The organism is Velazquezella soli, assembly GCF_977018685.1.
Genome location: NZ_CDRNXF010000004.1, coordinates 1003475 through 1060254, shown reverse-complemented (window position 1 = coordinate 1060254; position 56780 = coordinate 1003475). Strand labels below are relative to the sequence as shown.

The window sequence follows — 56780 nt, the reverse complement described above, 5'->3', positions numbered from 1 at the left end:
AGATCAGGGCGTAAGTCTCGGGTCTGGCCAGTTGGTCACGCCGCCGGTCCACTGCTCAAACGCATGCGACAGCTTCAGAACGAGCAAGTCTGCGAACCGGGGCCCGACGATCTGCAGCCCGATTGGCATTCCGCTGCGGGAGAAACCGCAGTTGATCGAGGCGGCCGGCTGCTCCGACATGTTCCACGGCACCGTGTAGCCGATATGCTCGAACGGTTTCAGAGGATCGTTGGTCGGCGATGCCCAGTCGGCCGGATAGGAGACGATCGGGTTGGTCGGCGACAAAACCGCATCGACGCCGGAGAAGAGTCTCGCACAGGCCTTGCGCATCTCGTTCGTCTGGTTGAAACCGCGCACCGCCTCGACGCCGGAAACCGAAGCCCCGCCCTTTGCCCATTCGAAGATGTAGGGCAGGATCTGCGCCTTGCGCTCGTCCGGCATCGTCTCGATATCGCCCCAGAACCGCGCCCGCCAGAAACTGTCGAGCCCGTCCAGCATCGTCCGCGTCATGACGGGCGAAACCTCCACGATCTCGGCCCCCGCCGCCTCGAACCGCTTTGCCGCAGCCGTCACCGCCGCGCGGACCTCGTCGTCGAGAGAGATCCCGATGCCCGCATCCAGCATAAGCCCGATCTTCATCCCCTTGACGTCGATGTCGAGATCCACCCAGTCGAAGGCGTTGGGCGGCAGCGATGTCGCGTCGCGCCAGTCGGGGCGCGACAGGGTCGCCATGGCGATCGCACTGTCGTCCACCGTCCGCGTCATCGGCCCGGCACAGCGCCCGACAAAGAACGGATCGACCGGAATGCGGCCCTGGCTGGGCTTGAAGCCGAAAAGCCCCGTCCAGCCGGCCGGCAGCCGGATCGAACCGCCGATATCGGTGCCGATATGCAGGGGTCCGAAGCTCGAAGCCGCAGCCGACGCCGCGCCGGCACTGGATCCGCCCGGGTTCTGCGTCAGGTTCCAGGGATTGCGGCTTAAGGGGTGAAAGCTGGAAAGCCCTGACGACAGCATGCCGTAATCGGGACATGTGGTCTTTGCGAAGATCACCGCGCCGTCCTCGCGCAGCCGTGCAGCGGCCGGCGCATCGCTGGCCGCCGCCGTCAGCTCCGTCGCGGCGGACCCGAGCGGCACCGGATGCCCTTTCGTGGCGATCAGTTCCTTGATCGTCACCGGAATGCCGTCGAGCATCCCAAGCGTCTCGCCCTTCGCCCAGCGCTCGGTGGACGCTTTCGCCTGTTGCCGTGCGCTTTCCGGATCGTAGAGGTAGAGCGCCTGAACTTGGTGTTCGAACGCCGCAACCCGTGCCTCGACCACCTCCCAGTATTCCAGCGGCGAAAGCTTCTTCTGCGCATAAAGAGAAAGAATGTCCCGGATCGTCAGTTTCAAAAGGGCGTTCATGAAAAGTCTTTCACTCAGGTCGTCGTTTAAAATCAGGGTGTCGAGCGCGGATCGAGAAGGTCGCGCAGACCATCGCCGAGCATGTTGAGGCCCAGCACCGCGATCGCGATCGCCAGCCCCGGCATCAAGGCGAGCCAAGGCGCCTGCCCAAGGAACGTCTGCGAATCCGCAAGCATCCGCCCCCAGGTCGGGTTCGGCGGCGGCATGCCGAGCCCGAGATAGGAAAGCCCCGCCTCGGTCAGGATCGCGAGACCGAGCTGGATCGTCACCTGCACGATGATCTGGTTCGAAATATTGGGCAGGATGTGGACGAAGGTGATTGTCAGCTTCGAACGCCCCATGCCGATAGCCGCCGCCACATAGTCGCGCGTCCAGATCTGCCGGGCCGCGGCCAGCGTGAGGCGTGCGAAGACGGGCACCATGAACGTGGCAATAGCGATGACCGCCGTGAACCGGCCGGATCCGATAAAGGCGCCGAGCATCATCGCCGACAGGATCGGCGGAACCGCGAAGATGATGTCGCAGCCGCGCATCACGATCTGTTCGACCCAGCCGCGCCGCATCGCCACCACGGTGCCGACCGCCGTGCCGATCGTGGCGCCGATCGCCACCGCAAGCAGCGCCGTCGACAGCGAATTCCAGGCGCCGACCATCAGCGCGGAAGCCACATCGCGTCCGAACTGGTCGGTCCCGAGCAGGCCGAACTCGAAGGGCGGCTTGAGCTTGTTGACGATGTTCATCTTCGACGGCGGATAGGGCGTCCAGACCAGCGACAGAAGCGCCACCAGAAACAGGAACAACGTAACGACAAGTCCGGCAAGAAGAACGGGACGGCGCAGCAGATGCCTCATTTCGCCCCCACCCTCAGCCGAGGATCGATCACCAGGTAAAGGAGGTCGACGAGGAAGTTGACGACGATGACAAGGGCCGAGAAAAACAGGACGACGTCCTGCATCACAACGATGTCACGCTGCGCCAGCGACTGGTAGGCGAGCCGACCGAGACCCGGCAGGTTGAAGACGTTTTCGACCAGCACTGCACCGGCAATCAGGAAGGTGAACTGCATGCCGATCATCGTCACCACGGGCACAAGCGCATTCGGCACCGCATGGCGCCAGAGTGCCGCCCCCTCGCCCAGCCCCTTGGCGCGGGCGGTGCGCACATAATCCTCGTTCATCACGTCCAGCACCGCGGCCCGCGCAACGCGTGTCAACACGCCCGCCTGCGGCAGCGCCAGCGCGATCGCTGGCAGCAGCAACGCCTGCAACCCGGCCAGCAGCCCCGCGTCCCAGCCCGGGAATCCACCTGCCGGCATCCAGCCGAGCAGCGTCGAAAACAGGATGATCGACAGCAGCCCCACCCAGAAGGCCGGCACCGCGATACTGACGTAAGAGACTGCGCCGACAACGGCGTCGAACATGCCGTTATGCTTTTTCGCGGCCTGCACGCCGAGTGGCACGGCAATTCCGACCGACATCAGAACCGCCATCAGCGCCAACGGCAGCGTCACCGTCAGCCGCTCCGCGATCAGCCCCGCGACCGGCACGCCATAGGTATAGGACTGCCCGAGATCGCCCTGAAAAACACCCCATAACCAGGCGAGATAACGCACCGGCAGGGGCTGATCGAGCCCCATCTGGGTTCTGAGCGCCGCCAGCGTTTCCGGGCTCGCTGACGTCCCCAGCACAATCGCCGCGGGATCACCCGGCAAGAGATCCATGACGACGAAGATCAGCAGCGACACGACGAGAAGCGTGACGATGAGCGACAGGATGCGGCGGATAAGGATGGAGATCATGGGCCGCACCCTCCAACATCCACCATGCCTACGCCAGTCGCCCCTCCCCACCCTCCCCACAAGGGGGAGGGCTTAACCCAGCCGAACCGCCGGGCCACGATCGAGGCAATCGGGTGCCGCATACCTTCTCCCCCCTTGTGGGGGAGATGGCCGGCAGGCCAGAGGGGGATTTCAGTCATCCGCGATTAAGCCCCATCTTTCCCAAGGCCACCTCATCGCAAAGCTTAACGCCTCTCCCGTTGTCGGAAACGTCACCGGCGCAGATTACGGCGAGACGCATCGTCATTCTTGCCAATACACCTCGGACAGCACGTTCGAAGGGATCGGCTCGTTCTCCCACAGCCCTTTCAGCTTCGCGTCCCAGATCCCGAGCTTCGGCATCACGAACAGGAACAAGGCCGGGACGTCCTCTGCCAGGATCGTCTGCGCCTCGCCGTAGAGCTTGTCCTGTTCCGCAGGATCGGCCGTCGCTTCGACCTTCGCGAGGATCTCGTTGAAGGCGGGGTTCTTGTAGTGGAAGTAATAGGGGTCGCGGGCGTAGATATCGATGTCCATCGGCTCCGCATGGGCAACGATGGTCATGTCGTAGTCGCCGGCTTTAAGCACGTCCGATACCCATTTTGCGGGAAACTCGGTCGTCTCGATGTTCATCGTGACGCCGATTTCGGCAAACATCGCCTGCAGGATCTGCGACGAGCGCTGCGCATAAGCCATCTGCGGCGCCTTCATGGTGAAGGAGAAGCCGTTCGGATATCCGGCCTCGCTCAAAAGCGCCTTCGCCTTTTCGGCGTCGTAGGGGTAGACGCCGGTTAAGTCCTTGAAGCCGCGGTCGTTCGGCGTGTAGTGGCTGCCGATCGGCGTGCCGTAACCCGACCATGCACCTTCGACAACCGTCGCACGATCCACCGCCATCATCAGCGCCTGGCGAACCTTCTTGTTGTCGAACGGCTTGCGGGAATTGTTCATGCCCGCCACGACCTTCAGCTCGGTATTGCCGATCACGGTCGTAAGCTTCCTGTCGCCTTCGAAGGAGGAGACCAGTTCCGGCGCGCCGAATTCCGGGAAGGCGTCGACATCGCCGGCCTTTAGCGCCGCTGCCTGCGCCTGCGGATCGGCGATGAACCGGAAGACCGCCGTTTCGAGCTTCACCGAAACGGACTTGTTCCAGTATTCCGCATTCTTCGCCAGATCGACCTTCGAACCCTTCTGCCAAGACACGAACTTGAACGGACCAGTACCGACCGGCGTGGTCTTGTTATCGGCGGCAGATTTCGGCTCCACCATCACCGAGGCCGGCCAGCCGAGCCAGTAGAGCAGGCTGCCCGCCGGCTGCTTCAGCTTCAGCACCAGCGTTGCGGCATCGGGCGTCTCCACCGTCTCGATCGAGGCGAAATAGCGCTTCTGCGGATTGACGCTGTCGGCGCTGCGAGCCCGGTCGATCGTGAATTTCGCAACGGACGAGTCGAAGGCGACGCCATTGTGGAAGGTCACGCCTTGGCGCAGCTTGAACGTATAGGTCTTTCCGTCCGGGGAGATCTCCCAGCTTTCCGCAAGCTGCGGCTGCACCTTGCCGGCGCTGTCGACCGTCGTCAGGCCCTCAAAGATATTCTGCCAGCTCACCTGGCCGATCGCCACAGGGGCGGCAATCGTCGGATCGAGACCGATGGGTTCGATCGTCATGCCGATCGTGACCGACGTCTTTGCCGCGGCAAACGCCCCGCTTCCCATCGAGGCGGCAAGGCCAAGCGCAACAGACGCCGCAATCACGCTCCGGCGCGAAAACACACCCCAACCAGCAACCGTCTTCATGGCATTGTTCCCCTGCTTATTGATCTCTTGACCGCGATCTTACGGGCATTTCGCAGGTGCACAATAGCATTCTGCCGCCCGCCACACGGATTAGCCGCGGCTGAAGCCTTCGCTCGCCACCAGCAGCTGTCGGGTGTAATCCGCCGAGAACTCGCGGTTTTCAAGCGCCTGCGCCGGCACGGTTTCCACCACCTTGCCGCTCTTCATCACCGCAAGACGGCCGCACATATGGCTGATCACACCGAGATCATGGCTGACCATCACAAAGGTCAATCCGCGGTCGCGCTTTGCCTGCTCCAGCAAATTGAGGATTTCCGCCTGGATCGACGCATCGAGCGCCGAGGTCGGCTCATCCAGCAGCAGGATCTTCGGCTCGAGGATGAGTGCCCGGGCAATCGCGATCCGCTGGCGCTGGCCGCCGGAAAGCTGGTGCGAATAGCGGAACCGGAAACCCGCCCCCAGCCCGACCTCATCAAGCGCGCGGGCAATCCGCACATCGACATCGGTAAAGCCATGGATCGCCAGAGGCTCCAACAGCAGCCGGTCCACCGTCTGGCGCGGATGCAGCGATCCGTAAGGATCCTGGAACACCATCTGGACGGTGCGGTAGAATTCCTTGGTCCTACTCTGCCCCGAATAGGTTTTCCCCGCGACCGTCAGCGTGCCGCTGTCGAACCCTGCCAGCCCAGACACCGCGCGCAACAGCGTCGATTTCCCAGACCCCGATTCACCGACGATCCCGAAACTTTCGCCCTCTTCCACATCCATGCTGACATGATCGAGTGCTGCAAAATCGTCATAGGTGACGAGCATGTCCCTGATGGAGATGATGGCACTCATAGCGACCACTCCGGCTTGCGGTCGAGCACCGGCAGCGGATGCCGGTTCGAGCCTATCGTCGGCAGGCAATTGAGAAGCCCCAGCGTATAGGGATGGCTCGCCTTGGAAAGATCGGCAGACGCCAGTTCCTCCACCACCCGTCCGGCATACATCACCAGCACCCGGTCGCAGAAGGAGGAGACCAGACGCAGATCGTGAGACACGAAGATTAGCCCCATGCCGCGTTCGGACACCAGCTTGTCGAGAATGTCGAGAACGTCGAGCTGCACGGTCACGTCGAGCGCCGAGGTCGGTTCGTCGGCGATGAGAAGCTCCGGGCCGCAGATCAACATCATCGCGATCATCACCCGCTGCCCCATGCCGCCGGAAACCTCGTGCGGATAGAGATCGTAGACACGGCCCGGATCGCGGATCTGCACCGCTTCCAGCATCGCAATCACCCGCTCCTTCGCCTGCGCTCCCGAGACTTTTTCATGGGTCTTCAGCGTCTCGACGATCTGCCGTCCGATGGTCATGACCGGATTGAGCGAATATTTCGGGTCCTGCAGGATCATCGCGATCTGCTTGCCGCGAATGTGCCGCCGCTCCGATTTCGGCATCGACAGCAAATCGCGGCCTCTGAATTCCAGCTTGTTCGCGGTGATCTTCGCATGCCCCGCCGTCAGCCCCATGATGGCGCGACCGGTCTGCGATTTGCCGGAACCGGATTCACCGACAATGCCGAGACGTTCCTTGCCGAGCGTGAACGAGACGCCGCGCACAGCGGTTACCTCGCCGGTGCGGGTCGGAAACGTCACGCGCAGGTCGTCGACCGCAAGTAGCGGCGCTTCGGTGGTACCAGTCATGTTGACGGAAGGATTGCCCATCATCATTGGCCTTTCTCCGTCATTGTCCGGCCTCCTTCGGATCCAGCGCATCGCGCAATCCATCGCCGAGAAGGTTGAAGCCGAGGCTGACGATCAGGATGGCGATACCGGGCATGGCGGCCACCCACCACTGGTCGAGAATGAAACGGCGACCGGATGCGATCATCGCGCCCCATTCCGGCAGCGGCGGCTGTGCACCGAGACCCAGAAAGCCGAGGCCGGCGGCGGTCAGGATGATGCCTGCCATATCGAGCGTGACACGCACGATCAGCGACGACATGCAGAGCGGCATGACATGGCGCAGCACAATGCGGAATGGCGAAGCACCCATCAGCTTCACCGCCGAAATGAATTCCGAATTGCGGAACGTCATCGTTTCGGCGCGGGCGATACGCGCATAGGGCGGCCAGGACGTAACCGCGATGGCAAGCACCGCGTTCTCGATGCCGGGTCCCAGTGCCGCGACCAGCGCAAGGGCCAGCACGAGCTTCGGAAAGGCGAGAAAGATGTCGGTGATCCGCATCAGGACCGCATCCACCCAGCCACCGGCATATCCGGAAACCGTGCCGACGATCAGCCCGACCGGCGCGGCGATGACCGCGACCAGCACCACCACGAACAGCGTCAGTCTCGATCCGTAGAGCAGCCGCGAAAGGATATCGCGGCCCTGGTCGTCGGTGCCGAGCAGGAAGCCGGCCGAACCCGGCGGCAGCAGCCGCGAATTGCGCAGGTCGCCCTGCACCGGGTTATGCGGCGCAAGAACGTTGGCGAAGATGGCGATGAAAATCAGGCCCAGAATGATGAACAGGCCAAGCAGTGCCAGCCGGTTTTCGGAAAACTGCCGCCATACCACATAGGCGCGGCCGACGCGCGCCTGATGCCGGGAGGTCGGCCGGTCGGACAAAAGCCACGCCCGGCTATAGGGTTTCAACGGTTCAACGACACTCATCGGCGCGTCCTCGGGTCGAGCGTCCGATAGAGAAGATCGGAAAACAGGTTGATGGCGACGAACACCATGCCGATCACAAGTGTGCCGCCCAGCACCGCGTTCATGTCGGCATTTTGCAGCGAGTTGGTGATGTAGAGGCCAAGCCCCGGCCAGGAGAAGATGGTTTCGGTCAGAACCGAGCCTTCCAGCAGTCCCGCATAGGAGAGCGCGATGACGGTGATCAACGGCACGGCCGCATTACGCAGCGCGTGGAACCAGATGATCCGCGTTTCCGAAAGGCCCTTGGCCCGCGCCGCGACCACATATTCCTGCGAAAGTTCGGTCAGCATGAACGAGCGCGTCATGCGGCTGATATAGGCGAGCGAGAAATAGCCGAGCAGGCATCCGGGCAGGATGATGTGACGGAACAGGTCCCAGACCACCTCCCACTCCCGCTGCCAGATGGCATCGACCAGAAAGAAGCCGGTCACGGACGTGAACGTGTATTCGTAGGCGATGTCGATGCGGCCGGGATAGGCGACCCAGCGGAGCTTCGCATAGAACACCACGAGCGACAGCAGTCCCAGCCAGAAGATTGGCACCGAATAGCCGATCAGGCCGATGATACGCACGATCTGGTCGGCGATCGAGCCCCGCTTGACGGCCGCCAGTACGCCGAGCGGCACGCCGATGACGGCGCCGATCAGCGTGCCGATCGTGGCAAGCTCGATCGTTGCCGGAAACACCCGGGCAATATCGGTCATGACAGGGTTCGTCGTCAGCACCGAGGTGCCGAAATCGCCGGTCAGCGCCTGTTTTATGTAGATCCAGAACTGATGATAGAGCGGCAGGTTGAGGCCCAGTTCCTCGCGCACCCGTTCCACCACATGGGCTGGCGCCCGGTCACCGACGATCGCCAGCGCCGGATCGATCGGCACCACGCGGCCGATGAAAAAAGTAACGGCCAACAGGCCAAGGAAAGTGGTCGCCGCGGTGATCAGAAACCGCAGCGTACCTTTGACAATGGAGGGAGCACGGCGCCTGTTGCGCCGTGTCACAGTCGTTACATCAGGAAGCGTCAAGGAAATCGTCCCCTATCGGCTATTCCTTCGAGACCGGAGCAACGAAGTTGGTGTCGAAGCTTGGGCCGAGCTTGTAATTCTTCACCTTGGATGAATAGCCGGCCACTTCCGTCTGCTGGAAGACGATCACGAACGGGCTGGTGGCCAGAACCTTTCTCTGCAGGTCCTCGTAGGTGGCCGCGCGCTTGGCGGCATCCTTTTCGAGAAGCGCGCCCTTGCTGGCGTCAGACAGTTCCTTCGGCACGTCCCAGGCATTGCGCCAGGCGAGCGTCTTCGTCGTGCCCGTATCGGCATTGTCAGGATTGACGGTAAACGTCTCGGCATTCGAGTTAGGGTCGAAATAGTCCGAACCCCACTGGCCGATATAGATGTCGTGGGTGCGGGCGCGGTACTTGGTCAGCGTCTGCTTGCCGTCGCCCGGAATGATTTCCAGCTTGATATTGGCCTGCGCTAGTGTCTGCTGCACGCTTTCGGCAATGCCGGTCACCGGCTGCGTGTTGCGCACGTCCATGGTCACGGTAAAGCCGTCAGCCAGACCCGCCTTGGCCAGCAGTTCCTTCGCCTTCGCCACATCCAGCTTGTACGGGTTGTCGGAGAGCGCGCCGAGCTGGCCCTTCGGCAGGAAGGTCTGGTGAATTTCGCCGATACCCTTGATCAGCGTCGCGCCGATCGCATCATAGTCGACGAGATACTTCATCGCCTCGACCACTTCCGGCTTGGCGAGGTTCTTGTTCTTCTGGTTGAGGCTGAAATAGTAGACGGTGCCCTTCGGCGCAGACGTGAGCGAGATGCCCTCCTTCTTCGACACGGCGTCCATGTCGTTCGGCTCGAGATTGCGGGCGACGTCGATATCGCCATTCTCAAGCGCAAGGCGCTGACCTGAGCTTTCCTTCATGTGGCGGTAGATGACCCGCTTCAGCTTCGGCTTCTCGCCGTAATAATTGGGATTGGCTTCCATCACGACAGCTTCGTTGGCGCGCCATGCGACCACCTTGAACGGGCCGGACCCCGCATAGCCGGTCTTCATCCACTCATTGCCAAAATCGGTGTCGAATTTGTATTCGGCCGTCGGGGTGACGGATTTCGCATGCTCCATCACCACCTTCTTGTCGACCACGGCGGCGACGGTGGCCGTCAGCACGTTGAGCACGAAGCTCGGCGCATAGGCCTTGTCGACCACGAAGGTAAACGTGTCGGCGCCGGATGCCTTCGCCTTCTCAGTGACGTTGTCGGCCTTCAGGCCGAACTGGGTCAGAAGGAACGCCGGCGACTTGTCGAGCTTGACGGCGCGCTCGAACGAGAAGGCGACGTCTTCTGCGGTGATCGGGTTGCCGGAGGCGAATTTCAGGTTAGGCTTCAGCTTGAACGTATAGGTCATGCCATCGTCGGACACCGTCCAGCTGTCTGCGAGATCGCCGATCACTTTCGACGTATCGGACGGATCGAGCGTCACGAGCTTGCTATAGCTGTTGGCGGTCACCTCGGCCGCCGAAAGCTCGAAGGCTTCGCCCGGATCGATGCTGATAATGTCGTCGATCGCAAAGCCTTCGACTAGCGTATCGGCCGGCGTCGCGGCCATCGCCTCTCCGGAAAGACCATAGGGTGCGGCAAACGAAAGCAGCGACAGCGCGGCGGTCGCCGACAGCATTCGAAGAGTGTGGGAGCGAAGATGAAGCATATGATTTCCCCTGTTCCGTACGTTGCGGAAGCCTGTTTCTAACCCGTTCGAAGCCCGTCTTCCGAGCCTATTCCTGCCAAGCCTTGCCCAGAACCCTCAACCAGTTTTCACGGCAAAGCTTTGCGAGATCCTCGTCAGCGTATCCCTCAGTTTTGAGGGCCGCAACCAGATTTTGATTGCCTGCAGCATCGCTGATCTGCTGCGGTATCGTGGCGCCGTCGAAGTCCGATCCGAGCGCCACGCTGTCGATCCCCATCCGCTCGACCATGTAGTTGATGTGGCGCACCATGTCGGAAAGCGGGGTCGCCGCATCGTCGCGCCCGTCGGGCCGCAGCATGGTCACCGCATAGTTCAGCCCGGCCAGACCGCCGCTATCCCTGATCGCGTCCATCTGCCTGTCCGTCAGGTTGCGGGCAACCGGCGTCAGCGCGTGCGCGTTGGAATGGCTGGCAATCAGCGGCTGGTCGCTGGTCTTCGCCACATCCCAGAACCCCTTCTCGGTGATATGCGAAAGATCGATCGCGATCCCGAGCCGGTTGCATTCCTTCACCAGCCGGAAGCCCGCATCGGTGAGCCCCGGCCCCGTATCGGTCGTCATAGGAAAGGCGAACGGCACGCCGTGGCCGAAAATGTTGTGGCGGCTCCAGACCGGACCAAGCGAACGCAGGCCCGCCGCATGGAACACGTCGAGATTGACGAGATCCGCATCGATCGCCTCGCAGCCCTCCATATGCATCACCGCCGCAAACACGCCGTCCTCGACCGCCTTGCGGATCTCGCTGACGGACCGGCACAACCGCCAAGCCCCGGCCCGGTCGAGCCGCAATGCGATGGAGGCCATTTCCAGCGCGATATCGAGCGACGGCGCATAGTCGAGCGGCGCTGCCAGCGGCGTCGCATAATGTCCGTCCGCATCCGGATCCGACAGAACCAGATCGCCCGAGGGAATGTAGATGGCGCAAAGCCCACCGACGAGACCGCCCTTTTTCGCCCGCGGCGCATCGATATGCCCCCCCGCCGTCCCCCCGGCAAACTCCGCCACCGGATCCCCACCAGCCTTCATGTTCCGCCAGAGCCGCAAAAGCACATCGTTATGGCCGTCGAACACCAATTGCATGATTTCATTCCCGATATCGTGATTGTCAGAAGCGGTGGGTGATCGCGATCCTATCCCGCCGGCCGTGTTTCGCAAGGTGGAAATGCGCTCTGATGCACCTGTCGAAATCATAGCCAATCAAGAGCTCCCCGCATTGCGGACGCGATGGCACTGGATTCCTGTGACAAGCTCCCTCATCACTTTGCTCGTCACAGGAACCCAGCCGCGCGAAGTCCTTCGCGTGAGAGAACACTTTTTGGACAGACATCACAGACCCCACAACCCCTCACCCGCCCTTACCAGCATCGGCGTCCCAAACACCCCTACAACCCTCTCCCGCCACTCGGCCCCGAACCCGTCGAGCCTGTCATGCCAGCGCACCGATTGCAGCATTGCCGCCCCGATCGCGACCGGCTCGATGCCCTGCGACGCCAGCAGCGTCAGACCGGCGACGATCGAGGTACCGGAGGAAATGACGTCGTCCACCAGCACCACGCGCTTGCCCGTGATGAGAGGCAGCATGCGCGGATCGACATAGAGGCGCTTCACCTGGTCGGGTGTGGTGATCGACGACAGCGGCACAGACATCGTCTCGTCGTACCAAAATTTCCTGGAGGTCCCCAGCGGAACGTAGCGCGGCAATCCTAGCGCGCGGGCGACGGCTGAGGCGAGCGTCAGGCCAAGCGTCGGCAGGCCGACGATCACCTCGGGGCGGTAGGGTTCGAGTTTCTTTGCGAGATCCGCCGCCAGCGCATCCTGCACTTTAAAACTCGCCTGGTTGATGATCAGCGAGGCGAGTGCGTGTTTGCCGTCGGCGAGCGGGCGGATCGGCAGGCGCAGCTGCCGCCCGTCATCGAGGCTGACGGGAAAGAACCCAGAAAACGGCGCCTCGCATGAAAACGTGCCCGCCGGATGCATCTCCTGCCAGAAGTCGTGCGGCTGCATGAACGCCCCTTATCCGAGAATTTCGAGAACGGGGCTTTCCAGCACCTTGCCTGTTGCGACATCGGCGATGCCCCTGTCTGTCTGGTGCGGACCGGGATTGCAGGCAAGCGTTGCGCCGAAGCAGGCCTTGAACACGAGATAGGGCGGCGTCCAGTCGACGATGCCGTCCATCGCGGCGCGGACGGCCCGAAAGCCGTCGGCCACCTCTTCCATCGGCGCTTCCGAGACAAGGCCGGAAAGCGGCAGCGGCAGCAGCACGTCCACCTTGCCGTTGATCGCCACCGCCATGCCGCCGCCGGCAGAAATCACCGCATTGGCGGCAACGGCCATATCGACAGGATCGGCGCCGAAAACGGTCAGGTTATGGCTGTCATGCGCAAGCGTGGTGGCAAAGGCGCCGCGCCATGTGCCCCAGCCGGTGAGGAAACCGACCCGGGTGCGGCAGTCCGCCCGACCGTGGCGGTGGGTCACGGCAATCAGCGTCGCACCCTCAGGCGGCACCACGAAACCATCGACGACATCGGCATCCGCTGTCCCCCAGCGGGTAAACCGTGGCCGGTCGATCGTGGCAAGGCGCACCTCCGTGCCCTCCGACCGAACCCGGAAATCGTCTGCCTGCAAAGGCTTGAGCTTGACCGAAGCCGTCAGCGGGGCCGGATCGGTCGGTTTGATCACGACCGAAATCGCTCCGCGGCAGCCAACTTCCGTACCGCTGGCCAGCACATGCCGGGCGCGAAATTCCGTGAGATCCTCGAAGATGGCGATATCGGCACGACGCCCGGCGGCAATCAGGCCGAGATCGGCGCGTCCGATGCGCTGGGCCGCGTTCAGCGTTGCGGCCTGAAGCGCCCATTCCGGCTTCATGCCGTAGCGCACCAGCCTGCGCACCACATCGTCCAGCCCGCCGCCATCGACGAGATCGTCGGGAAACACGTCGTCGGTGCAGAGCGTCAGCGTCTGCGGCAGACGGCCGAGTTCGCCAAGCGCTGCGACGAACTCCGGCAGAAGATGGTCATGGCTGCCGCGCAGCTCCACCGTCAGTCCGGCGCGCAGCTTGGCGATCAGGTCTGCGCCCGAAACAAGCTCGTGGTCGGAGGTGATGCCGGATGCCATGAAGGCATTGAGATCCGCATCGGCAAGACCGCGGGCATGGCCGCAGACCAGCTTTTCCGCAGCCAGCGCCACTTGCACGATCTCGCTCATGCGCGGGTCGCGATCGATCACGCCGCGCATGTTCATCACTTCGGCCAGACCGGCGATCTTCGGCCAGTAAAGCATTTCCTCGATCGCATCGGCTTCGAAACTGGCGCCCGCCATTTCGAGCCCCGGTGCAGACGGTACGCAGGACGGCGCAAGAACCAGGCACCGCAGCGGCAGGCACTTCACCGCCTCGACCGCCCAGCGCACGCCATCGACACCGTTGACGTTGCCGAATTCGTGCGGATCCCACACGACGGTGGTGACGCCGCGCGGCAGCACGGTTTGCGCATAGGTGGCCGGCGTCACCATCGAGCTTTCGATATGCATATGCGTATCGATCAGCCCCGGCGATACGAAGGCACCGCCGGCATCGATCACACGGTCGGCATCGCTGCGGCTAGCCGGCGCATGGACGCTGGCGATCAGCGGCCCGACAATGCCGATATCGGCCGCACGCAGCTCGCCCGTCACCATGTCGACCAGGGTGCCGCCGGTGATCAGGATGTCGAAAGGCGCATCACCGCGGGCAGAGATCACTGCCCGGTCGCGCAAGCCCGCATCGGTAAACCCGTAGATGTCAGTCACGATGGTCTTCATCTCGCCGCTCATCACCACGTTGCCTCCGCCTTGAGGGTTTCAAGGATCGTATCGCGCGCCTTTTCGACGTCTATCTCGGCCGCATAGGATCCGTTGAAACCGCTAACCTTGGCCGCCCGGGTCTCCACCACGGTCCGCCCACGCGTCACGGTACCGGCGGTTTCCATGTCGATGCGCGCCTCACGCCAGGTGACGTGATCCGGATAGGCGAAGGCGAAAGCGGCAACCGCATCGTAAAGCGCCATCGCCGGCCGGCCGCGGCTGGTGGCGATCTCGACGAAGCCGGCCAGAAGATCGGCCACCAGCGTCGCATTGCGTCCGCCGGCAGCCCGGATCGGCGCCACGTCATCCGGAAAGCACAGAACCTTGCGGCAGATATCGAGATCGACCATCCTGAGCGGGATCTGATGCGCAAGCACGATGGCCACCGCTTCCGGATCGGCATAGGCGTTGAATTCGGCAGATGCGGTGTGATTGCCGGCCGTCAGGCTTCCGCCCATCCAGGTGAGATCGGTGATCTTGGCGGCAAGATCCGGCCGTGCCAGCGCAACGGCTGCGATATTGGTGAGCGGCCCAAGGGCCAGGATCCGGCGCGCGTCGCCGTCGCTCGTTTCCAGCCACCGGCACAGGGCCTCGAAAGCATCGTCGTGAAATGTGTCGGGCATGTCCGGCAGGTGCAGACCGGCGCTCGGCATGCCTTCATCGCCCAGCACGTCCTGCGCCGTCTCAAGCCTGCCCATCACCGGAAAGGCGCGGCCCGCATGAACCGGGAACGGCCAGACGAAGGCCGCACAGGCGCCAGCTGCATTGCCGCGGACACGTTCAATCGGCGCATTGCCGAACACAAGCGAAACCCCGTCCACGCCGAGGCCGGCATGCGCTGCGACCATGATCGCCGCGATGTCGTCGAACCCCATATCTGTGTCGATCCAGATGCCCATGGCTATATCTCCTCAGGCAATGCGCGAAAGTTGCGCGGCCTTGTGTACCGGCAGGTCGAAGGACAGGTCCGAGCCGGACACATGCACCGGTTCGGAAGCATCCACCTCAGCCTTGATCGGCCCGAGCGCGCTGTCCAGCAAATATTCGCGGGAATGGCCGGCAAACGATGTGCCGCGCACAGTTCCGCGGAACGGGCCGGTTCCAAGCGTCACCATGCGCGGACGCCAGGCAAGACCCGCAGCCTGAGGCGCCTCGGTTCCGGGTGCGGTCGAAAGCGGCGCGCTGCCATTGGCGGTCTTCAGGGCGCCGTCTTCAAGCGCAAAGATGTTCTCGAAGCCGACGAAATCCGCCACGAACGAGGAGGTCGGCCGGTTGTAGATATCTTCAGGCGTGCCGATCTGCTCGATCGCGCCGTTCTTCATGACGACGATACGGTCGGCAAGCGACAGGGCTTCCGCCTGGTCGTGGGTAACGAAGATCATCGTCACGCCGGTCTCGCGCTGCACGCGCTGCAGTTCGGTGCGCATTTCCAGCCGCAGCCGGGCATCGAGGTTGGACAGCGGCTCGTCGAGCAGCAGAACCTTCGGCTCCATCACCATCGAGCGGGCAAGCGCCACGCGCTGCTGCTGGCCGCCGGAAAGCTCGGCCGGCTTGCGGTCGGCAAATTTTGCCAGACCGACGGAGGCGATGCCGGACTGCACCTTGGAATCCAGTTCCGCGCCCTTCATGCCCTTCAGCCGCAACCCGAAGGCAACGTTTTCATAGACGGAGAGATGCGGGAACAGCGCATAGGACTGGAACACCAGCCCCACGGCACGCTTGTTCGGCGCCGTGCGCGTCATGTCCTCGCCGTCGAGGATGACCTTGCCGAATTTCACCGGCAACAACCCGGCGATTGCGCGCATGGTCGTCGTCTTGCCGCAGCCGGAGGGGCCGAGCAGCGCGATGAGTTCGCCGCGCCGGACCGACAGGTCGAGATCGGCAACGGCGACGCTGTCACCGTAGGCAAGCGTCAGCTTTTCAAGCGAGAGATAGGATTGATCAGACATAGCGGGAAAATCCGAGAAAGCGTTCAGCAGCAAAAACGATGCCGATGGACAGGAAGGCGAGCAGCGACGAGAGCGCCGCAACCGACGGATCGAAGACGATTTCCATATAGGCCATCATGTCGATCGGCAGCGTGCGCACGCCGGGACCGGACAGGAACAGCGATACGGGCACCTGGTTGAACGAGGTGACGAAGCCGAGGATAAAGGCCGAAAGAATGCCGCCCTTGATGTTGGGCATGACCACCCGGAAGAAGGCACCGAGCCGGGACGACCCCAAAAGCACTGCCGCCTCCTCGATATCCGCGCGCAGATTGTCGAGGCTCGCCGAAACCACGCGCACCGCATAGGGCAGGATCAGCGCTGTATGGGCCAGAAACAGCGCAAGCGTGATGCCAACGCCGAACGGCACGACCACGTAGCGCAGCAGCGAAAGGCCGACGATGATGCCGGGCACGATGATCGGCGCGGAAACGATAGTGCGGATGATTTCCGCCCCCGGCAGCCGGTAGCGCGACAGCGCGTAGGATGCGGGAATGCCGAGCACCAGCGCTGCCGCCGTGCCGCCGATGGCGAGAAACATCGACATCGCAAACGAGGCGCGGAAGCTTTCGACCGTAAAGACTTTGAGGATCCATTGCAGCGAAAAGCCCTGCGGCGGAAAGGACAAAGTCTCGCCGGCCGAAAACGACGCCGCGACGATGATCAGAAACGGCCCGATCAGGAAGGTCGCCAGCAGAAACAGCGTGGCGGGGACGAACAGGCTGCGAGCGGTCATCGGGCGGCCTTTCTCTGCGTGTTGCGCGCCGTTGCCACCCGCTTCAGAAGAAGGTTGGCGGCAAAGCTCATGACGATCAGGATGCAGGCGATGACGCTTGCGGCGACGAAATTGTTGCTGACGGCAACCTGCTGGTACATCAGCGTTTCCAGCATCAGCACCTTGGAACCGCCAAGGATGGCCGGGGTGATATAGGCGGTGAGGCAACCGGTGAAGACCAGCGTACCGCCGATGACCAGCCCTTCCTTGGTGAGCGGCAGGATCACCTTCCAGAACACCTGGAACCAGTTGGCGCCGAGCACCCGTGCTGCTGGAACCGCATCCTTCGGCATATTCTCGAGCGCTGAGATCAGTGAGATGATCATCAGCGGCAGGAACAGCTGCAGCAGGCCGATAAAGATCGCCGTTTCGGAAAACAGGATGCGCAGCGGCGCCTCGCTCAGCCCCAGCGCCTGGAAGGCCTGGTTGACGATGCCGGTCCGGCCGAGAATGACAATCCACGCATAGGTGCGCGCCACCGGCGAGATCATCAGCGGCAAAACGACAAGCCCGGTCATCCGCCCCTTGGCGGCGGGCGACAGGCTGACGATGGAAAACGCCGCCGCATAGCCGATCACCGCCGAAACCACTGTCACCAGCGCGCCAAGTTTCAGCGTGCGCAAAAAGACCGCCTGATTGAGCGGCGAGGCGAAGAACTCGCCGTAAGCCGCAAACGTCCAGCCGCCATCAAGGCTCCTGAACCCGTCAGACAGAAGGATCAGCACGGGCACAATAAACACCGCCGCCGCAAAAATCGCGGCAGGCAGTGCCAGTGCAAACGCCTCGGCCCGGTTTTGAAACATGCGTGGTCTCCGGTGGTATCGTCGGACTGTGTCTCGTCATCATTGACGCGCGCTTCGCAGGCCGCGCCCTTTCAGCCCGGAACCCGGGCCGAAAGGTATGCGACGCCGCAAGACGCGCGGTTTGCTGAAGCTTACTGCCCGACCTTGTCGTTCCAGGTCTTGATCCAGCCCGCGCGGTTATCGAGAGCGACGGCAGACGGGATGAACTTGAGGCTTTCGGCGGTTGCCTTGCCGAAGGTGAGATTGCCGGCGATCTCGTCGGACACCTTCACCTCGCTGTTGGCAGGGCTGTCCACCAGCTTTTCGGCAAGCTTGGTCTGGATCTCGGTCGAAAGCCAGAAATCCATGAACTGCAGCGCGAGGTCACGGTTTTTGGAACCCTTGGTGACGACCATGACATTCATGCCGCCGGCCTGGCCTTCCTTAGGCGTCGCCCATGCCATCGGCAGGCCGAGCTTGGTAAACGGCGCCCAGGCGAAACGCCCGGCCGGTGCCGCCCAGATCTCTTCCTGCTTCATCAGCTGCACAAGCTGCGAGGATTTCTCGTAGAAGGTGACGATCTCGTCCTTGTTTTCGCCGATCGTCGCGATCGGGGCTGCAAGATCAGGCGTATCCTTGCCCAGCGCCTGGCCGAGCATGTAGAGCGTTGGTGCCGCGCCATTGGTAGTGATGTTCGGAAACGCGATATGGCCGACATATTCCGGCTTGAACAGATCCGCCCAGCTTTCGATCTTCATCTTGTCGGACCGGTAGACGATCGAGTTGGCGTAGAACGTGTAGCCGACGCTCTTGCCGTCCTGGTTCGGATCCTTGGCGATGTCGTACAGCGCGTTGAAGCTCTTGAGCTTGGCTGTGTCGATCGTGTCGGTCAGATCCTTGCGGGACGCAGACAGCGCATCGGCCATCGAGACGACGGCCATGTCGATGACCGGATTGGCCTTGTTGGCCTCCATCTTGGCCACCCGCTCGACGCTGTTGCCGGTCTCGACCACCAGCTTGCAGCCGCAGATCGCCTGGAAGGGATCATAGACGATCTGCTTGTACTCGTCCTGCGCCAGCGCATAGACGGAAATGGTCAGCGTCTTTTCCTGTGCCTGGGCAAGGCCCGTCGTGGCAAGCAACAGGGTGGCGGATGCGGTAATCAGGGTCTTCATGGGTCATTCCCTTCCAAGGCTGGGGATGCGGGTGAAAAATCGGGGCTGGAAACGGATGCGGTGGTCTGGCGGGCAACGAGTGTCATCGGCACGCGATCGGTCTTTGCAACGGCAGTGACGCCGACCGTTATGGTCGCGGCATCAGGCTCAGCCGCATCGTCGCCGATCACACCGACCAGCGCGCCGACGGCAATCTCGGCAATCGCCGCCATATCCTGGCGCACGGTGGTAAGACCCGGCGAAACCACCGACGACCAGACGAGATCGTCGAAACCGGTGACGCTTGCCTGCTGGGGAATGCGGATGCCCGCCTGCTGCAGTTCGGTCAGCGCACGCAACGCATGCAGATCGCTCGTGGCGGCAAAGGCGGTAAAACCGAGCTCGACCTTCTGCTTCAAGCCGAGCGAACAGCCGGCTCCCGCCAGTGCCTCAAGCTTCTCGATCCAGATCGTCTCGAAGCGGGAACCCTTCGGCAGGCGCGATTTCATGCCGCCGATGCGGTCGTTCTGAACGTTCGAAAGCGGATTGGCGCCGATCAGCACGAAATTCGTGTGGCCGAGCCCGACCAGATGATCGGCAACCACCTGGCCACCCTGCCAATGATCGGAAGAAACCGTGTTGCCGGGAGTCGACGGGCTGTCGATGACGGCGACCGGGCACCCGAGATCCGCAATGCGGGTGCCGAGCCGCGGCACGATGACGATCCCGTCAACCTGGCGCTCGACCAGCCGCTGGATCGCAAGCGTCTGCATCGAACTGTCGCCACGGCTGTCGGCGATCAAAACGCCGTAACCGGCATCTGCCGCAGCATTCTCGATCGCCTGGGCGATCTGCGGGAAAAGCGGATTGGCAATATCGGGAAGCACCAGCCCGATGACGCGGCTGCGCCCCGTGCGAAGCGCACGCGCCGTCACGCTCGGCACATACCCAAGCTCCTCGGCCTTCGCCCGGATCCTCGCCCCAAGCTCCGGCGAAACCCGCCCCTTGCCCGACAACGCATTCGACACGGTCGCCGCCGACACGCCAAGGGCGCTCGCTATCGCACTCATGTTCGGGCTGTTGCGGATGGGAGCCATCGAGGCGCTCTGATTAATCGTTTAATCAGAGAAGCAGAAAACGGATGAGGAGTCGAGTCCCGCCGGATGGTTGCAAACTCACGCCCTGGGCGGCCAGAGCGAAATCCGGCACCACAGCATGCGCTTGGGGGCGCACCCAGCGTGAAGCGGAGGGCTTGGTCTACTAAGGGGTCAATCCGCGGCTGAAGCCATAGCTGGGATGTCGCCTGCGGTCATGGCGTGCATCGTTGACCGTCGTCCTGTTCGCTAGATCCTCGAAACCCGTTGGCAATATCGGCAAGCGTTACCCCGGCAAACCTCTTGCGCAGCAGCTCCTCTGCTTCGTTGAAGACGTCCGTCAAAGTCCCGTTGACCGCGTGTTCGATCGGACATCCCGGCATGTCGTAAGCGGGTCCAACCGCAAAGATCGACGGTTCTCCGACCGCCCGGTAGATATCGAGAAGCGTCAGTTCCTCGAGAGGACGCGCCAGCGTCCAGCCGCCACCATGCCCTTTTACGGAGCTGACATACCCTTCGTCGCGCAGTCCCGCCATGGTGCGCCGGATGACGACAGGGTTGGCGTCGAGCATCTGTGCGATCATCTCGGATGTCATCGCCCCGTCATGTCGCCCCATATGGATCAACACATGCAGCATGCGCGATAGCCGACTATCCTGCCTCATCCTCTGCTCCCTCTCGTGCTTTCCCCACCGACACTAGCATGATCGCCATTCACGATACAATCGAAGTGCCATGATACTTGACCCATCTTTTCACGACACTTATGTTGTTGCGAGATAAAGGAGAAAGTCCATGAGCGACACGATCTACGACGTCATCATCATCGGAGGCAGCTACGCCGGCCTTTCGGCAGCGCTTCAACTCGGCCGCGCGCGTCGAAAGGTTCTGATGATCGACGAAGGCCTCAGGCGCAATCGGTTCGCATCCCACTCGCATGGCTTCCTCACCCAGGACCATGTCGATCCCGCTGAAATTGCAGCCGAGGCCCGGTCACAGGTCATGGAGTACCCAACGGTGGATTGGGTCTCGGGTCGTGCAGATACCGTTCAGCGCAACGGTGAGAAAGGCTCCGGAGCGGCTCATGTCACCGTTTTGCTGAGAGACACCCGTTACCGTTCGCGCCGGCTGATCCTGGCGCTGGGCGTACGCGACATTCTTCCCGACATCGCGGGGCTGAAGGAGCGTTGGGGCAAAAGCGTGTTCCATTGCCCCTACTGCCACGGCTACGAACTCAACCAGGGCAAGATCGGCGTCATCGCCGGCTCGGCGCTCTCGATGCACCATGCGCTGATGCTTCCCGATTGGGGACCGACAACCCTGCTTCTCAACCAGGCATTCGAGCCGGATAGAGATCAGCTTCAATCCCTCGCAGCGCGCGGCGTCGTCATCGAGCGCTCCCCCGTGAAGGCCCTCACCGATCACGCCGATGTGCAGCTTGCCGATGGAAGAACCCTGTCTTTCTCCGGCCTGTTCGCGCTTGCTCCCTTCGAGGTCTTCACCTCGATCGCGCAGCAGCTCGGCCTCGACATGGAGCAAGGCCCCCTTGGCGCCACCATCAAGACTGATGCGATGAAGGAAACCAGCCTGCCCGGCGTCTTCGCCTGCGGCGACGCCGCGCGGCCGATGGCCTCAGTTGCACTCGCGGTCGGCGATGGAAGCCTGGCGGGCGTGGCTGCTCACCGGTCGTTGCTGTTAGCGACCATCAACGATGAATAGGTTCAAGGAGCGACGGATGGATTATGATGAAGGGGCGAGACGCACCGTTCCGCCACCCCTCCCCGCCCACTCACCACCCCACCACCTCCTGCCCATACCGCGCCACCTCTTCCAGCAGCCACTCCCGAAACGCCACGACCGGCCTGAAATCGCGTTTGCTGATGGGTGCGACCGCATAATAGGCGCTGGGACTTCTGACTTCATGCGGGAAGGCTTCGACCAGCTGGCCGCTCGCCAGTTCGCTGTCGATCAGGAACAGCGGCATCAGCGCGACGCCCAGCCCCGCGATCGCTGCCTGCGCAACGCTTGAGAACTGTTCAAAGCGCATCGCCTGGGAGGGTGCCGTGTCGATGCCAAGGCTTGCGAACCAGTGGCTCCAGGCGCCGGGGCGCGATGCCATGTGCAGAAGCGGCAGCCGCAGCAGGTCTTCGCCCGCGCGGATCGGGTGGCTGGCCAGAAACTCCGGCGAGCAGACGGGCGCCACCATTTCGCTCATCAGATAGGTGCACTCGGCCCCCGGCCAGTCGGGCGTGCCCACATGGATCGCCATATCGATGCCCTCGCGGTCGAAATCGAACACGCCGATACGGGTCGCGAAATTCAGCGTCACCTGCGGATGCCGGGCGACGAATTGCGGAATGCGCGGCATCAGCCAGCGGGTGCCGAATGTCGGCAAGATCGCAAGGTTCAGCTGGTCGCCATGCCGTTTGCTCATGGCGGCAAGCGAGGCCGAGCGGATCTGAGAGAGCGCCACGCTGATCGATTTGGCATAGTCCGCCCCGGTCTCGGTCAGCACCACGCCGCGGCTGGTGCGCTCGAACAGCGGCATGCCCAGCTGCTCCTCGAGCCCGGAAACCTGCCGGCTGATAGCCCCTTGGGTCAAGGACAGCTCTTCGGCAGCCGCCGAAAAACTGCCGAGCCTAGCAACGGAATCGAAGGCGGCAAGCGCCGAGGTGGACGGCAGAAGCTTTCGCGACAGGGTGAGCATGCCCTATGACTATAGATCATGACGGTTTGAGTAAACGGGTCTTGCCCTTGCGCGCCCCACGGCGATAATCGCCATCAACAGAATTGCTGAAATCCGGAGGCCTCAGAAGCATGGCGTTTAACTGGAACGATCCCTTTCTCATCGAAGACCAACTGAGCGACGAAGAGCGGATGATCCGCGATGCGGCCGCAAGCTTTGCCAAGGCCGAACTCGCGCCCCGCATCAACGATGCCTATCTCGACGAGACCACCGACAAGGACCTGTTCAAGCTGATGGGCCAGACCGGCCTTCTCGGCGTGACGCTGCCCGAGGAATATGGCGCCGCCAACGCTTCTTATGTCGCCTACGGCCTCGTCGCCCGCGAGATCGAGCGCATCGACAGTGGCTATCGCTCGATGATGAGCGTCCAGTCCTCGCTGGTGATCTATCCGATCTTCACCTACGGCTCCGATGAGCAGAAACAGAAGTATCTGCCCGGCCTCGTCTCCGGTGATCTGATCGGCTGTTTCGGCCTGACCGAACCGGACGCCGGCTCCGACCCCGGCGGCATGAAGACCCGCGCCGAAAAAATCGAGGGTGGTTATCGCCTGCGCGGCGCAAAAACCTGGATCTCCAACGCACCGATCGCCGACGTCTTCGTCGTCTGGGCGAAATCGGAAGCCCATAACAACGAGATCCGCGGCTTTGTGCTCGAAAAGGGCATGAAGGGTCTTTCGGCCCCGAAGATCGGCGGCAAGCTTTCGCTGCGCGCCTCGATCACAGGCGAAATCGTCATGGACGGCGTCGAGGTGACCGAAGATGCCATCCTGCCCAACGTGTCGGGCCTGAAAGGCCCGTTCGGCTGCCTCAACCGCGCCCGCTACGGCATTTCCTGGGGTGTGATGGGCGCTGCCGAAGACTGCTGGTTCCGCGCTCGCCAGTATGGGCTGGATCGCAAACAGTTCGGCAAGCCGCTCGCCGGCACCCAGCTCTACCAGAAGAAGCTCGCCGACATGCAGACCGAAATCACGCTCGGCCTGCAGGCATCGCTTCGCGTCGGCCAGCTGATGGACCAGCACAAGATGGCCCCGGAAATGATCTCCATCGTCAAGCGCAACAATTGCGGCAAGGCACTCGACATCGCCCGCCAGGCCCGCGACATGCACGGCGGCAACGGCATCCAGATCGAATACCACGTCATGCGCCACGCCCAGAACCTCGAAACGGTCAACACCTATGAAGGCACGCATGACGTCCATGCGCTGATTTTAGGCCGTGCGCAGACTGGGATACAGGCGTTCTTCTGAGGCGGATTTTGTTGCGAACCATGCCCGGCCCGCTTTTGCGTGCCGGGCATTTTTGCGGGGAATGGGGGCGGTTGGTTTGGGGCAGTTGCCGAATTGGGCGCGGTTTAGAGGAATAACAGAGTTTGGCCCGAGAGCGGACTCGTCTCCTTCGGGCAATGTGTGGTCAATAGCTGACACGATGCCAAGAGCCGCGGCGTACGCTGTCCCTGCCGACTACCAGATCTCATCGCCACATCTATTTCTTCATCAAGAAACGATGGTACAGCCTTATGGTTGTGGCGAGAACTTCTGCTATAGATCGAGTAGCACAGGGGGAGGGAAAAATGGCTGAAAACGAATCTGAAATCGCAAAGACACGGAGCCAAAAGCTCACAAGTCTGTTCCGTCTGTTGACGTCATCTGCCGTGGCTGCCGTGATGATTTCGTTCATAGCTGGCTCCGCCTCCGATATCCTCTACACGATTTTCAAGCCTGATCAGGTGACGGTCTGGCAACTCTCAGACATCGACCAGAAAGCCATTTTGGCTCGCCTTGAAAAGTTAGGGACGGATACAGCGACGCTCAGGGCGATTGTTGCAGATAATCCCAAAGCCGCGCTAATGGCAGAGACACTCACGGCGGATATCTCCGCAACTAAGGAGCTGTTGCATTCCCTTCCTTACGTTGAGCGGCGCGCCTCCATCGACTTGATACCTGAGGTGTTTGGCATCGCTTACGCCCAACAAGCGGCAGCTACGTCGCGGGCTGAGGATCACTCGCAGAGTATGTTTCTCTACGTAATACTCGGGCTCGTCGCCTTCGTGCTGGTTGTGTTTTGCATGATGTATGTCTTCTCGAAGGACAAAACTAAAACTGCCTTTGCCGAAAAAACCATTAGCACTATCATCGGCTTCGCACTTGGCATGTTGACCGGCTCGAATGCAGGAAAGCTCAGGTAGCTTCGGGAGCGACGGGGGCAGATTTGGGCTTCCTGCGGAAATATGCGCGGCGCCGACGTTTCTTGGCGCCTATACGCCATGTATGTGATTCTACAATGTCACAGTAGGTTTCGAACCCTTCCTCACTTTGGGGTGTTCGCGCTACCGCATAGAACTCGTCCACACGGTCTCGCAGAACCTTGGTGTCGCCCTGCTCTAGGCTGCAATTGAATATGTCGATGGCTTCGGCGGGCGGGCGCGTCTTGTCGTCATTTAAGGAGAAACCTGCCTCCGACACCGCTTCGAGAAGTCCGCTGAATGCTACCTTGAGCGCGTCGAGGTCATTTCCGGAAAGGCAGATATCGTCCATGTAAACCGACACGGTGATACTTGGGGCAAGTCCACGCAAATAATTCCCTACAGCGGACTTAGACAGCACCAACGTGGCTAGGATTGGCGACTGAACAAACCCGTAAGGGATGACGTAGCCACCTCCTTCATAAGGGTTCTTGACCGTTGACCACTTTGCAAAATACTCGGCACGGAAGATGCCCAGGTCTTTAAGAACGCGCTTCAATCGATTGCGTTGAATGCTGTAAAAGAACCGTGTGATATCGATGCGGCAGAAAAACTTGTTCGCGCGATGCCGGTGAAGCGCAAGGACGTGAGAGCCATCCTTGAAATGGTAAATGAAACTGTCGAACGTGTGCGCCTTATTCACTTGGCGTTTGATATCGTAACCAAGCTTCTCCGAAAACAGATTAGGCGCGTAGATCGGCTTCCCGTTGCGCATGAAGGAATACAGGAAGTTTTCGAACTGTACGGCCATAGTTGACAACCTTGCTGAGCAGATCCAGAGCGACATTGATAATCTCGAGGGAGACGCACAAGCCGGTTAGAACCGCTACAGCAAGGTCGAGACGCTTTTGAATTTTGTTCATGGGCGAATCCTCCATTGCGAGACTTCAGCAAACTGCAACCCATGTTTAACCATGGAGTCGTCAACTGAGAGAACATGAAGTCTCGAAGCTCGTACATCAGGACAACCCAAGGGTCGGACATCAGTAGAGCCGTGGAGCCGCAGCCTATTGCTAAAGTCAGCTCATACGTATCTTCTCGAAGTTGTAATTTCAACTCCTTGCAAGCAGTCATCAGAGAAATTTTTCTCTCATCGATGCTGCAGAGACACGACACTTGTAAAGCGCGCTGGACAACGTTTAAGATATACTAAGCATCACAGTGGCGTGGATCTTGTCACAGAGTCTGACCTTCGCTGAGCGCGCAGCGGTCCCTATGCTTCCGGCGCACGCAAGGCTGAAAGGAAGAACCGAGATTAAGGCGCAAAGCTGCGCCTCGGCATTCGGCCACCAACGCCCGCCGCCGCCCTCCCCCCTCACCACCCACGCCGCTTTTCGTCATTGGCCATCCCCCACCCTTCGGTGTATCACAAGTCCCTGCCGCCGCTTAGGCGATGGCGATGCATGAAGGCGCGCACGAAGAATGCACGGAACGGAAAAACCGGAAACCGAAAACCCGCACAGCGAACCCGAAGCGGCGTTCGACGTCGGCGATCGGCTCCGGCTGGTGCGCCAGGCGCACGGGCTGTCGCAGCGGGCCCTGGCGGTCAAAGCCGGCGTTACCCATTCGCTGGTGTCGCTCATTGAAAAGAACAAGGTCAGCCCCTCGGTCGCCTCGCTGAAGAAGATCCTGGAAGCGATCAACTATCCGATGACCGATTTCTTCGCGCTGACGCTGCCGCCCGTCGACCAGATCTTTTACCGCGCCGACGAACTGACGCCCTTGTCGACAGGCGCGCTGACGCTGTTGCAGGTGGGTGATGCCAAATCCCACAGCGTGCAGGTGTTTCACGAATTCTACGAGCCGGGCGCCGATACCGGCGAAACCATGCTTTCCCACGAGGCGGAGGAAGGCGGCGTCGTTGTTGCCGGCGAACTGGAAGTCACCGTCGGCACCCAGACCCGTATCCTAAAGCGCGGCGACGCCTATCTGTTCGACAGCCGCCTGCCGCATCGCTACCGAAATGTCGGACCTGTGCGCTGCGAGGTGGTCAGCGCCGTCACGCCTCCCTATCTATAGAGCACGCGGGGGCACGGCAGCTGATAACGCTGCCCGGTTTAATCGATATAAGTATGACTTATTCGATGCCCGCCGTTGATTGTCTCCCGTCTTTGTCTTAACTCAGGCACCGGAACATTTGACACCTCTGCCGGCGGCCGGACGAACCTCCTCGGCCCCTGCCCTTGCGCGAATTTCACGAACGAAAGTGGACCCTATGCAGACCTATCCCGACGTAAAGCTCTTCATCAACGGCGAATGGCGCGATGCGATCGCCGGCGAGACGATCGAAGTTACCGATCCCGCGACCGACGAAGTGATCGGCAAGATTGCCCATGCCCGTAAGGCGGATCTCGATCTCGCGCTCGAAGCGGCCGACAAGGGTTTCAAGATCTGGCGCGACACCTCGCCCTTCGATCGTTCCAAGATGATGCGCAAGGCAGCCGACCTTCTGCGCGAACGCGCCGATAGCATTGCCTTCATGATGACCCGCGAACAGGGCAAGCCGCTTGCCCAGTCGAAGATGGAAATCATGGGCGCCGCCGATACGATCGACTGGTTTGCCGAAGAAGCCCGCCGCACCTACGGCCAGATCATTCCGGCCCGTTTCTCCGGCGTCAACCAGATGACGATCAAGTTGCCGGTCGGCCCGGTCGCGGCCTTTACACCGTGGAACTTCCCGATCAACCAGATCGTCCGCAAGCTGTCCGCAGCGGTTGCCACCGGCTGCTCGATCATCGTCAAGGCGCCTGAGGAAACTCCGGCATCGCCTGCCGAACTGATCCGCGCCTTTGCAGATGCCGGCGTGCCTGCAGGCGTCATCGGCCTCGTCTACGGCATTCCCTCGGAAGTTTCGGAATACCTCATTCCGCATCCGGTCATCCGCAAGATCTCGTTCACCGGCTCCACGCCGATCGGCAAGCATCTCGCAGCGCTCGCCGGCAAGCACATGAAGCGCGCCACGATGGAACTTGGCGGCCACGCACCGGTCCTGATCTTCAATGACGCCGATCTCGACAAGGCGATCGAAGTGACCGCGATGTCAAAATTCCGCAACGCCGGCCAGGTCTGCGTCGCGCCGACCCGCTTCCTCATCCAGGACGGCGTCGCCGACAAGTTCATGGAAGGGTTCGTCAAGGCTGCCGAAGCCCTCAAGGTCGGCAACGGCATGGACGCCGGCACCACGATGGGCCCGCTTGCCAACGAACGCCGCATTCCGGCCATGGAAGCGCTGATCCAGGACGCAGTGTCGTCCGGCGCCGAACTGAAGACCGGCGGCAAGCGCATCGGCAACAAGGGCAACTTCTTCGAACCAACGGTTCTCGCCAACGTGCCGACGTCCGCCAAGATCATGAACGACGAGCCCTTCGGCCCGATCGCCATCGTCAACCGCTTCTCGACCTATGAAGAGGCCATCACCGAGGCAAACCGCCTGCCCTTCGGCCTCGCGTCCTACGCCTTCACCGGCTCGGTCAAGACCGCCCACGCACTCGGCCGTGAAGTCGAAGCCGGCATGCTGACCATCAACCACAACGGCCTCGCGCTGCCCGAAGTCCCCTTCGGCGGCGTCAAGGATTCCGGTTACGGCACCGAAGGCGGCTCCGAAGCCGTCGCGGCCTATCTGGAAACGAAGTATGTCAGCCAGATGAACTGATCGGCTGATTGGTGAAATGCGAAACGGCCGGAGTGAAAGCTCCGGCCGTTTTTTTATGTGTTGGCGATGGTGTCGGTTCAGGCAGGCATGTTGGGCTGAGGGGTTTTAAGCCCGGGCGTCGGCGCTGGAAGTTTCGTCCTGATACTGCTGCATAGTCTCCATGGCCTTCTCGAGCATACCGCGCGTAGCCTCGTCGTTGCGTGTAATCGCTCCCTCGATGCCGGCGCGAACCTTTTCCGTAAAATCAACGCGTTCGCCATCATCTGAAGCCTGCAACGCGCCGGCAGTACCCCCACCCACCGGAATTTTCATCGTCATCGCCATAAAGGGAAGGCCTTCATCAAGCGACATGTTGCCGCTGTGGATCTGGTCATTGCACCAGTCCTGCATTTCCTGGCGGGTCATGCTGGTAAAGTCGGTCTGCTCGGCACCCTCTGCATCCGACTGGGACGGACCTGCCGTGGCAGTGCTCAGCGCGGCCGAAAACGAGGCCGAGGTGTCGTCGGAAGCCGCAGATATCTGCGTGCTCTGGCTCGCGTAGAGGCGACTTGTTGATGTGTCGATTTTCATTGTAGCAATACCTTAAGTATATAAATGGTACTGCACTATCGAATGCAAAGCTTGCGCCAAGCATTTTGACGCCTCGGCCTTGGAGAGAGACCTAAATCAATAATATTTTCGAATATTTAATAATAATGATATGAAAATCAGAAGAGTTGCTTTTAACTTAGCTCAACGTGTTCATATTGCTTGCGCTTCCTTCTGGCGGAAAACACAAAATGGCAGGTGTCGGGATTTTAGGGCGCTGTTTTAGAGCGAAGTGCTTTCATCGAACTCACTTCGCTCTAGTCTTATGACGCTAAAGCATTTGATCCGCCTCGGGCTGCCGTCACCCTGAAGGCCAAATGCTCTCATCACAGCGTTGAGACGTTATGCGCCGTTATCGTATATCCAAATGGATCGACGAATGCGAAGTAGCGCCCGAACGGCCCGTCTTTGGGCGGGAATACTATCTGCACATCCCTCTCGGAAAGATGCGCGTGCAATTCGTCAGCGTCGTCACAACCAAACCAGATTGCAACGCCCGTTCCGAGCTTTACCGTCTCATCAAAGTCCTCGATCGGCGTGCGAACGGCGAATGGAATAGGGTGGGTTTCGAAAACAATCGCGCCGGGAGGTCCTTTCGCCGAGGGCGTAAGCCCGACGACATCCCGATAGAAGGTGAGTGCGGCGTCCATATCCTTCGTCTGGATGCCGATGAAATCCGGTCCAATTAATCGAGCCATAGGCTGCCTATCCTTTTCAATGAGACCCGGTATTATCAGGGTACTGACATCTTATATTATAAGGGCCCTGATATGTCTACTCTCATGGATCCACCGGTCGATGACACATACCGTTCGCTCGGATACGCGCTGAAGCGAGCGCAGCAAGCGCTGCGGGGCCATCTCGACAACCAGCTGAGAGATATCGGACTGACGACCCCGCAATATTCGGTACTGGCGGGATTGGAGTTCAGCGCGGGCTTATCAAGTGCGGACTTGGCCCGGCGCGCCTTCGTGACACCGCAGACGATGCAGTCCATCATAGCCACACTCGAACGGGACGGCCTTATCAAGCGCATGGCTCATCCGGTACGCGGCCGGGTTCTCACAACCGAACTGACACCGAAGGGCCGGACCGCATTGTGTGCGGCCCATAAAATCGCCGCTGACGCCGAAACCATCGCCCGAAATGCCGTAGCACCTGACAACCCGGAGATCATATACGCGGCCCTGCTCCGTATAGCAGAGGCAATGCGTTAAACTCATTGGTCGAACCTAACGCCCGACTAAGCTCCCTGCCGCCCACAACCGCAGCCACAAGCCACCTACCCCAACAGTGGTTCACCATACCCCGGTGGCCCCACCGGCGAGGTCGCCCGCAAATTCCTGACATCGCGGGCGGGTGGTGATCCGAACATTCTTGCGTATTCCCGGGTGAACTGGGACAGGCTTTCATAGCCGACGGCGAGTGCGACGGCTGCCACATCGCCCGGCCGTGCAAACAGCATGCCGCGCGCCTCGTATAGCCGGATCCGCTTTTGATACTGGATCGGCGACAGGCCGGTGCTCGTCTTGAAGCGCCGCTGAAAGGCGGATGGGCTCATGTTTGAAGCGGAGGCAAGCTCGTCCACGTGGAAGGTGGTGGCATAGTCCTTGCGCAGCCGGACCAGCGCGTTCCTGATCTGCGCGAACCGATCGTCGATGCTGGCGACTTGCCGCAGCACGGCGCCTTGCGGGCCGCGCAGCAGTCGGAACAGAATTTCCCGTTCCAGCAAGGGTGCCATCACCGCAATCTCATCCGGCTCCTCCATCAGGCGCAGCATCCTCAGCCAGGCGTCGATAAGTCTGTCGCTTGCGTGACTGACGCAAAAGCTGGGCGTGTCAGACGACACAGCCGGGCCGGGATCGTCCAGCAGCAAATCGGCGATCATCGCGCGATCGAAGGTGAGCCTGACCGCGAGATAGGGGCCCTTCACACTCGCATGAACGATCTCGCCGATGACAGGCAGCGCCACGGACGCGATGAATGTCTGCCCTGCGGTGTAACTGATCACCTCGCTCCCGATCAGCAGGCGCTTTTCTCCCTGCAGGATCAGGCTAACCAGAGGCTGATAGATTTCGGGAAACAGCTCGGTCGGTTCGGTCACCTTGAGGATGTCAACGCGGGGAATGCCCGTGGTCGTGAGCACGCCTGCAGCGCGTTCTTCCACAAACTCCTTCAACATCCTGATGGCATCGCTCATGAGCAGAGATGTGGCACGGCTTTCCGTCCAGAGCAACGCATAAGCAGGAATGTGCAAATTTCAGACCGGATCGGACGCGCGACGGGATCGCCTCCGGTCTACGGATACTCACCCGCGCAGCCTTGTTGCGATGCTGCGCGGGACACCATTTTATGAAGGAACATTCCAGATGGAAATCAAAGACGCGGTTGTGATTGTCACCGGCGCTTCCTCGGGTATCGGCGAAGCAACGGCGCGCGCTGCGGCCTTGTCCGGCGCGCGGGTCGTTTTGCTGGCCCGCAGGAAAGATCGCATCGAAGCGCTGGCACGGGAGATCGGCAATGAGGCGCTGGCGGTGGTTTGTGATGTCACGCACCCGGAGCAGGTTAAACAAGCCGTCCACGCCGCCGCTCAGAAATACGGTCGCATCGATGTTCTGGTCAACAACGCCGGACAGGGCCTGCATGCCACGATCGAAGAGATCGGCATTGAGGATTTCAAAGATGTGCTCGATCTCAACTGCGTAGCGCCGTTGGTCATGATGCAGGCGGTCATTCCCCATATGCGCAGCCAAGGTGCCGGCAGCATCGTCAATGTCAGCTCAGGCGCAACGCTTGCCACCTATCCGGGCTCGGCTGCCTATACCAGCTCCAAGGCAGCGCTGAACATGCTTTCAAGTGTCGCTCGCCTGGAGCTTGCCGATGCCGGCATTGCCGTCTCGATCATGCATCCGTTCATCACCGCGACCGAGTTTTACGGCGCCGTCAGGTCTGGGCTGGAATCGGCAAAGACACAGGAGATCCAAACCGCATCCTTCGCACACCCGCCCGAACGTGTGGCAGACATGATCCTTGAACTTGTGCGGAGTGGCAATGCGCAGGCCGACCTCGTCCCGAAGGACTATGGCGGCAGCTTCGAGGGCTAGGGGATGTAACCTGCCCGCCCGATCTGCCAATAAACAAACGGGGGACGAAACCTCGCCCCCCGCTATCAACTACTTGCGCTTGTCGAACCCGCCCTTGGGGGCCGGCTTCTTGAACGGCTTGTCGCCACCAGCCTTGTTGAACGGCTTGTCGCCCGGCTTCTTGGCGAAATTGGACTTCGGCTTTTCACCCCAGACTTCGTCGTCGACGCGGCGGTCGACATTGGCGCCGGCGGGCTTGGCTTTCCAGTCCTTGCGCGGTGCATCGCCGTAAGGCTTGGCTCCGGCCGGCTTGTCCTTGTTGAAAGGCTTGTCGCCGTAGGGCTTGTCCTTGTTGAACGGCTTGTCGCTGCGCGGGCCGTCCTTGCTGAACGGCTTGTTGTCCTTGTAGGGCTTGTCGAGACGCGGGCCTTCGCGCTTGACGAAGCCTTCGTCATCGCCGCGCGAGAACTTGCTGAAATCCGGAACGCCATCCAGGCGCGTCACGCGCACGCCGCGTTCCATCATTCCGTCCTTGCCGAGCTTGGCCATGAACTTGTCGGCATGGGCGGCGGCGATTTCCACGAAAGTCTCGTCGGCCTGCATCTTGATCGCGCCGATCTCGTGCTTGGTGAGATCACCGGCGCGGCAGATGGTGGGGATCAGCCAGCGCGGTTCGGCGCGCTGCTTGCGACCGACCGACAGCGAGAACCATACGGCTGCGCCAAAATCGCCACGCGGCGTCAGCGGCCGCGGTGCGGAATCATTGCCGCCTTCGCGGGGCTTGCGGGTCTCCAGCGACACTTCGGTAATGTCTTCCGGCGCCGAATTCTTGCCGCGATAGAGGCTGACGAAGGCGGACGCCAGCTTCGTCGCGTCAAAACGCGCCACCAGCTTGTCGATCAGGCCCTGTTCTTCCTCGTCCTTGGCGATCTCTTCAAAGATCGGATCGGCAAACAGACGTTCCTCGTCGCGCGCGGTCACCTCTTCGGCCGATGGCGGGCGGGCCCAGGTGGGCTCAACCTGCGCGCCGGCGAGAAGCCGCTCGGCCTTGCGGCGCTGGCTGACCGGAACGATCAGGGCGCTGACGCCCTTGCGGCCGGCACGGCCGGTGCGGCCCGAACGGTGCAGCAGCGTTTCAGAATTTGTCGGCAGATCCGCATGGATGACGAGTTCGAGACCCGGCAGGTCGATACCGCGGGCAGCGACGTCGGTTGCGATGCAGACGCGGGCGCGGCCATCACGCATGGCCTGCAGCGCATGGGTGCGCTCGGTCTGCGTCAGCTCGCCCGACAGCGCCACCACGGAGAAATTGCGATTGGCAAGACGCGCATGCAGATGGTTAACGGCAGCACGCGTCGAGCAGAACACGATGGCGTTCGGCGCCTCGTAAAAGCGCAGCGCATTGACGATCGCATGCTCGCGGTCCGACGGGGTGACGACCAGCGCGCGGTATTCGATATCCACATGCTGCTTCTGTTCGGATGCGGTGGCGATGCGCACGGCATTGCGCTGGTAGCTCTTGGCAAGCTTGGCAATGGCCGACGGAACGGTAGCCGAAAACATCAGCGTGCGGCGTTCGGTAGGGGCTGCCTCGAGAATGTATTCGAGGTCTTCGCGGAACCCGAGATCGAGCATCTCATCGGCTTCGTCGAGCACGGCCACGCGGATTTCCGTCATGTCGAGCGCGTTGCGGCGGATGTGGTCGCAGATACGGCCGGGCGTGCCGACAACGATATGCGCGCCGCGCTCCAGCGAACGACGCTCGGCGCGGATATCCATGCCGCCGACGCAGGAGGTGATCACGGCATCCGCTTCGGCATAGAGCCAGTCGAGCTCGCGCTTCACCTGCATGGCAAGCTCGCGGGTCGGCGCGATGACGAGTGCGAGAGGTGCAGCAGCCCGGCCGAATTTTTCGCCATCGTCGAGCAGCGTGCGCGCCATGGCCATGCCGAAGGCAACCGTCTTGCCGGAGCCGGTCTGTGCGGAAACGAGCGCATCGGCGGTTTCGAGCGCAGGATCGAGCATGGCCAGCTGGACGGGGGTTAGCGTCTCATAGCCGCGCTTTTGCAAAGCCTTCGCGATCGCCGGGGCGGCGCCGTTGATATCGGTCATCAAATCTGTCTTTCGGATATGTCGGGCTCAAAGGCCCCATGGCTGCAACGATCGCAGCCGAACGTTTGCGCCGTCCCTATAGGCTTCGGCGCGAAAAGTCAAAGGATGGGTGGCCGCGGGGTTACGGTTGGTCGCGAGTAGATCTGTCCCTCACCCCGACCGATGTCGGGGCGCAGAGCTGAGTTCGGCCCGAATGAGGGAGGAATGCCCTATCCGTTTATATCCCACCCGGACCGGTCCTCCGCCGCGCAGCCGCTATGCTGCTGCCCGAAGTAAGAGTGATCGTCGTGCGCTCTCGTTCCACATTCTCCCGGGAATAACACGCTCTCGGCGCGACGCAGAAATTCTCGGCCAGTCCTTTTTCATTGGCAGTTCATGCGCTCTAGCAATAATCTCTCGACGAAATATGCGGCAAAGCAAGTCCGCCGGTTGTCATAGGAGCCACTATTGCAGAGCCTTAAGAATGGACGGTGGCTCAATCAGCCCGCAAATTCAGAAGCTTCGGATCTCGGACTATCTGTCACGACCGACGCCAGCACGGACTTCTGGCGAGAGACACACTATGGCTTTGTCCGCGACAACGGCCACTTCTACGCATTCCAGGCCGACGGCGATTTCACCGCCCAGGTTCGAGTCCAGGCCCATTTCGAGCATCTTTACGACCAGGCTGGCCTCATGGTCAGGCTCGACGAAAGACGTTGGGTCAAGACCGGGATCGAATTCTCGGACGGCTATGGCTTGCTCGGCAGTGTGCTGACGAATGAAGCCTCCGACTGGGCCACAGGACGATACGACGGCGACCCATCGGATTTTTGGATAAGATCAGCCTTTCATCGGGATTGCCGATTTCGCCAAGCAGTGTGCCGTAGACGTCGAGCTTCGACACGCGCCCCCGGCGATCCAGTTCAAGAAACCGAGCAGCCACCTCGCTCAAGCTGGAGAAGTCGCCGATCTCAACATTTGAAAACTGATGCTGTACAAAAGCGTTCAAGGACGACGATCTGTCGAACAGAGTCTCATCCAAATCGAAGATCACGGCATCAATCATGCGGCGTCCCAATTCCAAGGGGGCTAGGTAAGTCTATGATCTAGGTTCTGCGTGCGTCGGGCGGATGACAGTGGTTCGCGATCATCCGCAATGACCGCGTCTTGCGATGGCAGACGTTTGACTCCCCACACCCCCCTAAACCGCAAACACCTTCGCCCGCCGCAGCGTCACAAACCCGCCCTCGCCGGCTGAAACCTCGCGTTCCGGCTCCACGTCGAATTCCAGCTGTTCGCCGGTTTCCGTCACCGCCAGCACGCGGCGGCTGTCGGGGCGGTCGAGGACGCGGGAGATCGTTGCGGCAATGCCGGGCGCCTGTGCCGACCAGTCGAGATCGGCGGGGCGGGCGTAGAGCTCGGCCTTGCCGTCTGGTATCCCCAGTGCATCGACCGAAAGGCCACCGGCATGGGCGCGGCCGTCGCGGACCTGGGCTGAGAGCACGTTCGCATCGCCCAGGAACTTCATCACGAAGGCCGATTGCGGATCGCGGCAGACTTGCTTCGGCGTGCCCTGCTGCACGATCTGGCCGTCTTTCAGGATCACCACCCGGTCGGCGAGATCGAGCGCCTCTTCCTGGTCGTGGGTGACGAAGATCGTGGTGATGCCGAGTTCCGAATGGATCTCGCGCAGCCAGCGGCGCAGGTCGTGCCGGACATTGGCATCGAGCGCGCCGAACGGTTCGTCGAGCAGCAGCACCTTTGGATCGACCGAGAGCGCCCGTGCAAGCGCCACGCGCTGCCGCTGGCCACCGGAAATCTGGGCCGGAAACCGATCGCCGAGGCCATCCAGCCGTACCAGCCGCAACAGATCTGCGACGCGGGCATCGATCGCCGCCTTGTCGCGCTTCACCTTGGAAACCTTCATGCCGAAGGCGATGTTCTGCGCCACCGTCATATGCGGGAACAGCGCATAATGCTGGAACACGAAGCCGACGCCGCGGTCGCGCACCGGAATGTCGGTCGCATCCTGATCGCCGAAATAGATGGCGCCGCCATCGGCATATTCGAGCCCCGCCACCATGCGCAGGATGGTCGTCTTGCCGGAGCCGGAGGGGCCGAGCAGCGCCACCAGTTCGCCGCTTTCAATATCGAGCGACACGCCCTTCACGGCACGGAAGGTGTCGAAGGTTTTGACGACGTTTTCGAGACGGATCTTCATGCTGTTTTCTCTGCCGGACTGGCGGTTTTGCGGACGCGGCCCGCACCCTGGCGCTCGAGCGCGACCTTGGCGATGATGGTAAGGACGGCGATCAACGCCAGAATGGAAGCCGACGCAAAGGCGCCTGCCGCCTGGTAGTCGTGATAGAGCAGCTCGATATGCAAAGGCAGCGTATTGGTCTGGCCGCGGATATTGCCCGACACGACGGAGACGGCGCCGAATTCGCCCATCACGCGCGCGTTGCAGAGAATGACGCCGTAGAGCAGCGCCCATTTGACGTTCGGCAGCGTCACCGAAAAGAAGGTGCGGAAGCCGGATGCGCCAAGCGAGGTCGAGGCCTCCTCGAGATCGCGGCCCTGCGCCTGCATCAGCGGAATGAGTTCGCGGGCAACGAAGGGTGCGGTCACGAACATCGAGGCGATGATGATGCCGGGCACCGCAAACAGGATCTTGATTCCGTAGGCATCGAGCACCGGCCCGAACAGGCCCTGCAGCCCGTAGACGAACAGATAGGCGACGCCGGCAACGATGGGCGAGACCGAAAACGGGATCTCGATCACCACCAGCAGAAACCGCCGCCCCCAGAAATCGAACTTGGTGATCGCCCAGGCGGCGGCGATGCCGAAGGCGGTGTTGACGGGAACGGCGATGAGCGCCGCCACCACCGTCAGCATGATCGCGTGTCGGGTATCCGGATGGAGTATCGTCTCGCGATAGACCGCCCAGCCCTTCGAGAATGCCTCGACACCGATGATGATCAGCGGCGCGACGATGACGAAGGCGACGAGAACCAGCACGATGCCGATCAGCGCGCGGCGAAACGCTGTGTTGTCGCCGACCCGCGGCGGTTTGCGATGGGGGGAAACAGCGCTCATGGTCTTATCCCTTCACCGTGTAACGCAGCGCCCGCGACTGCAGCCAGTTGGTAACGGCCAGCATCGTAAAGGCGGCGAGCAGCAGCACCGAGGCAATGGCGGCGGCCGCCTGGTAATCGTATTCCTCAAGCCGGATGAAGATCAGTAGAGCAGTGATTTCCGTCGACATCGGCTGGTTGCCGGCAATGAAGATGATCGCCCCAAATTCGCCGAGGCAACGGGCAAACGATAGCGAGAGGCCCGCCAGCAACGCCGGCGCCAAGAGCGGCAGGATGACCTTGGTAAAGATCGTCCAGTCGGACCCGCCGAGCGATTGCGCCGCTTCTTCCAACGCCGGATCGAGATCTTCCAGCACCGGCTGCACCGTGCGCACGATAAACGGCAGCGAGGTGAAACACATGGCGATCATGATGCCGAGCGGCGTATAGGCGACTTTGATGCCGTAACCTTCCAGCACCGAACCGAACCAGCCATTGTTGGCAAACAGCGCCGTCAGCGCAATGCCGGCAACCGCCGTCGGCAGCGCGAATGGCAGATCGACCATGGCATCGATAATGCGCCGGCCCGGAAACCGGTAGCGGGTGATCACCCAGGCAAGCGATAGCCCGAAGAACAGGTTGAACACGGTGGCGCCCAGCGCCGACAGCACGGTCACCCGGTAGCTGGCAAGCGCCCGCGACGAGGAAACGATCCGCCAGTAGTCTTCAGGCCCCAGGGTTGCCGCCTTGATGACAAGGGCCGCCAGCGGCAGCACCACGATCAGGCCGACATAAAACAGGGTCACGCCCAGCGATAACGGCAAGCCAGGCAGGACATTGCGTCGTCTCAAATGATCAGTTCCTCGTTTTCAACTGCAACAAAGTCTTCAACAGCAAGAACCGGCGGACAAATATCCACCGGTCTGATTTCGCAGTTCTTTAGCGTCCCTCATTCCTGTGGCGGTCACACAGAACCCGACGCGTGCCGGGGTGAAGGGTTTTTCAGCCTAAGGACTTAGGCTGGCTGGATTTCTGTGACAAGCACAGGAATGAGGGCAAGGCAGAGCAACTGCTTCCCAGTCCAATCAGCGGCTGCCGTACAGCTTGTCGAGCGTGCCGCCGGAGGCGAAGTGTTCGGATTGGATCTTGGACCAGCCGCCGAACACGTCGTCGACCTTGACGAGGCGGATTTCGGGGAACTGGCTCTTGAATTCGGCCGCGACCTTTTCGTTATGGACGCGGTGGCCGAATTCGGCGGCGATCTTCTGGCCTTCCTCCGTGTAGAGGAATTCCAGATAGGTCTTTGCCAGCGCTTCCGTGCCATGCTTCTTGGCGACCTTGTCGACGACCGCGACCGGGAATTCGGCAAGCAGCGACACCGACGGAATGACGTTTTCGACCTTGTCCTTGCCGAACTGCTTTTCGATGCCGCGGGTTTCGGCCTCGAAGGTGATCAGCACGTCGCCCTGGCCGCGTTCGACGAACGTGGTCGTGGCGGCACGTCCGCCGGTGTCGAACACAGGCACGTTGTCGAAGATCTTGGTGATATAGGCCTCGATCTTCTCGGCATCGTCCTTGAACTCTTCCTTCGCCCAGGCTGTTGCCGCCAGATAGGTGTAGCGGGCGTTGCCGGATGTTTTCGGGTTCGGGAAGATCGCGTGGACGTCGTCACGGGCGAGATCACCCCAGTCCTTGATATTCTTCGGATTGCCGGCGCGCACAAGGAAGGCCGGGAAGGAATAGAAGGGCGAGGCGTTGTTCGGAAACGCCTTGTTCCAGTCCGCGGCAACAAAACCCTGCTTTGCCAGGAAATCGACGTCGGTCGACTGGTTGAAGGTGACGACGTCAGCCTCGAGCCCCTCGACGATCGAGCGTGCCTGCTTGGACGTACCCGCATGCGACTGATCGATCGTGACGCCCGGATGCGCCTTCACGAAGGCCTCGTTCTCGGCCACGAACAGCTCGCGGGCGACGTCATAGGAAGCGTTGAGCAGTTTCTGCTCCTGCGCAAACGCCGGCTGCACGAAGAGGGCGGCAAGTGCCGTGCCGAGGATAAGAAGGCGGTTCATCAGTGTCTCCGGAATGGGAAGTTGAGGCGACACTACCGGGAGTATGGGTAGACCGCGAGGAACCGCCCTCTCCTGCAGGTGATACACGGAGAAATTTCATCCATTTATCGCAGCATTCGGCGATGGTTTTGCCGGAAGGCGCCAAAGCGCAGTGGATCGCCACGATCCGGGGGCAAAGAGGATACGGCTGTTTTGGGCCGTGACGACGAAACGGGCAGCATGTTTTTGTTAAGCCCCTGAAAGACAAGCGAAGAAAAATTCGTCGTAGCCTTTTTCATCCTCACGCCTGAAAGCCACGCGATAATGGCGTCGTCATCGGATGGGAAACCGTTTTCGCGAACCGGTCCCCGACGGTTCAGCGCTTCTGAGGACGAAGCTCGGTTTCCGGTGATGGTCGAACGACATGCGGTCTCTCGGGAACTGACATCTCCCGAAAATATCGCACCAAACTCGATCGGGGCAGGCAGATCATCATCTCCCCCCTACCCAAAACACCGCTGCCTGCCCCACTCCCATTTCGCCCATCCCGGCTTCGCCGGTGTGGATGCTTCTGCGCGCCCTACAACCGATGATCGGCAAACAGAACCGGGTGATCGGCCGCAAGATAAGGAGCAAGATCGGCGTCGGTCACCTCGGCAAGGCTTGCCGGTTGCCAGCGCGGATTGCGGTCCTTGTCGATCACGGCGGCCCGCACGCCCTCGTAGAAATCATGGTGTTTCAGCAGTTCGCAAGCGGCGGTAAATTCCCGCTCCAGGCATTCGACGAGGCTTGAACTGTCACGGCCGAGACGCAGCAGTTTCAGCGTCAGCTTGAGGCTGGTCGGCGAGCGTTTCGACAGAGTCTCAAGGGTTTTTCCGGCGAACTCGCCTGTCTCCCGGCTGAGCGCCGCGAGGATCTCCTCGACCGTATCATGCGCAAAGGTTCGGTCGATTACGTCACGGTTCTGCGCAAGCGTGCCACCTTCGCCAGACACGGCAAAAGCATCGATCACGGCCTGCACTGCCTCAGCCTCTGAGTCTCCGGGAAGCTGTCCAATTGCGGCGACGAGATCATCCAACTTCTCTGATGGCACGAACGAATCCGCCAACCCGGCATGGATCGCATCGGCACCGTCAACCACGTCACCGGTCAGGCCCATCCAGGTTCCCGCCTCGCCGGGCGCCCGGGGCAGCAGCCACGTCGCGCCCACATCCGGCACATAGCCGATCCCGGTTTCAGGCATGGCGAGTTTCGTGCGCTCGGTAACGATGCGGTGGCTGCCATGCGCCGAAATGCCGACACCGCCGCCCATCACAATCCCGTCCATCAGCGCCACATAGGGCTTCTTATAGCGCGAGATGCGATAATTAAACGGCATCTCCTCCCGCCAGAACCGCGTCACCTCGGGGTCGGACGCCCGCCCTGCCTGATGAATGGCCCGGATATCGCCACCAGCACACAGGCCACGCTCGCCCTCGCCCTTGATGATCACGCAGGAAATATCGGTATCGGCAGCACAGCGGTCGAGTATGTCGTCCAGCGCCCGCACCATGGAAAGGTTGAGACTGTTCAGCGCCCTCGGCCGGTTGAGCGAGATCACCGCGGCAGACCCGCGGCGACTGAACAGCACCTCGGCTTCAGTTGCAGGTTGCACTGGATTGGCCATTGTGTCCTCCATCCTCTACCCCACCCACCCTCATTCCTGTGCTTGTCACAGGAATCCAGCCGACACGCATCTGCGTGGCGAAAGAGGGTTTGCAGCCCCAAGGACTTGGGGCAGCTGGATCCCTGTGACAAGCACAGGGATGAGGGAGATTATGGCGCTGTCCCACCGGGAAAGCCCCTCACTCCGCCGCCATCGGCATATCATGCTTGTCCTCGAACAGCTCGCCCTGGTTGGCGGGCGTCTCGGACTTGTTCTCGTTCTTCGCCTTCGGCTCGCGGCCGAAGAAGAGGGAGTAGCCGGCAGGCAGCACGATGATGGTGAGGACGGTGGCGACGAGGATGCCGCCCATCATGGCATAGGCGAGCGGTCCCCAGAACAGGCCGCGCGAGATCGGGATCAGTGCCAGCACCGCCGTGAGCGCGGTCAGCATGATCGGCCGGAAACGCCTGACGGCGGCGCCTACGATCGCTTCCTGGCGATGCATACCCGCCGCGATATCCTGGTCGATCTGGTCGATCAGGATGATCGAGTTACGGATGATGATGCCGAGCAGCGCGATGACACCGAGGATGGCGACGAAGCCGAACGGTGCACCGGTGATCAGAAGCGCCATCGCAGCACCGATGATGCCGAGCGGACCGGTCGACAGAACCAGCATCGCCTTGCCGAAATGCTTGAGCTGCATCATCAGGAGCAGCATGATGACAAGCAGCATGATCGGGGCCTTTGCCGCGATCGAGGCCTGGCTTTCGGCCGCATCTTCGGCGCCGCCCTGGATGTCCACGGAATAGCCGGCCGGCAGGGCCGCGCGCAGGTCGGCCATCGAGTTATAGAGGTTTACCGAGGCCTGCGTCGGCTCGACGCCGTCAGGCAGGGTTGCCTTGACGGTAATCGTCGGCAGACGGTCGCGACGCCACTCGATACCCTGTTCGAGGACAGGCTCGACACGGGCCACCTGCGAAGCTGGCACAAAAGTGCCGAGATCGGTCGGAATATAGACCGACTGGACGGCGGCCAGCAGGTTGCGGGTGGCATCCGGCTCGCGCACCACGATCGATACGGTCTCCTCGCCATCGCGGAAGTCGCTGATCGGAGCGCCCGACGTTGCCGCCTGCAGCATCTGCCGAACCCGCTGCGACGAGACGCCGAGCGCACGCGCGCGGTCCTGATCGATGACGAGCTTCATGCCCGCGACCGGCTCCATCCAGTCGTCGTGAATGGCGCCGAAGTCTGGCTGCTGTTCGTACCGTGCCTTGACCTGGTCGGCGATGCGGCGGACTTCCGCCTTGTCGGGACCGACGACGCGCATCTGCACGGCCCAGCCGGTGGGAGGGCCGAGGAAGAGACGGTCGACCTTGCCGCGCACCGTCGGGAATTCTTCGGCAAGGATCTTTCGCAGCTTGACGATCATCCGCTCGCGTTCTTCAAGACCGTTCGACATGATCAGGAGCTGAGCGTAGTTCGGGTTGCGCAACTGCTGGTCGAGCGGCAGGAAGAACCGCGGCGCGCCCTCGCCGATATAGGTGGCGACAAAGCTCTTGTCGGGGTCGTCGAGGATCCGGTCTTCGAGCGCCTTGGCCTGACGTTCCACTTCCTTGATCGCAGTGCCCTCCGGCAGCCACATGTCGACCAGGATTTCCGGTCGCGACGACTGCGGGAAGAAGCTCTGCGGAATGAACTGAAACGACCAGAGGCTGGCTGCAAACGCGCCGAGCGTGGCGATAAGCACGATCGCCTTGTGGCGCACGGACCAGCCAACTGCATGGCGCACGCTACGATACATACGGGTGTCATAGGCATCGTGATGATCGCCGCTGCCCGCATGACTGCGCTGCTTGAGGATCATGTAGCCGAGCCATGGGGTGAAATAGACGGCCACGAACCAGGATACGACGAGCGCGATGCCGACGACGTAGAACAGCGACCGTACGTATTCGCCGGCGGTCGAATCCGCGAAGCCGACGGGGATAAAGCCGGCGGTGGTGATCAGCGTCCCGGTCAGCATCGGGAAGGCGGTGGAGGAATAGGCAAAGCTTGCCGCATCGAGCCGCTCGAACCCCTCCTCCAGCTTTCTTTCCATCAACTCGACGACGATCATCGCATCGTCGACGAGCAGTCCAAGCGCGATGATCAGCGCGCCGAGCGAGATACGCTGCAGCTCGATGCCGAGATAGAACATGATGGCAAGCGTTGCCGACAGAACCAGCGGAATGGCGATCGCAATCACGATGCCCGAGCGCCAGCCGATCGAGATCAGCGACACGACCAGCACGATGACCAGCGCTTCGAGAAGCGCCTGCGTGAACTCGCCGACGGCTTCGGTGACGACCTCAGGCTGGTTGGAGATCTGCTCTACCTGGACGCCGACCGGCAGCGTCTCCTCGAAGCGCTTGTAGGTTTCCTCCACCGCATGACCGACGTCGGTCACTTTGTAGCCGTTCGCCATCACCACGCCGAGCTGCACGCTGTCATGGCCGTTGAAGCGGAACTTGCGCTGATACGGGTCCTCGAGACCTTCCTTCACCGTGGCGATATCGCCGAGACGGAAGACCTGGTCGCCGGCACGCAGCCGCAGCGCCTTGATATCATCTGGCGTGGTCACGCCACCCTCGACCGAGATCCGCACGGAGCGATCGGCGGTTTCCACCGAGCCGGACGCATCGACATCGTTCTGGCCGGCCAGCGCGGTGCTGATGTCATTGACGGTGAGGCCGCGCTCGGCAAGCGCCTGCGACGACACGTCGATGAAGATCTTCTGCGGCTGGTCGCCGAGGATCGTTGCCTTTTCGACGCCCGGCGTGGCCAGCAGCATGTCGCGGGCCTGGATGGCGTATTGCTTCAGCTCCGGATAGCTGTAGCCCTCGCCGGTAATGGCGTTGAGGGTGATATAGGTATCGCCGAACTCGTCGTTGAAATAGGGCCCGTAGATACCGGACGGGAGATCCTGGCGAATGTCGCCGATCTTCTTGCGCACCTGATAGAAGGCATCTGCAACGTCCTGCGCATTCGTGTCGCCCTTCACCTGGATCGTGGTGATCGAGATGCCGGCGCGGGTGTAGGATTTGACCCAGTCGAGATGCGGGGTTTCCTGCAGCTTGCGCTCGATCTTGTTGACCACCTGGTTCTGCATGTCCTCGATCGAGGCACCCGGCCACTGGGCCTGCACGACCATGACGCGGAAGGTAAAGTCCGGATCTTCCTTCTGGCCCATGTTCATGATGCCAAGCGCACCCATGACGATAATGAGACCGAACAGAAAACGCGCGATGCTGGGATGGCCGATGGCCCATCGGGACAGGTTGAAACTGCCCTTTTCCGTCTGCTTTTCCAGCGGATTGGCCTGATGATCGGAACTCATGATCTTGATCCTCTAACCGGAAATATCAGGGCTGGACGGAAGCGGTGGACTGGCTCGACACCGAGCCGAAGCGTGTCGCGACCGTTTCCGGCAGCTTCACCTTCATATCGTCCTTCATGAACTGGGTGCCGGCCGAGACGATGAGATCGCCTTCGGCAAGGCCTTCCGAGATGCGCACGCCGTCATCGGAAAAATCCGCCACCTTGACCGGACGCGACGCGACAATTCCCTTGCCGCGATCGACCACCCAGACGATCGGCTGGTCACCCTTCTTGGAAAGCGCTGCAAGCGGAATGGCAAAGGCCTTGACCGCGTTGCCGGCGACAGCCTCGATCGATGCGGTCATGCCGAGCAGGATCTTCGGGTCGGCGGGAAGGCTCACCCGCACCGCGAACGTGCGCGACTGGGCATCGGCGCTCTGCGCGACTTCACGCACCTTGCCGTCGATCACGAGATCGGCAGACGACCAGATCCGCGCCTTGACCCCGTCGCCCGGCTTGAAATGCGAGACATCCATTTCCGGAACCGCGATCTGGACTTCCTTCTCGCCATCCACAGCGACCGTGACGACGGAAGTGCCGGTGCTCACCACCTGGCCACGATCGGCGCTGACGGCCGTGACGATACCGTCGCGGTCGGATTTGAGTTCGGAATAGGCAACCTGATTGCGGGCCTTTTCGAGCGCAGACTGCGCTGAATCCCGCTGTGCCAAGGCCTGCTCGCTGCTGAGCTGTGCCTGTTCCAGCTGCGATTTTGAGGTGACGTCTTTGGCCGCCAGCGTTTCCGCGCGGCGAAGCGCCAGGCCGGAGATCTCGACCTGCTTGGTGGCCGATGCGAGATCGGCTTCGGCGCTGCCGAGATCAAGCTTGTAATCGGTGGAATCGATCCGAGCGAGCACTTCGCCCGGCGTGACGCGGTCGCCTACATCCACAAGCCGCTCGGTGATCTTGCCCGCGACCCTAAAGCCGAGATTCATTTCGGTGCGGGCACGCACGGAACCGGAATAGACGAGCTTGCGGCCCTCATCCGGCGCACCGATCTGCGTCACCTTGACCGGCCGCACGATCTCCGGCGCCTCGGCCTTTTTCTCTTCGGAACATGCCGCGAGCGAAAGAAGCGCCGCAGCGACTGCAACGCCTTTCAAGGCGGAAGAAAATTGACGGGCTGCGACGAAAGACTTTCCTCGGAAAGACATGATCCCACTCCATAAGGCGGGTTACGGTGAGCGCGACAAGCGCAGGTTCTTATTTCAGCGCCCTGAGGGCGAAGTCGACGACATCGGCCGGCGCGGCGCGCCGGGTTTCAAACAGACATTCGGCAATGATCTGCGGGTGACACAGCGTAACCGTGCAATCACAGAGGCATTCTGCGGCAAGCTCAGCGTCCTGTGCGCGGAACTCTCCCATTGCAATCCCCTCCTCGACGAGGCCTGCGACGATCGCTCGAAGCTGCATGATATGGTCTTCGATCACCGACCACTGTTCCTCGATCGCCACGACAACCATCTCGTGGACCTTGTTTTCGTGCAGCAGCGTCTCGACCGTGATGCGGTGCTGCTGCAGAAAATGGTCACGCAGTCGCTCGGTGGCACTGACAGCGCGCTTTGCATTCTCCCAGGCAACGGCTCGGCTCGCCTCGAGCATCCGGTTGGCAAGCGCCTTGTGGATCTCGGATTTCGACCCGAAGAACCGGTAGATATTGGCCGGCGACATGCCGAGATCCTTGGCGATATCGGCCACTGTCGTCTTGGCGTAACCGTAATGCTTGAACAGTCGCTCGGCCGCTTCGAGGATGCGGACCACGTTTTCCTGGCGTGTATCCTCGGGAGTGCTGACGGGAACGTCCATAACGTAATGGCTTTCAATTAACGACTGACGAATTTCATTTTTCGTCACTATTCATCTTTAACCTCATTGTGTCAAGGCACTCGTATTTTTCTGCAATGCAAGGCATGGTGGACCCACTGGCGCCTCGAGACGTAAGCTCGGGGTACATCGCATATTGAGTTTGGGCGGTGGGAAAGTTGAAGACCGTGCAGGAAGGCCATCAGGTATCCCCGTTTAACGAGGAGCGGTATCGGCTTCTGATTGATTCCATCACGGATTACGCGATCTACATGCTGGATCCGAAAGGCCACATCGCCAGCTGGAATCCGGGCGCCCGGCGCTTCAAGGGGTTCGAGGAATCCGAAATCCTCGGCCAGCATTTCTCCAGATTCTATACGGAAGAAGATCGGCTTGACCATCTGCCGGAACGCGCACTGAGGATTGCCGCGGCGGAAGGCCGGTTCGAGAACGAAGGCTGGAGGGTTCGCAAGGACGGCAGCCGTTTCTGGGCGCATGTCATCATCGATCCTATCCGCGACGGCGATGGCCAGCTCCTCGGCTTTGCCAAGGTCACCCGCGATCTGACCGAGCGCAGGAATGCCGAAGCAGACCTGAAACGCAGCGAGCGGCAGTTCGAGGTCCTGGTGCAAGGGGTCAGCGACTACGCGCTCTACATGCTCGATGGCAAGGGCAATGTCAGCAACTGGAACCACGGTGCCGAACGCATCAAGGGCTACCGCGCCGAGGAGATCGTCGGCGAGCATTTCTCGACGTTCTACACGGTAGACGACCGCGCCGCCGGCGAACCGACAAAAAATCTTGCAACGGCCCTGCGGGACGGCCGCTTCGAGGGCGAGGGTTGGCGCCACCGCAAGGACGGCACCCGTTTCTGGGCGCATGTGATCATTGACGCGATCCGCGACGAGACCGGAGAGCTGAAAGGGTTCGCCAAGATCACCCGCGACATCACGGAAAAGATCGAGGCGCAGAAGGCGCTGACCGTCGCCCGTGAGGATCTGTTTCAGGCGCAGAAACTGGAAGCGATCGGCCAACTGACTGGCGGCATCGCCCATGACTTCAACAACCTGCTGATGGCGGTGCTGGGAAGCCTTGAAATCCTCAAGAAGAGATTGCCGGACGACCCGTCGCTAATGCCGCTTCTGCAAAACGCCATTCAGGGCGCCGAGCGCGGTGCAGCGCTGACGCAGCGCATGCTGGCCTTTTCGAGGCGGCAGGAACTCCACATGGCCCCGATCGGCGTTGCCGGTCTGATCGATGGCATGATGAATTTCTTCGAGCGTTCGCTGAGATCGGACCTCACAATCAGAACCGACATTCCCGACAGCCTGCCCCCGGTTCTAAGTGACGCTGTGCAGCTCGAGAGCGCGCTTCTGAACCTCGTCGTCAATGCCCGTGACGCGATGACAACAGGCGGAACCGTGACGATCACCGCCATTGATGTGCACTTCGCGCAAGGCGACGACAAGCTCCAGCCGGGTCACTACGTCAAGATCAGCGTTTCCGATACGGGCGAAGGCATGGATCCGGAAACGCTTGCCCGCGCTACCACACCGTTCTTCACCACCAAGGGCGTCGGCAAGGGAACGGGTCTCGGCCTGCCCATGGTGCAGGGCCTGACCGAGCAGTCGGGCGGCCGGCTTTCGATCGACAGCGAAGAGGGCAAGGGAACCACGGTTTCCCTGTTTCTGCCCGTTGCCCGTCTTGAAGACTGCCCGGAGGAGAAGAAGCCCGCCTCGGATCTCTCTGCGGCGCGACCGAAGGAGAGGCTGACGGTGCTGGCCGTCGACGACGACGCGCTGGTGCTGATGAACACATCCCTGATGCTGGAGGATCTCGGCCACACGGTGATCGAAGCTTATAACGGCCGCGAAGCGCTGGCTGCGCTAGCCCGCACGGATACGATCGATCTCGTCGTCACGGACCATTCCATGCCGGGAATGACCGGCAGCGAACTCGCGTCGGAGATCAACCGCCAGTGGCCGGGCCTGCCGGTGGTGCTGGCCACCGGCTATGCCGAACTGCCGCCCGGCGAGGACGACCGCCTGCAACTGCCGCGATTGCCGAAGCCGTTCTCCCAGAACCAGCTGGCGGACGTGATCGCCACCATGCTCGGAAGCGCGAGCTGAACCAACGGCTGTGCGCCGCGTTGTATCTCCTGATGATCCGCAGGTGCCGCGCGAGGGTCGTTTCGCCCTCATCTCCTGCTGGACGCGACGACATCAGGGAGAACGTCACATGGTATTCAAACATCCGCAGTTTAACGAAACCGCGCCGGAGATCGAAGTCGAGTTCCCGGCTTACGCCCAGCTGGAAGGCAAGGTCGCCGACGCGCTTGCCTCGGCGGGCGGCATTGATGCAAGCGAAGTGACCGTCACCGTCACCGGAAGCTCCATTGCTCTCGCAGGCCGGGTCGCCGACGCCCGCGAGATCGCCCGCGCCGAGGAAGTGGTCCGCAGCGTCGAAGGCGTGACGGATGTGCGCAACAGCATAACCGCCGAAGCCGGCAGCCATCTCACCTGAGGCCTCGAAAGCCTTCAATGCAAAAAGCCCGGAAGCAGACGCTTCCGGGCTTTTTTGTTGGCTGAGAGCAGGCCGCCTGAGCGACCGCCGCTTAACGCGGCAGCGCGTAGGCGATGACGTAGTCGCCGGGTGTGGTGCCGACCGAGCCGTGGCCGCCTGCGACCATGACGACAAACTGGCGTCCGTCCTCGACCGCGTAGGTCATCGGCGTCGCCTGACCGCCCGCCGGAAGCCGGGCTTCCCACAGCGTCTTGCCATTCTTCAGGTCATAGGCACGCAGATAGTTGTCGACAGCGGCACCGAGGAAGGCAACGCCGCCCTTGGTGATCATCGGGCCGCCGATGCCAGGAACGCCAACCTTGAACGGCAGCGGCAGCGGGGTCATGTCGTGGACCGTGCCGTTGCGATGCTTGTAGGCGGTCTTGCCAGTGCGAAGATCGACGCCGGCGACGTAACCCCATGGTGGTGCCTGGCACGGGATCTGCAGCGGGCCGAGGAACGGACCCATCAACACGCCGTAAGGTGCGCCATCATTGCGGTTGAGGCCCTGTTCCGAACCCTTTTCGTCCTGACCCTTCGCCGGGATATCCGCACGCGGAACCAGCTTGGAGGTAAAGGCAAGATAGGTCGGCATGCCGAACATCACCTGGCGTTCGGGATCGACTGCGACGGAGCCCCAGTTGAACGTGCCGAAATTGCCGGGATAGATGATCGAACCGTTGAGCGACGGCGGGGTATAGCGACCCTCGTAGTTATACTGGTGGTACCAGATGCGGCACACCATCTGGTCGAGCATCGAAACGCCCCACATGTCGCTTTCCTTCAGCGGCTCCGGCTTGAAGGAGACGGCCGAGGTGGGCTGGGTCGGTGCGGAAAAGTCTTCCGGAATGGCACCCTTCGGAGCAGGCTCTTCGGTGATCGGGAAGATTGGCTCGCCGGTGCGACGGTCGAGAACGTAGATGTCGCCCTGCTTGGTCGGACCGACCAGCGCCGGCACCACGGAATTATCCGGGCGCGACAGGTCGATCAGCACCGGCTGCGCCGGCACGTCCATGTCCCACAGGTCGTGATGCACCGTCTGGCGGACCCAACGGTCGGCACCGGTATTGATGTCGAGCGCGACGATCGAGGACGAGTATTTCTCGACGCTTTCCGAACGGTTCATGCCGAGCTGATCGGGAACCTGGTTGCCGAGCGGAATGTAGACGAGGCCGAGTTCCTCATCGACCGAGAACACCGACCAGCTGTTGGGCGAATTGGTCGTGTAGGTCTGGCCCTCGGCAATCGGCTGGGTCTGGCTCGGATTGCCCGAATCCCAGTTCCAGAGCAGTGCGCCGGTGTTGACGTCGAAGGCGCGGATGACGCCGGACTGTTCCTGCGTCGAGTAGTTGTCGTTGACGGCGCCGCCGATGATGATCTTGTTTCCGACGATCGCAGGCGGCGATGTGGAATAGTAGTAGCCGGCCGGATTGTGCTGCATGCCGGTTTCCAGACGCAGCGTGCCGTTCTGCGCAAAGGCCGGGCAGACCTGACCGTTGGCCGCATCAAGCGCGATCAAACGGGCATCGGATGTCGGAAGATAGACGCGCTCGGCGCATGCGGAACCGGCAGCGGCCGCCTGGTCCTTGTAATAACTGACGCCGCGGCAGGTCTGGTGCTGGCGGTCCGGGTTCATGCCGGAATTCGGGTCGTAGCGCCACTTCTCCTTGCCGGTCGTCGCATCGAGCGCGATGGCGAGATTGTGCGGCGTGCAGAGATAAAGCGAGCTGCCGACCTTGAGCGGCGTGACCTGATAGGTCGTCTCGCCCACGTCGTCCGGCCGCTTCACGTCACCGGTCTGGTAGCGCCAGACTTCCGTGAGGTTGGCAACGTTGTCCACATTGACCTGGTCGAGCGGCGAATAGCGCTGGCCATAGGGCGTGCGGCCATACTGGTGCCATTCGCCATCCGGCACATCACCGCCGAGCTTCGGGGCGGCTGCGACCGACTGGTCCGGCAGCTCACCGCTCTGGTCGTAGGGGTCAAAGAACATCGAGGCGACGGCGACGACCACGGCAATGACCGAGGCGATGGCCAGCGGTACGGCACTGGCGCTGTATTGCATGCCGGATGGGCTGAGAAAGCCGAGCGGCTTGCGGATCCACGGTGTCAGCAGCCAGAAGCCGAGGACGATGATGAGACCGCCGCGCGGGCCGAGCTGCCACCAGTCGAAACCGACTTCCCAAAGCGCCCAGACGAGCGAAACGATGACAATACCGGCATAGACATGCAGTGCCGCGCGTTTCTTAAGGAAAAGCAGAATGGCGGTCAGCACAAAGGCAAGGCCGCAGATGAGATAATAAACACTACCCCCCAGCATGACGAGCTGTCCGCCGCCGATGGCGAGAGCGAGCCCGAGCAGGGTGAAGATGATGGCGGTGATCTTGAGAGCCATGGTGGTTTCCGTTCCGAACTGAAGACGGGCATTATAGGTGGCAAGCCGGACATTCAGCCGGTGTCGCGTGGTAATCTAGCGCTCTCCGGAGATGTTCAAGATACGATACGGAATGCCAGCCGTGCAGAAGTGCGAGAACAAACGGGCGCTCTGCTCGTTCGGAAAGAGAACGCCGCAGCGATCGACGGCGACCCACTCAAACAGGGATTGCAAGCACAGCCATGGCATATGAACTCTACTACTGGGACGGCCTGCAGGGTCGCGGCGAATTCGTCAGACTGGCGCTGGAAGACGCCGGTGCGGACTATCTCGACGTGGCGAGAACCACGGACGGGTCCGAAAAGATGATGAATTACCTGAAGGGCAGCCAAGCCTATCCCGACCTGCCATTCGCTCCGCCGTTTCTGAGAGACGGCGAGATCGTCGTCTCGCATGTCGCCAACATCCTGCACTATCTCGGCCCGAAGCTCGGGCTTGCTCCCGATGACGAACGGTTGCGTGTTTTTGCGCAGGGTCTGCAGCTGACGATCACCGACTTCGTGGCCGAGGTTCACGACACCCACCATCCGATCAGCACCGGGGACTATTACGAGGATCAGAAGCCGGAGGCCAAGGCGCGCACAAAGGCGTTTCTTGCGCAGCGGGTGCCAAAGTTTCTCGGTTATTTCGACGGCGTGATCGGATCAAACCCGACCGGCGAAGGCTGGGCTGTCGGCGGCGTGATCACCTATGTGGACCTGTCGCTCTTCCAGATCGCCGAAGGGTTGACCTACGCTTTCCCGCGGGCGATGGCATCGCTGGACAGCCGGTATCCGAATGTGGCCAGACTTCGCGACGCCGTCGGGAAAAGGCCGAGGATCTCTGCCTATCTCAAATCGGAGCGCCGCATCGCTTTCAACGAGAGCGGCATCTTTCGACACTATCCCGAACTCGACGAGGATCCGGCATAGGCGCTTTGGCGCCTTGACGTTTCTGGCTAGATAAATGCGAAGACAGGAGCGACCGTGGCTATCATGATCGCGGTCGCGATCAGTACGAACTTCATGTCCTTGCGCTCCTGAGCATTGATGGCTGCCTCTTCGGGCAGCCGCGTTTGGATGACGAGCGGGGTTATCTTGCTTCCTCCCCCAGTTCCTGAAGGATCTGGTGCCGTGCGCGATTGAGACGGCTCTTGACCGTTCCAACAGCGCAGCCGCAGATTTCGGCTGTTGCCTCGTAGCTCTCACCGAGAATGGCAACCAGCGTCAGTACCTCGCGGTAATGGGGAGGCAGCTTTACGAGAGCGTCGCGAACTTCCTTCGCCCTGATTGCCATTTCCTGCGAAGCAGCTATCGGCGTATCGCCCGACACGTTTTCTTCGAGCCCTGGAGCCTCGCGGCCTAAAATCTTGGATCGGGTATAGAACGTGTTGCGCATGATGGTGAAGAGCCAGGACTTCAGCCGCGTGCCGCGCTCGAACTTGTCGAGGTTGGCCAGCGCCTTCATCAGCGTTTCCTGCACGAGATCGTCGGCATCCGTCGTATTGCGGCAGAACGTACGCGCGAAGGCACGAAGCGCCGGTATAAGCTTCACGATATCTGCCCGCGCAGGATCGCCATTCAACTGTGATTCAGACACCGTTGCCTACCTCTCCCAAGTCTCGACGGCCGGATTGACTTCTGCAAACGCGTGCCCCTTCATTTTGGTTCCGCCCTCTCAACCCCACCCGGAGATTGCCGGCAGATCACCTTGAAAATATGGGGCTCTTGCCGGCCTGCCGGAACAAACTGAAGCAGCAAGCCGTTTTTTCCGCATCATCGGCAACACTAAGGAGGGAATGTCATGAGCTTTACCGACAAAACCAACGACAACGACCAGAACAGCGCACAGAGCGACGAGTGGAAGGCCAAGAAGGCTGAGCAGTCGGCGCGCGAAAAGGGCAGCGACGCTGACCTCGAACAGCAGCTCGACGAGGGCCTGGAAGATACGTTTCCGGCGAGCGATCCGGTCGCCGCAACAATAACGTCCATTCCGGCCGGCACCCCGGAGCCGCCGAAGAACTGATACCGACCCGGACCATTGGAACAAAGTGGGCGGCCTCCGAATAGGAGGTCGCCCTTTTTCATTCTTCGCTGTGACTTTTTCGGGATATCCGAAATTAATCTTATTGGTATAAGAGGTTTCTAAAGGGCTCGGGAATGCGGGCGAAAGCGTCCGGCAGAGGGTGTTTTCGGTGGCGGTGACGTCAGAGGTCGGAATGAAGAAGCAGAGCAAGCCGGTGGAAGAAAAAGACGCGAGTTTCGGACGCAGCGTCAACCGCAAGGTTTCCGTTCTGTTGGCGGAGATCGAGAAGGAAGACGTGCCCGATCGCCTGCTCGGTCTTGCCCTGCAGCTTCAGAAGGAATTGTCCGAAAAGCTCGACGGTAAAGGCAGCTGACCGCTTGACCTCGAGATGAGCGCCCGCCGGCGCATGCGCGAACATCTGATCTGCGGACCAACCGCAAGCTGTCGCCCCATCTCGACCTTTTTCACAAATATGTGAGGAACTTTCAGCTTCTGCTTTGGTTCATTGGGTGCGAATTCGACTCTCAAGGAGATCCACCATGGCTAAAGACAAAACCCTCGAAGACCTGTTCTACGAAACGCTGAAGGACATCTACTACGCCGAGCGCCAGATCGTGAAAGCGCTGCCGAAAATGGCCCGCGGTGCCCAGGATCCGAAGCTGAAGGCCGCTTTCGAGACCCATAAGGAAGAGACCGAAGGCCAGATCGAACGCCTGAAGCAGGTTTTCGAACTGATCGGCAAGCGCGCTCAGGGCAAGACCTGCGACGCGATCGAAGGCATCCTGTCCGAAGGCGAGGAAATCCTCGAAGAATTCAAGGGCACATCGGCTCTCGACGCCGGCCTTCTGGCCGCTGCACAGGCAGTCGAACACTATGAGATCAGCCGTTACGGCACGCTGCGCACATGGGCGACCGAACTCGGCCTGAAGGACGTAGCAAAGCTTCTCGACGAGACGCTTGCCGAAGAAAGCAAGACCGACGAAGCGCTGTCTGCACTGGCACAGTCCACCGTCAACGCCGCTGCCAAGAAGGCAGCCTGATCGCCACAGCGACAAACGCCCGGTCACCAGATCGGGCGTTTCTTCGCGAACGTGACGCCAGAAAAACGAAAACGTCCGGCACATGCCGGACTTTTTTGGATTGAGTTGCGATCAGCGACATCGGCGCCCGGACTATCGCCAAAACAAAAACGCTCCGCAGTCCCACAGGATTGCGAAGACGTATGGATGACGTGGCAGCTAAAAAATGGTGTCAATCAGCTATGGTAAGCGGCTTTCGGAATGCCGGATTTCGGCAGCATTTCGATCGGAGCCATCTTTCCATCCACACCAAGCCTGCGGAAAACTCCGGCATGGAATCGTCCACGCCGCAGCAGTTGGACCTTCGCCGCCTCCACGGCAAGTTCCACTGTATGGAAGTACGAAGTTGAATGTACCCCGTCAATTACATAGACCCAGCCCGTTGCGTCTGGAACAATATCGCAGTAGTTTTGCATTGCAGCGTCTCCTCCCGGCGGTCTCGAACGCGTAACTCCTCGAATAGTTCCGTCCGGTCGGTTGTTTGTGCCAACACGATTTGAATCAATCGAATTTCTGTCGTGAAATCCATGGAACTTATTCCCAACAAGGTCGTTTCGGCTTTTGGGTGAATGGAGACAAAGATGGCTGATTCCGAACAAGACTGGATCAAGCACCGCGCGTATGCGCTCTGGGAGGAAGAGGGGTATCCTTCAGGCAAAGATACGGAGCACTGGGAGCGCGCCAAACTGGAGTTTGCGACGCTGAAGCCGACTGCGTCGGCACCGGCCGCCCACGAACAGCCTGCAGCATCCGCGCCGAAACTGCCCACCGCAAATGCCAAGGATTCCACCGCCAAAGCAGCTAAGCCTGCCAAGTCAGCGGCGGCGGGGTCCGAAAAATCGAAAAAAGCGCTCGCCTCCGAGGCCTCAAGCGAAAAGAAGTCCGTGCCGGTTTCTCCGGCCCCGGTTCCCGCGGGCAAACAGCCTGCCAAGAAGCGGTCCCGATAGGCCGGGCTGGCCTTTGACGCCAGCCGGGTCACGCAGACAAGAGCGGACATGACGGGCCGCGGCAGTCTCTGCCGCGGGGTAATCATTACATCTGAAAGACGGCAATGGCTTTTGCGTATTCGTGTATTTCTCTGACTGGTTTTCCCATTTCGGCGGTCGCTGACACAGGTCTCCCCTCCGGCACTGATGTGAAATGGCATGGACAAGGGTGGGAGTTGGCATGATGGACGCGTACGGCCCCTTGGATGGCCCCATCGAAATAGCATCAGTTGATGACCCGGTTGCCAGTCAGAGTACTGACCGTTCGCACTCGTCGGACGCCGTTCCCGGGCGTAGCACGCAGCGGAGCCTTGGGGGACGCAGTGGGGAAAATTTCGCGATGAAAGTATTGTCGGTCACCTCGGAAATCTTCCCGCTGGTCAAGACCGGCGGATTGGCCGATGTGACAGGATCCCTGCCGAAGGCGCTTGCTGCCCTCGGGATCGATACCATAACGCTCATTCCGGGTTATCCGAAAGTGATGGCCCAGGTAAGCTCCGGCGTGACGCCGCTTGCTCTGTTCGACGACCTGCTCGGTACCCGCGCGTCGCTGCTGCATGTGAAAATCGAAGGCCTGAACCTGTTCGTGCTCGACGCGCCGGAACTCTATGACCGGCTTGGCGGACCTTATGTCGACGAGCATGGCAACGACCACCACGACAACTGGCGGCGCTTCGCAGCTCTGTCGAAGGCTGCGGCGGAAATCGCCGGTGGGCTTCTGCCGGGTTTCGTACCCGATGTCGTTCATACCCATGACTGGCAATCGGCGATGACGTCGGTCTACATGCGCGAAATGGGCTGCGCGATTCCGAGCGTTATCACCATCCACAACATCGCGTTCCAAGGCCAGTATTCCGCAGACATCCTTCCCGCGATCGGCCTTCCCAGCTCGCTGTTTTCAATCAACGGGATCGAATATTTCGGTGGCATCAGCTACCTGAAGGGCGGATTGCTCACGGCCGATGCCATCACCACGGTCAGCCCCACCTATGCCCGGGAGATCCTCACGCCGCGTTTCGGCATGGGCCTTGACGGTGTCCTGAACGAGCGCGTGACCGTGTTGCGCGGCATCGTCAACGGCACAGACCTCGACATCTGGGACCCGGCAACGGATCCGCATATTCCGCGCAATTACGATGTCAGTTCGCTGAAGCGCAAGCGCGACAACAAGACCGTATTGATGGAAAAGTTCGGGCTCGACCCTGAAGGCAACGGACCGATCTTTTCCGCCGTCAGCCGCCTCAC

Annotated in this window: 52 protein-coding genes (1 of these 52 cut by a window edge); 16 read left to right on the top strand and 36 right to left on the bottom strand. The window is 61.2% G+C overall.

Features of this window, described 5'->3' with window-relative positions:
* Nucleotides 1-3 precede the first annotated feature (3 nt).
* From AC0JZ8_RS08630 to AC0JZ8_RS08540, 19 genes are all read right to left on the bottom strand, one after another.
* A complete protein-coding gene (locus AC0JZ8_RS08630) occupies nucleotides 4-1401 on the bottom strand; it encodes an amidase (protein WP_471892292.1) in 1398 nt (465 codons plus the stop codon).
* 32 nt (nucleotides 1402-1433) lie between these two features.
* Entirely contained in the window at nucleotides 1434-2252 is an 819-nt protein-coding gene (locus AC0JZ8_RS08625; RefSeq protein WP_471892291.1) for an ABC transporter permease, read from the bottom strand.
* The gene (locus AC0JZ8_RS08620) at nucleotides 2249-3199 is read right to left on the bottom strand and encodes an ABC transporter permease (protein ID WP_471892290.1); all 951 of its coding nucleotides are present in this window, start codon (nucleotides 3197-3199) and stop codon (nucleotides 2249-2251) included. The genes AC0JZ8_RS08625 and AC0JZ8_RS08620 overlap by 4 nt, the downstream gene beginning before the upstream one ends.
* Nucleotides 3200-3481: 282 nt before the next feature.
* Nucleotides 3482-5008 carry an ABC transporter substrate-binding protein gene (locus AC0JZ8_RS08615; RefSeq protein WP_471892289.1) on the bottom strand — a complete coding sequence of 509 codons (1527 nt, stop codon included), beginning with the start codon at nucleotides 5006-5008 and terminating at the stop codon, nucleotides 3482-3484.
* A gap of 90 nt (nucleotides 5009-5098) precedes the next feature.
* Entirely contained in the window at nucleotides 5099-5848 is a 750-nt protein-coding gene (locus AC0JZ8_RS08610; RefSeq protein WP_325263304.1) for an ABC transporter ATP-binding protein, read from the bottom strand.
* Nucleotides 5845-6693 (bottom strand): ABC transporter ATP-binding protein, encoded by an 849-nt coding sequence (locus tag AC0JZ8_RS08605; protein ID WP_192077968.1) that lies wholly within the window; start codon nucleotides 6691-6693, stop codon nucleotides 5845-5847. The genes AC0JZ8_RS08610 and AC0JZ8_RS08605 overlap by 4 nt, the downstream gene beginning before the upstream one ends.
* Before the next feature lie 40 nt (nucleotides 6694-6733).
* Nucleotides 6734-7663 carry an ABC transporter permease gene (locus AC0JZ8_RS08600; protein ID WP_062582012.1) on the bottom strand — a complete coding sequence of 310 codons (930 nt, stop codon included), beginning with the start codon at nucleotides 7661-7663 and terminating at the stop codon, nucleotides 6734-6736.
* Nucleotides 7660-8700: an ABC transporter permease gene (locus tag AC0JZ8_RS08595; protein ID WP_430256745.1), complete on the bottom strand. Its 1041-nt coding sequence runs from the start codon at nucleotides 8698-8700 to the stop codon at nucleotides 7660-7662. The genes AC0JZ8_RS08600 and AC0JZ8_RS08595 overlap by 4 nt, the downstream gene beginning before the upstream one ends.
* A gap of 43 nt (nucleotides 8701-8743) precedes the next feature.
* Nucleotides 8744-10402 carry an ABC transporter substrate-binding protein gene (locus tag AC0JZ8_RS08590; RefSeq protein WP_471892288.1) on the bottom strand — a complete coding sequence of 553 codons (1659 nt, stop codon included), beginning with the start codon at nucleotides 10400-10402 and terminating at the stop codon, nucleotides 8744-8746.
* A 67-nt stretch (nucleotides 10403-10469) separates the two neighbouring features.
* Nucleotides 10470-11519, bottom strand: a complete 1050-nt coding sequence (locus AC0JZ8_RS08585) for a dipeptidase (protein ID WP_430255018.1) — start codon at nucleotides 11517-11519, stop codon at nucleotides 10470-10472.
* Between the two features lie 246 nt (nucleotides 11520-11765).
* Entirely contained in the window at nucleotides 11766-12443 is a 678-nt protein-coding gene (locus AC0JZ8_RS08580; protein ID WP_471892287.1) for a phosphoribosyltransferase, read from the bottom strand.
* Between the two features lie 9 nt (nucleotides 12444-12452).
* Nucleotides 12453-14252, bottom strand: a complete 1800-nt coding sequence (locus AC0JZ8_RS08575) for an adenine deaminase (protein ID WP_471892286.1) — start codon at nucleotides 14250-14252, stop codon at nucleotides 12453-12455.
* Entirely contained in the window at nucleotides 14252-15181 is a 930-nt protein-coding gene (locus tag AC0JZ8_RS08570) for a nucleoside hydrolase (protein ID WP_062582002.1), read from the bottom strand. Before AC0JZ8_RS08570 ends, AC0JZ8_RS08575 begins: the two co-directional genes overlap by 1 nt.
* 12 nt (nucleotides 15182-15193) lie before the next feature.
* Nucleotides 15194-16231 carry an ABC transporter ATP-binding protein gene (locus AC0JZ8_RS08565; protein ID WP_471892285.1) on the bottom strand — a complete coding sequence of 346 codons (1038 nt, stop codon included), beginning with the start codon at nucleotides 16229-16231 and terminating at the stop codon, nucleotides 15194-15196.
* Nucleotides 16224-17006, bottom strand: coding sequence for an ABC transporter permease (locus AC0JZ8_RS08560; RefSeq protein ID WP_471892284.1), 783 nt, complete (start codon nucleotides 17004-17006; stop codon nucleotides 16224-16226). The genes AC0JZ8_RS08565 and AC0JZ8_RS08560 overlap by 8 nt, the downstream gene beginning before the upstream one ends.
* Nucleotides 17003-17848 (bottom strand): ABC transporter permease, encoded by an 846-nt coding sequence (locus AC0JZ8_RS08555; protein WP_471892283.1) that lies wholly within the window; start codon nucleotides 17846-17848, stop codon nucleotides 17003-17005. Before AC0JZ8_RS08555 ends, AC0JZ8_RS08560 begins: the two co-directional genes overlap by 4 nt.
* Nucleotides 17849-17979: 131 nt before the next feature.
* Nucleotides 17980-19002 carry an ABC transporter substrate-binding protein gene (locus tag AC0JZ8_RS08550; RefSeq protein WP_325263321.1) on the bottom strand — a complete coding sequence of 341 codons (1023 nt, stop codon included), beginning with the start codon at nucleotides 19000-19002 and terminating at the stop codon, nucleotides 17980-17982.
* Nucleotides 18999-20078: a LacI family DNA-binding transcriptional regulator gene (locus AC0JZ8_RS08545; RefSeq protein WP_471892282.1), complete on the bottom strand. Its 1080-nt coding sequence runs from the start codon at nucleotides 20076-20078 to the stop codon at nucleotides 18999-19001. The genes AC0JZ8_RS08550 and AC0JZ8_RS08545 overlap by 4 nt, the downstream gene beginning before the upstream one ends.
* A 212-nt stretch (nucleotides 20079-20290) precedes the next feature.
* A complete protein-coding gene (locus AC0JZ8_RS08540; RefSeq protein ID WP_471892281.1) occupies nucleotides 20291-20740 on the bottom strand; it encodes an Rrf2 family transcriptional regulator in 450 nt (149 codons plus the stop codon).
* A gap of 130 nt (nucleotides 20741-20870) precedes the next feature.
* On the opposite strand from AC0JZ8_RS08540, the gene AC0JZ8_RS08535 reads away from it, so the two are divergent.
* Nucleotides 20871-21794 carry an NAD(P)/FAD-dependent oxidoreductase gene (locus AC0JZ8_RS08535; protein WP_471892280.1) on the top strand — a complete coding sequence of 308 codons (924 nt, stop codon included), beginning with the start codon at nucleotides 20871-20873 and terminating at the stop codon, nucleotides 21792-21794.
* A gap of 70 nt (nucleotides 21795-21864) precedes the next feature.
* On the opposite strand, the gene AC0JZ8_RS08530 is transcribed toward AC0JZ8_RS08535, so the two are convergent.
* Nucleotides 21865-22782: a LysR family transcriptional regulator gene (locus AC0JZ8_RS08530; RefSeq protein ID WP_062461373.1), complete on the bottom strand. Its 918-nt coding sequence runs from the start codon at nucleotides 22780-22782 to the stop codon at nucleotides 21865-21867.
* Between the two features lie 110 nt (nucleotides 22783-22892).
* Between AC0JZ8_RS08530 and AC0JZ8_RS08525 the strand changes: the two genes are divergently transcribed.
* Complete coding sequence (locus AC0JZ8_RS08525) at nucleotides 22893-24068, top strand: acyl-CoA dehydrogenase (RefSeq protein ID WP_062461376.1); 1176 nt, start codon at nucleotides 22893-22895, stop codon at nucleotides 24066-24068.
* 323 nt (nucleotides 24069-24391) lie between these two features.
* Nucleotides 24392-25006 carry a hypothetical protein gene (locus AC0JZ8_RS08520; protein WP_471892279.1) on the top strand — a complete coding sequence of 205 codons (615 nt, stop codon included), beginning with the start codon at nucleotides 24392-24394 and terminating at the stop codon, nucleotides 25004-25006.
* Here AC0JZ8_RS08520 and AC0JZ8_RS08515 read toward each other — a convergent pair.
* On the bottom strand, nucleotides 24999-25814 hold the full coding sequence (locus tag AC0JZ8_RS08515) for a reverse transcriptase domain-containing protein (protein WP_471892278.1): 816 nt from the start codon (nucleotides 25812-25814) through the stop codon (nucleotides 24999-25001). The genes AC0JZ8_RS08520 and AC0JZ8_RS08515 overlap by 8 nt on opposite strands.
* Nucleotides 25815-26485: 671 nt before the next feature.
* Between AC0JZ8_RS08515 and AC0JZ8_RS08510 the strand changes: the two genes are divergently transcribed.
* The gene (locus tag AC0JZ8_RS08510; protein WP_471892277.1) at nucleotides 26486-27082 is read left to right on the top strand and encodes a cupin domain-containing protein; all 597 of its coding nucleotides are present in this window, start codon (nucleotides 26486-26488) and stop codon (nucleotides 27080-27082) included.
* A gap of 196 nt (nucleotides 27083-27278) precedes the next feature.
* Entirely contained in the window at nucleotides 27279-28715 is a 1437-nt protein-coding gene (locus tag AC0JZ8_RS08505; RefSeq protein ID WP_471892276.1) for an NAD-dependent succinate-semialdehyde dehydrogenase, read from the top strand.
* 105 nt (nucleotides 28716-28820) lie between these two features.
* Here AC0JZ8_RS08505 and AC0JZ8_RS08500 read toward each other — a convergent pair whose 3' ends face one another.
* Nucleotides 28821-29285 carry a hypothetical protein gene (locus AC0JZ8_RS08500; protein ID WP_471892275.1) on the bottom strand — a complete coding sequence of 155 codons (465 nt, stop codon included), beginning with the start codon at nucleotides 29283-29285 and terminating at the stop codon, nucleotides 28821-28823.
* 344 nt (nucleotides 29286-29629) lie between these two features.
* Entirely contained in the window at nucleotides 29630-30001 is a 372-nt protein-coding gene (locus AC0JZ8_RS08495) for a VOC family protein (RefSeq protein WP_471892274.1), read from the bottom strand.
* A gap of 72 nt (nucleotides 30002-30073) precedes the next feature.
* Between AC0JZ8_RS08495 and AC0JZ8_RS08490 the strand changes: the two genes are divergently transcribed.
* Nucleotides 30074-30520 (top strand): MarR family winged helix-turn-helix transcriptional regulator, encoded by a 447-nt coding sequence (locus AC0JZ8_RS08490; RefSeq protein ID WP_156466570.1) that lies wholly within the window; start codon nucleotides 30074-30076, stop codon nucleotides 30518-30520.
* Between the two features lie 65 nt (nucleotides 30521-30585).
* On the opposite strand, the gene AC0JZ8_RS08485 is transcribed toward AC0JZ8_RS08490, so the two are convergent.
* Nucleotides 30586-31485, bottom strand: a complete 900-nt coding sequence (locus AC0JZ8_RS08485; RefSeq protein WP_471892273.1) for an AraC family transcriptional regulator — start codon at nucleotides 31483-31485, stop codon at nucleotides 30586-30588.
* Nucleotides 31486-31672: 187 nt separating this feature from the next.
* On the opposite strand from AC0JZ8_RS08485, the gene AC0JZ8_RS08480 reads away from it, so the two are divergent.
* On the top strand, nucleotides 31673-32407 hold the full coding sequence (locus tag AC0JZ8_RS08480) for an SDR family oxidoreductase (RefSeq protein WP_471892272.1): 735 nt from the start codon (nucleotides 31673-31675) through the stop codon (nucleotides 32405-32407).
* A gap of 69 nt (nucleotides 32408-32476) precedes the next feature.
* On the opposite strand, the gene AC0JZ8_RS08475 is transcribed toward AC0JZ8_RS08480, so the two are convergent.
* Complete coding sequence (locus AC0JZ8_RS08475) at nucleotides 32477-34498, bottom strand: DEAD/DEAH box helicase (protein WP_471892271.1); 2022 nt, start codon at nucleotides 34496-34498, stop codon at nucleotides 32477-32479.
* Nucleotides 34499-34945: 447 nt separating this feature from the next.
* Between AC0JZ8_RS08475 and AC0JZ8_RS08470 the strand changes: the two genes are divergently transcribed.
* Nucleotides 34946-35590 carry a DUF1349 domain-containing protein gene (locus tag AC0JZ8_RS08470; RefSeq protein ID WP_471892270.1) on the top strand — a complete coding sequence of 215 codons (645 nt, stop codon included), beginning with the start codon at nucleotides 34946-34948 and terminating at the stop codon, nucleotides 35588-35590.
* Between the two features lie 91 nt (nucleotides 35591-35681).
* Here the strand turns inward: AC0JZ8_RS08470 and AC0JZ8_RS08465 are convergent, their stop codons facing one another.
* The 8 genes from AC0JZ8_RS08465 to AC0JZ8_RS08430 all read right to left on the bottom strand — a co-directional run bounded on the left by AC0JZ8_RS08465 (nucleotide 35682) and on the right by AC0JZ8_RS08430 (nucleotide 46473).
* Nucleotides 35682-36701, bottom strand: a complete 1020-nt coding sequence (locus AC0JZ8_RS08465; protein ID WP_471892269.1) for a sulfate/molybdate ABC transporter ATP-binding protein — start codon at nucleotides 36699-36701, stop codon at nucleotides 35682-35684.
* A complete protein-coding gene (gene cysW / locus AC0JZ8_RS08460) occupies nucleotides 36698-37576 on the bottom strand; it encodes a sulfate ABC transporter permease subunit CysW (RefSeq protein WP_471892268.1) in 879 nt (292 codons plus the stop codon). The genes AC0JZ8_RS08465 and cysW overlap by 4 nt, the downstream gene beginning before the upstream one ends.
* Nucleotides 37577-37580: 4 nt before the next feature.
* Nucleotides 37581-38405 (bottom strand): sulfate ABC transporter permease subunit CysT, encoded by an 825-nt coding sequence (gene cysT, locus AC0JZ8_RS08455; protein ID WP_471892267.1) that lies wholly within the window; start codon nucleotides 38403-38405, stop codon nucleotides 37581-37583.
* A 234-nt stretch (nucleotides 38406-38639) separates the two neighbouring features.
* Complete coding sequence (gene cysP / locus AC0JZ8_RS08450) at nucleotides 38640-39623, bottom strand: thiosulfate ABC transporter substrate-binding protein CysP (RefSeq protein ID WP_471892266.1); 984 nt, start codon at nucleotides 39621-39623, stop codon at nucleotides 38640-38642.
* Between the two features lie 559 nt (nucleotides 39624-40182).
* A complete protein-coding gene (locus tag AC0JZ8_RS08445; RefSeq protein WP_471892265.1) occupies nucleotides 40183-41268 on the bottom strand; it encodes an enoyl-CoA hydratase/isomerase family protein in 1086 nt (361 codons plus the stop codon).
* A 178-nt stretch (nucleotides 41269-41446) separates the two neighbouring features.
* On the bottom strand, nucleotides 41447-44626 hold the full coding sequence (locus tag AC0JZ8_RS08440; protein ID WP_471892264.1) for an efflux RND transporter permease subunit: 3180 nt from the start codon (nucleotides 44624-44626) through the stop codon (nucleotides 41447-41449).
* A 25-nt stretch (nucleotides 44627-44651) separates the two neighbouring features.
* The gene (locus AC0JZ8_RS08435) at nucleotides 44652-45821 is read right to left on the bottom strand and encodes an efflux RND transporter periplasmic adaptor subunit (RefSeq protein WP_092659558.1); all 1170 of its coding nucleotides are present in this window, start codon (nucleotides 45819-45821) and stop codon (nucleotides 44652-44654) included.
* A 49-nt stretch (nucleotides 45822-45870) separates the two neighbouring features.
* A complete protein-coding gene (locus AC0JZ8_RS08430) occupies nucleotides 45871-46473 on the bottom strand; it encodes a TetR/AcrR family transcriptional regulator (protein ID WP_062461428.1) in 603 nt (200 codons plus the stop codon).
* 167 nt (nucleotides 46474-46640) lie between these two features.
* Here AC0JZ8_RS08430 and AC0JZ8_RS08425 point away from each other — a divergent pair, with 167 nt between their 5' ends.
* Together AC0JZ8_RS08425 and AC0JZ8_RS08420 are read left to right on the top strand one after the other, a co-directional pair.
* Complete coding sequence (locus AC0JZ8_RS08425) at nucleotides 46641-48599, top strand: hybrid sensor histidine kinase/response regulator (protein ID WP_471892263.1); 1959 nt, start codon at nucleotides 46641-46643, stop codon at nucleotides 48597-48599.
* A gap of 109 nt (nucleotides 48600-48708) precedes the next feature.
* Nucleotides 48709-48993 carry a BON domain-containing protein gene (locus tag AC0JZ8_RS08420; RefSeq protein ID WP_113111862.1) on the top strand — a complete coding sequence of 95 codons (285 nt, stop codon included), beginning with the start codon at nucleotides 48709-48711 and terminating at the stop codon, nucleotides 48991-48993.
* A 91-nt stretch (nucleotides 48994-49084) separates the two neighbouring features.
* On the opposite strand, the gene AC0JZ8_RS08415 is transcribed toward AC0JZ8_RS08420, so the two are convergent.
* Nucleotides 49085-51427 (bottom strand): glucose/quinate/shikimate family membrane-bound PQQ-dependent dehydrogenase, encoded by a 2343-nt coding sequence (locus AC0JZ8_RS08415; protein ID WP_471892262.1) that lies wholly within the window; start codon nucleotides 51425-51427, stop codon nucleotides 49085-49087.
* Between the two features lie 221 nt (nucleotides 51428-51648).
* On the opposite strand from AC0JZ8_RS08415, the gene AC0JZ8_RS08410 reads away from it, so the two are divergent.
* Nucleotides 51649-52377, top strand: a complete 729-nt coding sequence (locus AC0JZ8_RS08410; protein WP_471892261.1) for a glutathione S-transferase — start codon at nucleotides 51649-51651, stop codon at nucleotides 52375-52377.
* 160 nt (nucleotides 52378-52537) lie between these two features.
* Here the strand turns inward: AC0JZ8_RS08410 and AC0JZ8_RS08405 are convergent, their stop codons facing one another.
* Nucleotides 52538-53044 (bottom strand): sigma-70 family RNA polymerase sigma factor, encoded by a 507-nt coding sequence (locus AC0JZ8_RS08405; RefSeq protein WP_244474083.1) that lies wholly within the window; start codon nucleotides 53042-53044, stop codon nucleotides 52538-52540.
* A gap of 204 nt (nucleotides 53045-53248) precedes the next feature.
* Here AC0JZ8_RS08405 and AC0JZ8_RS08400 point away from each other — a divergent pair, with 204 nt between their 5' ends.
* From AC0JZ8_RS08400 to AC0JZ8_RS08390, 3 genes are all read left to right on the top strand, one after another.
* Complete coding sequence (locus AC0JZ8_RS08400) at nucleotides 53249-53470, top strand: hypothetical protein (RefSeq protein WP_062581961.1); 222 nt, start codon at nucleotides 53249-53251, stop codon at nucleotides 53468-53470.
* A gap of 193 nt (nucleotides 53471-53663) precedes the next feature.
* Nucleotides 53664-53843, top strand: a complete 180-nt coding sequence (locus tag AC0JZ8_RS08395; RefSeq protein WP_062461446.1) for a hypothetical protein — start codon at nucleotides 53664-53666, stop codon at nucleotides 53841-53843.
* A gap of 166 nt (nucleotides 53844-54009) precedes the next feature.
* Nucleotides 54010-54510 carry a YciE/YciF ferroxidase family protein gene (locus AC0JZ8_RS08390; RefSeq protein WP_062461448.1) on the top strand — a complete coding sequence of 167 codons (501 nt, stop codon included), beginning with the start codon at nucleotides 54010-54012 and terminating at the stop codon, nucleotides 54508-54510.
* A gap of 215 nt (nucleotides 54511-54725) precedes the next feature.
* Here AC0JZ8_RS08390 and AC0JZ8_RS08385 read toward each other — a convergent pair whose 3' ends face one another.
* Nucleotides 54726-54965: a hypothetical protein gene (locus AC0JZ8_RS08385; RefSeq protein WP_139283771.1), complete on the bottom strand. Its 240-nt coding sequence runs from the start codon at nucleotides 54963-54965 to the stop codon at nucleotides 54726-54728.
* A 165-nt stretch (nucleotides 54966-55130) separates the two neighbouring features.
* On the opposite strand from AC0JZ8_RS08385, the gene AC0JZ8_RS08380 reads away from it, so the two are divergent.
* Both AC0JZ8_RS08380 and glgA read left to right on the top strand, forming a co-directional pair.
* The gene (locus AC0JZ8_RS08380; protein ID WP_062461451.1) at nucleotides 55131-55496 is read left to right on the top strand and encodes a DUF2934 domain-containing protein; all 366 of its coding nucleotides are present in this window, start codon (nucleotides 55131-55133) and stop codon (nucleotides 55494-55496) included.
* A gap of 379 nt (nucleotides 55497-55875) precedes the next feature.
* Nucleotides 55876-56780, top strand: the 5' portion of a protein-coding gene (gene glgA / locus AC0JZ8_RS08375; RefSeq protein ID WP_062461454.1) for a glycogen synthase GlgA. Its footprint extends 571 nt past the window's final position; the window shows 905 of its 1476 coding nt (coding positions 1-905); it begins with the start codon at nucleotides 55876-55878; its stop codon lies off the right edge, out of view.

Bases quoted from the DNA above. Each gene is read 5' to 3' on its own strand.
- AC0JZ8_RS08410 (WP_471892261.1), top strand. From the start codon at position 51,649: ATGGCATATGAACTCTACTACTGGGACGGCCTGCAGGGTCGCGGCGAA.
- AC0JZ8_RS08560 (WP_471892284.1), bottom strand. From the start codon at position 17,006: ATGACCGCTCGCAGCCTGTTCGTCCCCGCCACGCTGTTTCTGCTGGCG.
- AC0JZ8_RS08480 (WP_471892272.1), top strand. From the start codon at position 31,673: ATGGAAATCAAAGACGCGGTTGTGATTGTCACCGGCGCTTCCTCGGGT.
- AC0JZ8_RS08415 (WP_471892262.1), bottom strand. From the start codon at position 51,427: ATGGCTCTCAAGATCACCGCCATCATCTTCACCCTGCTCGGGCTCGCT.
- AC0JZ8_RS08395 (WP_062461446.1), top strand. From the start codon at position 53,664: ATGAAGAAGCAGAGCAAGCCGGTGGAAGAAAAAGACGCGAGTTTCGGA.
- AC0JZ8_RS08535 (WP_471892280.1), top strand. From the start codon at position 20,871: ATGAGCGACACGATCTACGACGTCATCATCATCGGAGGCAGCTACGCC.
- AC0JZ8_RS08585 (WP_430255018.1), bottom strand. From the start codon at position 11,519: ATGCAATTGGTGTTCGACGGCCATAACGATGTGCTTTTGCGGCTCTGG.
- AC0JZ8_RS08525 (WP_062461376.1), top strand. From the start codon at position 22,893: ATGGCGTTTAACTGGAACGATCCCTTTCTCATCGAAGACCAACTGAGC.
- AC0JZ8_RS08580 (WP_471892287.1), bottom strand. From the start codon at position 12,443: ATGCAGCCGCACGACTTCTGGCAGGAGATGCATCCGGCGGGCACGTTT.
- AC0JZ8_RS08465 (WP_471892269.1), bottom strand. From the start codon at position 36,701: ATGAAGATCCGTCTCGAAAACGTCGTCAAAACCTTCGACACCTTCCGT.
- AC0JZ8_RS08505 (WP_471892276.1), top strand. From the start codon at position 27,279: ATGCAGACCTATCCCGACGTAAAGCTCTTCATCAACGGCGAATGGCGC.
- AC0JZ8_RS08485 (WP_471892273.1), bottom strand. From the start codon at position 31,485: ATGTTGAAGGAGTTTGTGGAAGAACGCGCTGCAGGCGTGCTCACGACC.
- AC0JZ8_RS08555 (WP_471892283.1), bottom strand. From the start codon at position 17,848: ATGTTTCAAAACCGGGCCGAGGCGTTTGCACTGGCACTGCCTGCCGCG.
- AC0JZ8_RS08615 (WP_471892289.1), bottom strand. From the start codon at position 5,008: ATGAAGACGGTTGCTGGTTGGGGTGTGTTTTCGCGCCGGAGCGTGATT.
- AC0JZ8_RS08565 (WP_471892285.1), bottom strand. From the start codon at position 16,231: ATGTCTGATCAATCCTATCTCTCGCTTGAAAAGCTGACGCTTGCCTAC.
- AC0JZ8_RS08475 (WP_471892271.1), bottom strand. From the start codon at position 34,498: ATGACCGATATCAACGGCGCCGCCCCGGCGATCGCGAAGGCTTTGCAA.
- AC0JZ8_RS08540 (WP_471892281.1), bottom strand. From the start codon at position 20,740: ATGAGGCAGGATAGTCGGCTATCGCGCATGCTGCATGTGTTGATCCAT.
- AC0JZ8_RS08530 (WP_062461373.1), bottom strand. From the start codon at position 22,782: ATGCTCACCCTGTCGCGAAAGCTTCTGCCGTCCACCTCGGCGCTTGCC.
- AC0JZ8_RS08500 (WP_471892275.1), bottom strand. From the start codon at position 29,285: ATGAAAATCGACACATCAACAAGTCGCCTCTACGCGAGCCAGAGCACG.
- AC0JZ8_RS08510 (WP_471892277.1), top strand. From the start codon at position 26,486: ATGCACGGAACGGAAAAACCGGAAACCGAAAACCCGCACAGCGAACCC.
- AC0JZ8_RS08430 (WP_062461428.1), bottom strand. From the start codon at position 46,473: ATGGACGTTCCCGTCAGCACTCCCGAGGATACACGCCAGGAAAACGTG.
- AC0JZ8_RS08625 (WP_471892291.1), bottom strand. From the start codon at position 2,252: ATGAGGCATCTGCTGCGCCGTCCCGTTCTTCTTGCCGGACTTGTCGTT.
- AC0JZ8_RS08545 (WP_471892282.1), bottom strand. From the start codon at position 20,078: ATGGCTCCCATCCGCAACAGCCCGAACATGAGTGCGATAGCGAGCGCC.
- AC0JZ8_RS08380 (WP_062461451.1), top strand. From the start codon at position 55,131: ATGGCTGATTCCGAACAAGACTGGATCAAGCACCGCGCGTATGCGCTC.
- AC0JZ8_RS08520 (WP_471892279.1), top strand. From the start codon at position 24,392: ATGGCTGAAAACGAATCTGAAATCGCAAAGACACGGAGCCAAAAGCTC.
- AC0JZ8_RS08600 (WP_062582012.1), bottom strand. From the start codon at position 7,663: ATGAGTGTCGTTGAACCGTTGAAACCCTATAGCCGGGCGTGGCTTTTG.
- cysP (WP_471892266.1), bottom strand. From the start codon at position 39,623: ATGAACCGCCTTCTTATCCTCGGCACGGCACTTGCCGCCCTCTTCGTG.
- AC0JZ8_RS08590 (WP_471892288.1), bottom strand. From the start codon at position 10,402: ATGCTTCATCTTCGCTCCCACACTCTTCGAATGCTGTCGGCGACCGCC.
- AC0JZ8_RS08575 (WP_471892286.1), bottom strand. From the start codon at position 14,252: ATGAGCGGCGAGATGAAGACCATCGTGACTGACATCTACGGGTTTACC.
- AC0JZ8_RS08385 (WP_139283771.1), bottom strand. From the start codon at position 54,965: ATGCAAAACTACTGCGATATTGTTCCAGACGCAACGGGCTGGGTCTAT.
- AC0JZ8_RS08610 (WP_325263304.1), bottom strand. From the start codon at position 5,848: ATGAGTGCCATCATCTCCATCAGGGACATGCTCGTCACCTATGACGAT.
- AC0JZ8_RS08550 (WP_325263321.1), bottom strand. From the start codon at position 19,002: ATGAAGACCCTGATTACCGCATCCGCCACCCTGTTGCTTGCCACGACG.
- AC0JZ8_RS08390 (WP_062461448.1), top strand. From the start codon at position 54,010: ATGGCTAAAGACAAAACCCTCGAAGACCTGTTCTACGAAACGCTGAAG.
- AC0JZ8_RS08630 (WP_471892292.1), bottom strand. From the start codon at position 1,401: ATGAACGCCCTTTTGAAACTGACGATCCGGGACATTCTTTCTCTTTAT.
- AC0JZ8_RS08515 (WP_471892278.1), bottom strand. From the start codon at position 25,814: ATGGCCGTACAGTTCGAAAACTTCCTGTATTCCTTCATGCGCAACGGG.
- AC0JZ8_RS08490 (WP_156466570.1), top strand. From the start codon at position 30,074: ATGTCTACTCTCATGGATCCACCGGTCGATGACACATACCGTTCGCTC.
- AC0JZ8_RS08440 (WP_471892264.1), bottom strand. From the start codon at position 44,626: ATGAGTTCCGATCATCAGGCCAATCCGCTGGAAAAGCAGACGGAAAAG.
- cysW (WP_471892268.1), bottom strand. From the start codon at position 37,576: ATGAGCGCTGTTTCCCCCCATCGCAAACCGCCGCGGGTCGGCGACAAC.
- AC0JZ8_RS08620 (WP_471892290.1), bottom strand. From the start codon at position 3,199: ATGATCTCCATCCTTATCCGCCGCATCCTGTCGCTCATCGTCACGCTT.
- AC0JZ8_RS08605 (WP_192077968.1), bottom strand. From the start codon at position 6,693: ATGACTGGTACCACCGAAGCGCCGCTACTTGCGGTCGACGACCTGCGC.
- AC0JZ8_RS08570 (WP_062582002.1), bottom strand. From the start codon at position 15,181: ATGGGCATCTGGATCGACACAGATATGGGGTTCGACGACATCGCGGCG.
- AC0JZ8_RS08445 (WP_471892265.1), bottom strand. From the start codon at position 41,268: ATGGCCAATCCAGTGCAACCTGCAACTGAAGCCGAGGTGCTGTTCAGT.
- AC0JZ8_RS08400 (WP_062581961.1), top strand. From the start codon at position 53,249: ATGAGCTTTACCGACAAAACCAACGACAACGACCAGAACAGCGCACAG.
- AC0JZ8_RS08495 (WP_471892274.1), bottom strand. From the start codon at position 30,001: ATGGCTCGATTAATTGGACCGGATTTCATCGGCATCCAGACGAAGGAT.
- AC0JZ8_RS08435 (WP_092659558.1), bottom strand. From the start codon at position 45,821: ATGTCTTTCCGAGGAAAGTCTTTCGTCGCAGCCCGTCAATTTTCTTCC.
- AC0JZ8_RS08420 (WP_113111862.1), top strand. From the start codon at position 48,709: ATGGTATTCAAACATCCGCAGTTTAACGAAACCGCGCCGGAGATCGAA.